At 67.9% G+C, this 57,671-nt stretch carries 46 protein-coding genes and 3 rRNA genes (1 of these 49 only partly in view); 42 read left to right on the plus strand and 7 right to left on the minus strand.

From position 1 onward, the window contains the following. From DKM19_RS14220 to DKM19_RS14270, 10 genes are all read left to right on the plus strand, one after another. Positions 1 to 337, plus strand: the 3' end of a protein-coding gene (locus tag DKM19_RS14220) for a sodium:proton antiporter (protein ID WP_110696103.1). Its footprint begins 950 nt before the window's first position; only the last 337 of its 1,287 coding nucleotides appear in the window; its start codon lies off the left edge, out of view; the stop codon is at positions 335 to 337. Positions 338 to 380: 43 nt separating this feature from the next. Then, positions 381 to 1,538: an enhanced intracellular survival protein Eis gene (gene eis / locus DKM19_RS14225; RefSeq protein WP_110705711.1), complete on the plus strand. Its 1,158-nt coding sequence runs from the start codon at positions 381 to 383 to the stop codon at positions 1,536 to 1,538. A gap of 123 nt (positions 1,539 to 1,661) precedes the next feature. Further along, the gene (gene ruvC, locus DKM19_RS14230) at positions 1,662 to 2,249 is read left to right on the plus strand and encodes a crossover junction endodeoxyribonuclease RuvC (protein WP_089210744.1); all 588 of its coding nucleotides are present in this window, start codon (positions 1,662 to 1,664) and stop codon (positions 2,247 to 2,249) included. Next, positions 2,246 to 2,866, plus strand: coding sequence for a Holliday junction branch migration protein RuvA (ruvA, locus tag DKM19_RS14235; RefSeq protein WP_110696104.1), 621 nt, complete (start codon positions 2,246 to 2,248; stop codon positions 2,864 to 2,866). Before ruvC ends, ruvA begins: the two co-directional genes overlap by 4 nt. A gap of 289 nt (positions 2,867 to 3,155) precedes the next feature. Then, positions 3,156 to 4,214 (plus strand): Holliday junction branch migration DNA helicase RuvB, encoded by a 1,059-nt coding sequence (ruvB, locus tag DKM19_RS14245; protein ID WP_110696106.1) that lies wholly within the window; start codon positions 3,156 to 3,158, stop codon positions 4,212 to 4,214. Between the two features lie 226 nt (positions 4,215 to 4,440). Continuing rightward, on the plus strand, positions 4,441 to 4,803 hold the full coding sequence (gene yajC, locus DKM19_RS14250; RefSeq protein ID WP_110696107.1) for a preprotein translocase subunit YajC: 363 nt from the start codon (positions 4,441 to 4,443) through the stop codon (positions 4,801 to 4,803). Between the two features lie 84 nt (positions 4,804 to 4,887). Continuing rightward, entirely contained in the window at positions 4,888 to 6,678 is a 1,791-nt protein-coding gene (gene secD, locus DKM19_RS14255; RefSeq protein ID WP_110696108.1) for a protein translocase subunit SecD, read from the plus strand. Next, positions 6,678 to 7,769: a protein translocase subunit SecF gene (secF, locus tag DKM19_RS14260; RefSeq protein ID WP_110696109.1), complete on the plus strand. Its 1,092-nt coding sequence runs from the start codon at positions 6,678 to 6,680 to the stop codon at positions 7,767 to 7,769. The genes secD and secF overlap by 1 nt, the downstream gene beginning before the upstream one ends. 64 nt (positions 7,770 to 7,833) lie before the next feature. Then, positions 7,834 to 8,379: an adenine phosphoribosyltransferase gene (locus DKM19_RS14265; protein ID WP_110696110.1), complete on the plus strand. Its 546-nt coding sequence runs from the start codon at positions 7,834 to 7,836 to the stop codon at positions 8,377 to 8,379. A 238-nt stretch (positions 8,380 to 8,617) separates the two neighbouring features. Next, complete coding sequence (locus tag DKM19_RS14270; RefSeq protein ID WP_110696111.1) at positions 8,618 to 10,813, plus strand: bifunctional (p)ppGpp synthetase/guanosine-3',5'-bis(diphosphate) 3'-pyrophosphohydrolase; 2,196 nt, start codon at positions 8,618 to 8,620, stop codon at positions 10,811 to 10,813. Between the two features lie 224 nt (positions 10,814 to 11,037). Here DKM19_RS14270 and DKM19_RS14280 read toward each other — a convergent pair whose 3' ends face one another. Further along, a complete protein-coding gene (locus DKM19_RS14280; protein ID WP_110705712.1) occupies positions 11,038 to 12,267 on the minus strand; it encodes a DUF349 domain-containing protein in 1,230 nt (409 codons plus the stop codon). 59 nt (positions 12,268 to 12,326) lie between these two features. Beyond that, entirely contained in the window at positions 12,327 to 13,190 is an 864-nt protein-coding gene (locus DKM19_RS14285; RefSeq protein WP_110696112.1) for a peptidylprolyl isomerase, read from the minus strand. 148 nt (positions 13,191 to 13,338) lie between these two features. Here DKM19_RS14285 and DKM19_RS14290 point away from each other — a divergent pair, with 148 nt between their 5' ends. From DKM19_RS14290 to aspS, 3 genes are read left to right on the plus strand one after another with little or no spacing between them, the layout of a single operon-like run. Beyond that, positions 13,339 to 14,067: an MBL fold metallo-hydrolase gene (locus DKM19_RS14290; protein WP_110696113.1), complete on the plus strand. Its 729-nt coding sequence runs from the start codon at positions 13,339 to 13,341 to the stop codon at positions 14,065 to 14,067. A 3-nt stretch (positions 14,068 to 14,070) separates the two neighbouring features. Continuing rightward, the gene (hisS, locus tag DKM19_RS14295) at positions 14,071 to 15,336 is read left to right on the plus strand and encodes a histidine--tRNA ligase (protein WP_110696114.1); all 1,266 of its coding nucleotides are present in this window, start codon (positions 14,071 to 14,073) and stop codon (positions 15,334 to 15,336) included. Continuing rightward, positions 15,333 to 17,093 carry an aspartate--tRNA ligase gene (gene aspS / locus DKM19_RS14300; RefSeq protein WP_110696115.1) on the plus strand — a complete coding sequence of 587 codons (1,761 nt, stop codon included), beginning with the start codon at positions 15,333 to 15,335 and terminating at the stop codon, positions 17,091 to 17,093. Before hisS ends, aspS begins: the two co-directional genes overlap by 4 nt. 146 nt (positions 17,094 to 17,239) lie before the next feature. Here aspS and DKM19_RS14305 read toward each other — a convergent pair whose 3' ends face one another. Together DKM19_RS14305 and DKM19_RS14310 are read right to left on the minus strand one after the other, a co-directional pair. Then, positions 17,240 to 18,448, minus strand: a complete 1,209-nt coding sequence (locus DKM19_RS14305; protein ID WP_110696116.1) for a cytochrome P450 — start codon at positions 18,446 to 18,448, stop codon at positions 17,240 to 17,242. 189 nt (positions 18,449 to 18,637) lie between these two features. Further along, entirely contained in the window at positions 18,638 to 19,525 is an 888-nt protein-coding gene (locus DKM19_RS14310; protein WP_110696117.1) for a peptidylprolyl isomerase, read from the minus strand. Between the two features lie 198 nt (positions 19,526 to 19,723). Here DKM19_RS14310 and DKM19_RS14315 point away from each other — a divergent pair, with 198 nt between their 5' ends. The 16 genes from DKM19_RS14315 to DKM19_RS14390 all read left to right on the plus strand — a co-directional run bounded on the left by DKM19_RS14315 (position 19,724) and on the right by DKM19_RS14390 (position 36,057). Next, positions 19,724 to 20,185: a DUF2231 domain-containing protein gene (locus DKM19_RS14315; RefSeq protein WP_110696118.1), complete on the plus strand. Its 462-nt coding sequence runs from the start codon at positions 19,724 to 19,726 to the stop codon at positions 20,183 to 20,185. 29 nt (positions 20,186 to 20,214) lie between these two features. Continuing rightward, a complete protein-coding gene (locus tag DKM19_RS14320) occupies positions 20,215 to 21,525 on the plus strand; it encodes a replication-associated recombination protein A (protein WP_110696119.1) in 1,311 nt (436 codons plus the stop codon). Between the two features lie 192 nt (positions 21,526 to 21,717). Continuing rightward, positions 21,718 to 22,110 carry a DUF948 domain-containing protein gene (locus tag DKM19_RS14325; protein WP_110696120.1) on the plus strand — a complete coding sequence of 131 codons (393 nt, stop codon included), beginning with the start codon at positions 21,718 to 21,720 and terminating at the stop codon, positions 22,108 to 22,110. Beyond that, positions 22,107 to 22,361, plus strand: a complete 255-nt coding sequence (locus DKM19_RS14330; RefSeq protein ID WP_110696121.1) for a hypothetical protein — start codon at positions 22,107 to 22,109, stop codon at positions 22,359 to 22,361. Before DKM19_RS14325 ends, DKM19_RS14330 begins: the two co-directional genes overlap by 4 nt. 1 nt (position 22,362) lies before the next feature. Then, a complete protein-coding gene (gene alaS / locus DKM19_RS14335) occupies positions 22,363 to 25,035 on the plus strand; it encodes an alanine--tRNA ligase (protein WP_110696122.1) in 2,673 nt (890 codons plus the stop codon). A gap of 53 nt (positions 25,036 to 25,088) precedes the next feature. Further along, positions 25,089 to 25,601: a Holliday junction resolvase RuvX gene (gene ruvX, locus DKM19_RS14340; protein WP_110705713.1), complete on the plus strand. Its 513-nt coding sequence runs from the start codon at positions 25,089 to 25,091 to the stop codon at positions 25,599 to 25,601. A gap of 505 nt (positions 25,602 to 26,106) precedes the next feature. Next, the gene (gene mltG / locus DKM19_RS14345; protein WP_110696123.1) at positions 26,107 to 27,282 is read left to right on the plus strand and encodes an endolytic transglycosylase MltG; all 1,176 of its coding nucleotides are present in this window, start codon (positions 26,107 to 26,109) and stop codon (positions 27,280 to 27,282) included. After that, positions 27,279 to 28,103, plus strand: a complete 825-nt coding sequence (locus DKM19_RS14350) for a shikimate dehydrogenase (protein WP_110696124.1) — start codon at positions 27,279 to 27,281, stop codon at positions 28,101 to 28,103. Before mltG ends, DKM19_RS14350 begins: the two co-directional genes overlap by 4 nt. Positions 28,104 to 28,541: 438 nt before the next feature. Next, a complete protein-coding gene (infC, locus tag DKM19_RS14355; protein WP_305000327.1) occupies positions 28,542 to 29,195 on the plus strand; it encodes a translation initiation factor IF-3 in 654 nt (217 codons plus the stop codon). A gap of 130 nt (positions 29,196 to 29,325) precedes the next feature. Continuing rightward, complete coding sequence (rpmI, locus tag DKM19_RS14360) at positions 29,326 to 29,520, plus strand: 50S ribosomal protein L35 (protein WP_089210686.1); 195 nt, start codon at positions 29,326 to 29,328, stop codon at positions 29,518 to 29,520. A gap of 25 nt (positions 29,521 to 29,545) precedes the next feature. After that, positions 29,546 to 29,929 (plus strand): 50S ribosomal protein L20, encoded by a 384-nt coding sequence (rplT, locus tag DKM19_RS14365; RefSeq protein ID WP_089210685.1) that lies wholly within the window; start codon positions 29,546 to 29,548, stop codon positions 29,927 to 29,929. 71 nt (positions 29,930 to 30,000) lie between these two features. After that, a complete protein-coding gene (locus DKM19_RS14370) occupies positions 30,001 to 30,816 on the plus strand; it encodes an RNA methyltransferase (RefSeq protein WP_110696125.1) in 816 nt (271 codons plus the stop codon). Between the two features lie 77 nt (positions 30,817 to 30,893). Further along, on the plus strand, positions 30,894 to 31,976 hold the full coding sequence (locus DKM19_RS14375) for an ATP-binding protein (RefSeq protein ID WP_110696126.1): 1,083 nt from the start codon (positions 30,894 to 30,896) through the stop codon (positions 31,974 to 31,976). Between the two features lie 129 nt (positions 31,977 to 32,105). After that, positions 32,106 to 33,146: a phenylalanine--tRNA ligase subunit alpha gene (gene pheS / locus DKM19_RS14380; RefSeq protein ID WP_369990508.1), complete on the plus strand. Its 1,041-nt coding sequence runs from the start codon at positions 32,106 to 32,108 to the stop codon at positions 33,144 to 33,146. Further along, positions 33,146 to 35,674: a phenylalanine--tRNA ligase subunit beta gene (gene pheT / locus DKM19_RS14385; protein WP_110696127.1), complete on the plus strand. Its 2,529-nt coding sequence runs from the start codon at positions 33,146 to 33,148 to the stop codon at positions 35,672 to 35,674. Before pheS ends, pheT begins: the two co-directional genes overlap by 1 nt. Positions 35,675 to 35,808: 134 nt before the next feature. Next, positions 35,809 to 36,057, plus strand: coding sequence for a hypothetical protein (locus tag DKM19_RS14390; RefSeq protein WP_110696128.1), 249 nt, complete (start codon positions 35,809 to 35,811; stop codon positions 36,055 to 36,057). A 4-nt stretch (positions 36,058 to 36,061) separates the two neighbouring features. On the opposite strand, the gene DKM19_RS14395 is transcribed toward DKM19_RS14390, so the two are convergent. The 3 genes from DKM19_RS14395 to DKM19_RS14405 all read right to left on the minus strand — a co-directional run bounded on the left by DKM19_RS14395 (position 36,062) and on the right by DKM19_RS14405 (position 39,758). Beyond that, a complete protein-coding gene (locus tag DKM19_RS14395; RefSeq protein ID WP_110696129.1) occupies positions 36,062 to 36,640 on the minus strand; it encodes a Uma2 family endonuclease in 579 nt (192 codons plus the stop codon). 82 nt (positions 36,641 to 36,722) lie between these two features. Further along, complete coding sequence (locus DKM19_RS14400; RefSeq protein ID WP_110705715.1) at positions 36,723 to 37,976, minus strand: MFS transporter; 1,254 nt, start codon at positions 37,974 to 37,976, stop codon at positions 36,723 to 36,725. 120 nt (positions 37,977 to 38,096) lie between these two features. Next, positions 38,097 to 39,758: a class I adenylate-forming enzyme family protein gene (locus DKM19_RS14405; RefSeq protein ID WP_110696130.1), complete on the minus strand. Its 1,662-nt coding sequence runs from the start codon at positions 39,756 to 39,758 to the stop codon at positions 38,097 to 38,099. A 269-nt stretch (positions 39,759 to 40,027) separates the two neighbouring features. On the opposite strand from DKM19_RS14405, the gene argC reads away from it, so the two are divergent. The 13 genes from argC to rrf all read left to right on the plus strand — a co-directional run bounded on the left by argC (position 40,028) and on the right by rrf (position 57,035). Continuing rightward, the gene (argC, locus tag DKM19_RS14410; RefSeq protein ID WP_110696131.1) at positions 40,028 to 41,050 is read left to right on the plus strand and encodes an N-acetyl-gamma-glutamyl-phosphate reductase; all 1,023 of its coding nucleotides are present in this window, start codon (positions 40,028 to 40,030) and stop codon (positions 41,048 to 41,050) included. After that, complete coding sequence (argJ, locus tag DKM19_RS14415; RefSeq protein ID WP_110696132.1) at positions 41,047 to 42,201, plus strand: bifunctional glutamate N-acetyltransferase/amino-acid acetyltransferase ArgJ; 1,155 nt, start codon at positions 41,047 to 41,049, stop codon at positions 42,199 to 42,201. The genes argC and argJ overlap by 4 nt, the downstream gene beginning before the upstream one ends. Next, positions 42,198 to 43,268: an acetylglutamate kinase gene (gene argB / locus DKM19_RS14420; protein ID WP_110696133.1), complete on the plus strand. Its 1,071-nt coding sequence runs from the start codon at positions 42,198 to 42,200 to the stop codon at positions 43,266 to 43,268. The genes argJ and argB overlap by 4 nt, the downstream gene beginning before the upstream one ends. A gap of 56 nt (positions 43,269 to 43,324) precedes the next feature. Continuing rightward, entirely contained in the window at positions 43,325 to 44,473 is a 1,149-nt protein-coding gene (locus DKM19_RS14425) for an acetylornithine transaminase (protein WP_239514445.1), read from the plus strand. Further along, entirely contained in the window at positions 44,466 to 45,557 is a 1,092-nt protein-coding gene (gene argF, locus DKM19_RS14430) for an ornithine carbamoyltransferase (protein WP_110696134.1), read from the plus strand. Before DKM19_RS14425 ends, argF begins: the two co-directional genes overlap by 8 nt. Then, positions 45,554 to 46,135 (plus strand): arginine repressor, encoded by a 582-nt coding sequence (locus tag DKM19_RS14435; RefSeq protein ID WP_239514253.1) that lies wholly within the window; start codon positions 45,554 to 45,556, stop codon positions 46,133 to 46,135. Before argF ends, DKM19_RS14435 begins: the two co-directional genes overlap by 4 nt. Next, positions 46,128 to 47,327 (plus strand): argininosuccinate synthase, encoded by a 1,200-nt coding sequence (locus DKM19_RS14440; protein ID WP_110696135.1) that lies wholly within the window; start codon positions 46,128 to 46,130, stop codon positions 47,325 to 47,327. Before DKM19_RS14435 ends, DKM19_RS14440 begins: the two co-directional genes overlap by 8 nt. 40 nt (positions 47,328 to 47,367) lie before the next feature. Continuing rightward, positions 47,368 to 48,786, plus strand: coding sequence for an argininosuccinate lyase (argH, locus tag DKM19_RS14445; protein WP_204358797.1), 1,419 nt, complete (start codon positions 47,368 to 47,370; stop codon positions 48,784 to 48,786). A gap of 63 nt (positions 48,787 to 48,849) precedes the next feature. Beyond that, positions 48,850 to 49,500, plus strand: a complete 651-nt coding sequence (locus DKM19_RS14450) for a DNA-3-methyladenine glycosylase (RefSeq protein ID WP_110696137.1) — start codon at positions 48,850 to 48,852, stop codon at positions 49,498 to 49,500. Between the two features lie 129 nt (positions 49,501 to 49,629). Next, positions 49,630 to 50,898 carry a tyrosine--tRNA ligase gene (gene tyrS, locus DKM19_RS14455; RefSeq protein ID WP_110696138.1) on the plus strand — a complete coding sequence of 423 codons (1,269 nt, stop codon included), beginning with the start codon at positions 49,630 to 49,632 and terminating at the stop codon, positions 50,896 to 50,898. 712 nt (positions 50,899 to 51,610) lie between these two features. Continuing rightward, positions 51,611 to 53,132 (plus strand): 16S ribosomal RNA (locus DKM19_RS14460). A gap of 446 nt (positions 53,133 to 53,578) precedes the next feature. Continuing rightward, a 23S ribosomal RNA gene (locus DKM19_RS14465) occupies positions 53,579 to 56,716 on the plus strand. A 202-nt stretch (positions 56,717 to 56,918) separates the two neighbouring features. Beyond that, positions 56,919 to 57,035 (plus strand): 5S ribosomal RNA (rrf, locus tag DKM19_RS14470). The 16S, 23S and 5S rRNA genes sit together here, the layout of an rRNA operon. Positions 57,036 to 57,671 lie beyond the last annotated feature (636 nt).

Raw genomic sequence — 57,671 nt, forward strand, 5'->3', positions numbered from 1 at the left:
GGCGGTCGCCCTCCTGCTGCTGCTGGTGATCCGGCCGCTGACCGGATGGCTCGCGGGGCTGGGCGGCCCGGCGGGGCCGAGGGAACGCGGGGTGACGGCCTTCTTCGGCATCCGGGGCATCGGCTCGCTGTTCTACCTCGCCTACGCTCTCGGCCAGGCCGACTTCGGCGTGCCCGCCGACGAGCTCTGGGCCGTGGTCGCCTTCACCGTGCTGGCCTCCCTGGTCGTGCACGGCGTCACGGCGACGCCGATCATGGCGCGGCTGGACAGCCTGCGCGACAGGGTGGGAAAGGCAGAGGACGAGGAGAGTGCCGAGCCCGCGGCTCGGCACCTTTGACCCGGATTCACCTTCTCCACCCGGTCGCCTATGTTTGGTGACCGTGGAGCTACGTGATCTGACCGTCGACGACTTCGACGCGGTCCTGGACAATCGCAAGCGCGCCTTCGGGCCGATCTCCGACGGCGAGGTGGACACCTGGCGCAGGCATGTCATCCCGGTGCTCGCGGGCGGGAGGTATCTCGGCGTCGTCGACGGCCCCCGGCTCGTCGCGATGAGCAAGATCAACGATCTCACCCAGTGGTGGCACGGCAGGCCGATTTCGATGGCCGGCATCGGCTCGGTGACGGTCGCGCCCGAGGACCGCGGACGCGGCGTCGGCCGGATGCTGATGCGGGCCACCATCGACCGCTGCGCGGATCTCGGTCACCCCATCTCGGCCCTCTACCCGGCCACCACCCGGATCTACCGGTCACTCGGCTGGGAGCACGCGGGCGCCATGCACCGGGCCACCCTGCCCGCAGAGGCCCTGCGCACGATCAGGCCCACCGAGCAGGTCAAGGTCCGCCGGATGGGCCCCGACGACGCCCCCGAGGTGATCGCGATCCTCAACCGCGTCCACGCCGCCACCCACGCCTCCGGTCCCATCTGCTGGGACGAGCGGATCTGGCGCCTGTGGCTGGAGAGGAAGGACGACTTCCTCTACCTGGCCGACGACGGCTTCCTCATCTATCGCTGGGACGGCGGCGACATCGAGGTCGACAACCTCGTCGCGGGCTCGGAGGCCACCGCCCGCGCCCTGTGGTCGCTGGTCGGCTCGTCCTCCTCCGTCGCCGCGTCGGTGCACGCGGTCGTCGCCCCCGACGACCCGGTGTTCTGGCTGATCGGCGACCGCCCCAGGGACGAGGTCGGGCAGACCCGCTGGATGTTCCGCGTCGTCGACCTCGCCGAGGCCGTCGCCCGGCGTGGCTTCCCCGCGGGCGTCACCCTCGACGCCGTGATCCAGGTCGACGACCCCCATCGCCCCGCCAACTCCGGCCCCTGGCACCTGTCCGTCGCGGACGGATCCGGTACGGCCGAGCCGGTGGAATCCCTGCCGGGCGCCGTCCCCGTCTTCACCGCCGGCGCCTTCTCCGCCCTGTTCGCCGGGGTCCCGACCGCCACCCTCCGCCGCTCGGGAACGCTCACCGGCCCGACGGACGCCCACGAGGTCTTCGACGCCGCCTTCCACGCCAGGCCGCATATGCTTGACCACTTCTGACGGCCGGTGGCGGAGCCGTGCACGGCGTGTCCGCACAGCCGTGCACGGCGTGCCCTCACACGGTAGAGTCGGGCACCGAACAGGTGTTCGGCGAGCGGAGGCGTGTCAGTGCGGTTGCCCGAGCTGCGGGTGATGGGGATCGATCCCGGGCTGACCCGGTGCGGGCTCGGTGCCGTCGAGGGGCGGCCCGGGGCGCCGCTGAGCCTGATCAAGGTAGGAGTCGTCAGAACGCCGGCCGATGACGATCTCGGAGCCCGGCTGGTGGCGATCGAGGCGGGCATCGAGCAGTGGCTCGACGAGGTCAAGCCCGACGCGGTGGCCGTGGAGCGGGTTTTCGCCCAGCACAACCTCAGGACCGTGATGGGCACCGCGCAGGCGTCCGCCGTGGCGATCCTGTGCGCCTCCCGCAGGGGGCTGCCGGTCGCGTTGCACACCCCTTCCGAGGTCAAGGCCGCGATCACCGGCAGCGGCACGGCCGACAAACAGCAGGTGGGAACCATGGTGACCCGGCTGCTGCGGCTGGACGCCATGCCCAAGCCCGCCGACGCCGCCGACGCGCTCGCGCTCGCGATCTGTCACGTGTGGCGGGGCGGGGCCCAGAGCAGGCTGGCCGAGGCGGTGGCCAAGGCCAAGACCGGGCCGGGAACGACCCCCGCGGCCTACTTCCGGGGGCAGGGCAGGGCCGGATATTCGAGAGGAACCACCAAGTGATCGCCTCGGTTCGGGGACAGGTGACCGCCATCGCACCGGAAGGGGCGGTGGTCGAGGTCGGCGGGGTGGGCATGTTCGTGCACTGCACGCCGGGCACGCTGGCAACGCTCAGGATGGGCGAGGAGGCCAGGCTGGCCACCTCGCTCGTGGTCCGTGAGGAGTCGCTGACGCTGTTCGGCTTCGGGAGCGACGACGAGCGCGGGATCTTCGAGATGCTGCAGACGGCCAACGGGGTCGGTCCCAAGGTCGCCCTGGCGATGCTGGCCGTATACACGCCCAACGCGCTCCGGGTGGCCGTGGCGAGCGCGGATGTGAAGGCGCTGACCAGGGTTCCGGGGGTGGGGCCCAAGGGGGCCCAGCGGATCATCGTCGACCTCAAGGGCAAGCTCGGCACGCCGGAGGAGACCGTCAACGCCGCGCTCAACGGCCATGTGACCGTGCCCGTCTGGCGGGATCAGGTGCACTCGGGCCTGGTCGGTCTCGGTTACTCGGCCAGGGACGCGGACGAGGCGGTCGCCGCCGTCACGCCCCAGGCCGACGCCGAGGTGCTGGAGGGCCGGACCCCGCAGGTGGCCGCGCTGCTCAAGGCCGCGCTCCGCGCGCTGAGTGTCCGATGAGGGGCTCCCGCGGGCGGACGCCCGACGATCACCACGGGTTCGCCCCCGGTGATCGCCGGAGGCCCGTGCCTGAAAATCGCCGGGGGCTCGCGCCTGATGGTCGGGGACTTGCGCCTGGTGGTCGAGGGCTTGCGCCTGATGGTCGCCGGAGACCCGTGTTCGATGGTCGCCGAAGGCTTATGTTCGATGGTTGCCAGAGGCTCGTGTCCGATGGTCGCCAGAGGCTCGGCGGAGCGGAGGGCGCCCGCATGAGCGTGACGGAAACCCGCGTGTGTGAAGGTGGATCGGCGTGAGTTCGGAGCGGGATCTGGTGTCGCCGGACGCCGAGGGCGACGAGCAGTTCATCGAGGCGGCGCTGCGGCCCAAGCGGCTGGAGGAGTTCATCGGCCAGGCGCGGGTGCGCGAGCAGTTGTCGCTGGTGCTGCAGAGCGCGCTGCGGCGTAACCGGCCGCCGGACCACGTGCTGATGAGCGGCGGGCCCGGGCTCGGCAAGACGACCCTTTCCATGATCATCGCGACCGAGCTCTCCGTGCCGCTCCGGATCACCTCGGGTCCCGCGCTGGAGCGGGCGGGTGACCTCGCGGCGATCCTGTCGACGCTCTCGGAGGGCGAGGTCCTCTTCATCGACGAGATCCACCGGATGGCCAGGCCCGCCGAGGAGATGCTCTACCTCGCGATGGAGGACTTCCGCGTCGACATCGTGGTGGGCAAGGGGCCGGGGGCGACCGCGATCCCCCTGGAGATCGCGCCGTTCACCCTGGTCGGGGCCACCACCAGGGCCGGAATGCTGCCCGCGCCCCTGCGCGACCGTTTCGGTTTTGTCGCGCACATGGACTTCTACTCGGTCGCCGAGCTGGAACAGGTGCTGCACCGCTCCTCCCGGCTGCTCGCCGTCAGGCTTCCCGGCGACGCGGCGCACGAGATCGCCGGGCGATCGCGGGGCACGCCCCGTATCGCCAACCGGTTGCTGCGCCGGGTCCGCGACTTCGCCGAGGTGCGCGCGGACGGGGTGGTCACCAAGGACATCGCCTCCGCGGCGCTGAACCTCTACGAGGTCGACGCCGAGGGGCTCGACCGGCTCGACCGGGCGGTCCTCGGAGCGCTGCTGCGCAAGTTCGGCGGCGGGCCCGTCGGGTTGTCCACGCTGGCGGTCGCGGTGGGGGAGGAGCCGGAGACGGTGGAGGTGGTCGCGGAGCCGTTCCTGGTGCGGCAGGGCCTGCTGGCCCGCACTCCACGGGGCCGGGTCGCGACCGCGGCGGCCTGGGTGCACATGGGCCTGACTCCGCCACCGGACGCGTTCGGAGCCTCGCTCCTTGTAGACCTTGGGGATGATCTGGGACAGGTCTGACGTTGGGTTTGGGTAGGGGAGTCGTACAGCGTTGATCACAAGTCGGTGACGACAGTATCGAAATGGGAACTTCCCTGCGCGCCGAATCGTGACTTCGTTGCCGCGCTTCTAACAGCTCGCCTAAACTCCGAGGCTTGGCTGGCTGTGTAGGCTGACGTGCTGAGCGGCGTGGCCGTATATGACGTCCGGCGCCCGGCCGGCCATTTTCAAGAGAAGGAGCGGCCCTGTGGGCAGCTATTCGAGCCTTATCATGATCGCTCTGATGGTCGTGGTGTTCTACTTCCTGCTCATCCGTCCGCAGCGTAAGCGGCAGCAAGAGCAGACCCAGATGCAGAACAGCCTCGCCACGGGCACCAAAGTCATGACCACGACCGGTCTGTTCGCGACCGTGGTGGCGATCGACGCCGACGACGTGATCCTGGAGATCGCGCCCGGTGTCGAGACCCGCTGGGTCAAGGCGGCGATCGGCCGCGTCCTGACTCCTGTTGACGATGTGGAGGACGAAGGCGTCACGAACATCGACGACAATGTGACTGACACCGTGGAACAGCACGGCGACAGCCAGGATTCGACGACCAAGAAGGCATGAGCAGGCTCACCACCAACCCCCTATAGCCGAAAGAACTGACGACCAGTGGCCCGACCGACCAGTGGCCAGAGCAGACCGGGGCGTATGCTCCTGGTGCTTCTGGCGATCATTCTCGCCATGGGCGGGGTTATGCTGCTCAACAAGGCATACGCCCCCCTATATGGCCTCGACCTCGCCGGCGGCACCACGGTGACGCTGCAGCCAATCACGCCGAACGGCAGCGCTCCCACAGACGAGAGCCTCGACCTGGCCGTGAACATCATCCGTAATCGGGTGAACGGCAGCGGCATCTCCGACGCCGAGGTCGTCAAATCCGGTGACAACATCGTCATCTCCGTCCCCGGAGTTGGCCAAGAGGAAGTCGTCAAACTGGTCGGCACCACCGCGGAGCTTCGATTCCGTCAGGTGATGGCGATCGCCCCCGGGGCACCCCAACCCCCCGGTCAGTTGCCCACCCAGGCGCCGACACCCGCTCCTTCGGGCACCGGCAAGCAGGACAAGACTCCCAAGCCCACGGGTTCCGAGGCTCCCAAGCCCAACGGTTCCAAGGTTCCCGACTCCGCCACGACCGCCGCGCCGAACCCGAGTGGTTCGCCCGCGGGTCGTGCCCTGTCCTCGGCGCTCACCAACCCGAGCCCGGGCGCGACGCCCGCCGCCTCGGACAAGCCGGCCAAGGCCGCGGACCCGAGTGCCAAGCCGGGTGAGAGCACCGCTCCGACCGCCAAGCCGGGCGACAGCGCCGTTCCCTCGGCGCCTCCCGCGGCTCCCGAAGACCCCACGGAGGGCGTGGACACCACCGGGATCGACCCGGCGGTGCTCAAGCAGTTCGAGGCGCTTGACTGCTCCAAGAACAAGGGCGAGGGCGCTCAGGACGCACCGACGAAGCAGTACGTCGCCTGTAGCGACGACGGCAGCGCCAAATACGTGCTCGACAAGGCGGCCGTGACCGGCACCGCGATCGACACCGCGTCCGCCGGCGTCGACCCGAGCACCGGCGAGTGGCTCGTCCAGCTCTCCTTCAAGGGTCAGGGGCCCCAGCAGTGGTCGGCGGTCACCACCACCGCCTTCAACTCGGCGCCCCCGCGCAACCAGGTCGCCATGGTCCTGGACGGTGTGGTCATCTCCGCTCCGACCATCCAGGAGCCCATCACCGGCGGCCGGGCACAGATCTCGGGTAGCTTCACCGACGCGACGGCCACCGCCCTGGCCGACCAGCTCAAGTTCGGCGCGCTGCCGCTGAAGTTCGAGATCGGGTCCAACGAGGAGGTCTCCTCCACCCTGGGCGCCGACCAGCTCCGCGGCGGTCTGATCGCGGGTGCGATCGGTCTTCTCCTGGTGCTCATCTACTCGATGCTCTACTACCGGGGTCTGGGCATCGTCGCGGTGCTGAGCCTCGTGGTGGCGACGGCCCTGACCTACGAGACCGTGGTGCTGCTCGGGACGTTCGCGGGCTTCCGCCTGTCGCTCCCGCACATCATCGGTCTGATCGTCTCGATCGGTATCACGGCGGACTCGTTCATCGTCTACTTCGAACGCATCCGGGACGAGATGAAGGAAGGCCGCCGCTCGCTGCGCACGGCCGTCGAGGTCGCCTGGACCCGTGCCCGGCGGACGATCCTGATCGCGGACGCCGTCATGTTCATCGCCGCTCTCGTGCTGTACTTCCTGGCGGTCGGCGGTGTGGCCGGCTTCGCCTTCGCGATGGGTCTGACCACGCTCATCGACATCGTGGTGGTGTTCATGTTCACCAAGCCGTTCGTCGCGCTGCTCGCCAAGCGGAAGTTCTTCGCCAGGGGCCACAAGCTCTCCGGCCTTGACGCCGAGCGCATGAGCGAGAGCGTCGTCAACCCCAAGACCGTTCCGCAGGAGGCCTGATGTCTGGCATCGCGCGCCGTCTGTACCGCGGCGAGGTCAATGTCGACTTCGTCGGGCGCAAGAGACTCTGGTACAGCCTCTCCGCACTCCTGTTGGTGATCTCCATCGCGGGTCTGGTCTTCAACGGCCTGAACCTGGGTGTGGAGTTCAAGGGCGGGTCGGTGTTCTCCTTCAAACCGGCCGCGACCGTCGACATCGAGCAGGTGCGCACCACCTTCACCGACGCCGGTGCGCACCAGGTCATCGTCCAGACGACGAACAACGGCTGGCGGGTCACCACCGAGGCATTGCCGGCCGACACGGTGACCGCGGTCCAGAAGACGGTCGCCCAGAAGTACGGCCTGCCGCAGGACCAGATCAACCTCCAGGTGATCGGCGGCTCGTGGGGTGGTCAGGTCGCCAACCAGGCCATCATCGGCCTGGTCGTCTTCATGCTGGCGATCATTCTGTACCTGACGCTCGCCTTCGAGTGGAAGATGGCGCTGGCCGCCGTCGTGGCGCTGCTGCACGACCTGGTGATCACTGCCGGCGTCTACGCGTGGTCGGGCTTCGAGGTCACTCCGGCGACCCTGCTGGGCTTCCTGACGATCCTCGGATACTCGCTGTACGACGCCGTCGTCGTGTTCGACATGATCAAGGAGGTCACCGCCAAGCTCGGCACGACCTCCAAGATGACCTACACCGAGGCCGCCAACAACGCGCTGAACCACACGCTGATCCGGTCGCTGAACACCACCCTGGTGGCGATCCTGCCGGTCGCGGCGATCCTGTTCATCGGCACCACGCTGTTCGGCGCGGGCACGCTGAAGGACCTGTCGCTGGCGTTGTTCGTCGGCATGCTCGTCGGCACGTACTCCTCGCTGTGCGTCGCGACGCCGCTGCTGGTCACGTTGAAGGAGCGCGAACCGCGCTACCAGGCGATCGCCCGCAGGCTCGCCTCCCACGGGGGCGGCGCCGCGTCCGCGGCCAAGAAGGCTGTCCGCCAGCCGGTCGCCGCCGGGGCCTCCAACGGCACCGTCGCGGGCTCCAACGGCACGGCCGGAGCCGCAGGCGGCACCGTCGCCGGCGGGGAAAAGCGCAAGAAGAAGTAGTCCGGAGAGATCACGCCTCCGCTCCCTTCCCGGGGGCGGAGGCGTTTTCCATAGGTGAGCGATCATGAGTGATTCCACAAGGGGAGCGATCGTGAGTGACCTGAGCAGGCTGATCCTGGAACGGATCCGCGACGTGCCCGACTACCCCACGCCGGGAGTGCTGTTCAAGGACATCACCCCGCTGCTCGCCGACCCCAAGGCGTTCGCCGCGGTGACCGACGAGCTCGCCGGGCTGTACCGGGTGGACAAGATCGTCGGGATCGAGGCCAGGGGGTTCATCCTCGCCGCTCCCGCCGCCTACAAGGCCGGCGCGGGGTTCGTTCCGGTACGTAAGAAAGGCAAACTGCCCTCTGAGACGCTTGAGGCGTCCTACGATCTGGAGTACGGCTCCGCCACCATCGAGGTTCACCGGGACGCCTTCGTCCCCGGGGAGCGGGTTCTGATCATCGATGACGTGCTCGCCACCGGAGGCACGGCGTGCGCGGCGGTGGAGCTGGTCCGCAGGGCGGGCGCCGACGTCGTCGCCATCGCCGTGCTCATGGAACTCTCCTTCCTCAAGGGCCGTGAGCGCCTGGACGATGTCACGCTGCACTCCCTCGTCATCGTCTGATCGACCCCGCGGGCGGATGCACACAAGCCGGTCTGGATACACTGAGGGATCTGGACTCGAATGTTAAGGAGTCTGAGTGCCCCGTGATGTGGTCGTCCCCGACGTGACCGCTGACGGCGGCGGTCCCGAGACGGCCGTTCCGGCAGACGGTGCCGGTTCCGCCATGTCTGGAACCGCCGAGGAGAAGCCGGCGGTAAGACGTAGGCTCGCGCGTTTTGGGGGGCAATGGGGTGGCGCGATGAATCCGGTGCTGGAGCCGCTGTTCCGCACGGTCCGTGCGACCCATCCGAAGGCGGACCTGCGGCTGATCGAGCGTTCCTACGATGTGGCCGCCTACCATCATCGCGATCAGAAGCGTAAGAGCGGCGACCCCTACATCACCCACCCGCTGGCGGTGGCGACGATCCTCGCCGAGCTGGGCACCGACGACGAGACGCTGTGCGCCGCGCTGCTGCACGACACCGTCGAGGACACCGCCTACGGTCTGGACGAGCTGCGCTCGGACTTCGGCGACAACATCGCGCTGCTGGTCGACGGCGTCACCAAGCTCGACAAGGTCAAGTTCGGTGACGCGGCCGAGGCCGAGACCGTGCGCAAGATGGTCGTGGCCATGTCCCGCGACATCCGCGTGCTGGTGATCAAGCTCGCCGACCGGCTGCACAACATGCGGACGATGCGCTACCTGCCCGAGCACAAGCGGCACCAGAAGTCCCGCGAGACGCTGGAGATCTTCGCGCCGCTCGCCCACCGGCTGGGCATGAACACCATCAAATGGGAGCTGGAGGACCTCGCGTTCGCCATGCTCTACCCCAAGCGCTACGACGAGATCGCCCGGATGGTGTCGGAGCGGGCCCCGCGCAGGGACCTGTTCCTGCAGGAGGTCATAGAGAACGTCTCCGGCGACCTGCGCGACGCCAAGATCCGCGCCTCGGTCAAGGGCCGGCCCAAGCACTACTACTCGGTCTACCAGAAGATGATCGCCAGGGACGTCGCCTTCGATGACATCTACGACCTGGTCGGCATCCGGGTGCTGGTCGACACGGTCCGCGACTGCTACGCCGCCCTCGGGACGATTCACGCGCGATGGAACCCGGTGCCCGGCCGGTTCAAGGACTACATCGCGATGCCCAAGTTCAACATGTACCAGTCGCTGCACACGACGGTCATCGGCCCCGAGGGCAAGCCGGTGGAGCTGCAGATCCGCACCCACGGCATGCACCACAGGGCCGAGTACGGCGTGGCGGCGCACTGGAAGTACAAGGAGGACATGACCACCTCCGGTCCTCCCGGGGCGAAGCTGAAGCCGGCCAGCGACATGGCCTGGCTCCGTCAGCTCCTGGACTGGCAGAAGGAGACCGCGGACCCGGGAGAGTTCCTGGAGTCGCTCAGGTTCGACCTGTCGGTCTCGGAGGTCTACGTCTTCACACCGCGAGGCCAGGTCATCGCCCTGCCCGAGGGGGCGACGTCGGTCGACTTCGCCTACGCCGTGCACACCGAGGTCGGCCACCGCTGCATCGGCGCCCGGGTCAACGGCCGCCTGGTGCCGCTGGAGTCACGGCTCAGCAACGGCGACACGGTGGAGATCTTCACCTCCAAGTCGCCGGACGCCGGACCCTCGCGCGACTGGCTCAAGTTCGTCAAGTCCGGCCGTGCCCGCAACAAGATCCGGCAGTGGTTCTCCAAGGAGCGCCGCGAGACCGCGATCGAGGCGGGCAAGGAGGCGATCGGCCGGGCCATGCGCAAGCAGGGTCTGCCGCTGCAGCGCCTGATGTCCGGAGAGTCCCTCCTGGCCCTCGCCAGGGACCTGCGCTATCCCGACGTCTCCGCGCTCTACGCGGCCGTCGGAGAGGGCCACATCGCGGCCCAGAACGTGGTGCAGAAGCTGGTGCACGCCCTCGGGGGAGTGGACGGCGCGGAGGAGGACATCGCCGAGGCCTCGGTGCCGACCAAGCTGCGGGGCCGTCCCCGCGGCAGCGGCGGCGCGGGCGTGGTGGTGGCGGGCAGCTCCGACGTGTGGGTACGGCTCTCACGCTGCTGCACCCCCGTTCCGGGCGACGAGATCGTCGGATTCGTCACCCGGGGGCACGGCGTGTCGGTGCACCGCACCAACTGTCCCAACATGGATCAGCTCAACTCCGAGCCGGATCGCCTGGTCGAGGTCGCCTGGTCGGCCGCGGACGACTCGGTGTTCCTGGTCGCCCTCCAGGTCGAGGCGCTCGACCGGCCCCGCCTGCTGTCGGACGTCACCAGGACCCTGTCGGACCAGCACGTCAACATCCTGTCGGCGTCGGTGACGACGTCCAGGGACCGCGTGGCGATCAGCAAGTTCACCTTCGAGATGGGCGATCCCAAGCACCTGGGCCACGTTCTGAAGGCCGTACGCAACATCCCGGGCGTATACGACGTCTATCGGGTCAGCGGCGCCGGCTCCTGATCGGCCGTCCCTGACGCACGGCGCCCGTCTCCGAGGCGGAGCCGGGCGCGAACGCGTGGCACCGGCCGGCGATTCCGCGGCCCCGTACGTGACGCTCCGTGCGCGCGGCGCCGTCCGGTGCCTCTGGGTCGCGATGCCATCCGGGAGAAGGTCTCAGGGGCATACAGAGGCCCCCAGGGCGTGCCCTCGTCTACGGGGCGCGTCCTGGGGGCCTTCTCAGTTGCTCAGGAGAACTCGGCGAGTGTGCGCTCGGCCTCCTCCAGCCAGGAACGGCGGGCGGCCAGGGCCTCCTCGGCGTCCTTCACGTCCTTGTCCTTGCCCGCGGTCTGGGCCTTGACCAGGCGGGCCTCCAGCTGCGCGATCGTCTTGCGGAGCTGGTCGACCGTGTTCTGGGCGCGGGCGCGGGCCTCGGGGTTGGAGCGCTTCCACTCCGTCTCCTCGGCCTTGCGGATCGCTTCGTCGATCTTGCGCAGCCCGCCCTCAAGACGGTCACGCTGCTCCCGCGGAACCGAACCCGCGGCCTCCCAGCGTTCCAGGATGTTGCGCAGGGTGGTCCGGGCGGAGCGGGCGTCGGAGACTGGGAGGATCTTCTCGGCCTCGGCCAGAAGCTGCTCCTTGATCTCGGCGTTGGCCGCGAGCGAGGCGTCGCGCTCGGCGAAGACCGTCGAACGCGCCTGGAAGAACTGGTCCTGGGCGCCCTTGAAACGGCCCCAGAGCTCGTCCTCGACCTCGCGGGAGGCCCGGCCCGCCATCTTCCACTGCTGCATCAGCTCGCGGTAGGTGGAGGCGGTGGCGCCCCAGTCGGTGGAGGAAGACAGCGCCTCGGCCTCGATGACGATGCGCTCCTTGGCGGAGCGCACGCTCTCTCGCTGCTCGTCCAGCCCCGCGAAGTAGGCCTTGCGCCGCTTGGCGAAGGCCGTGCGGGCGGCGGACAGGCGTTTCCAGAGCGCCGCCTCCGTCACCCGGTCGATGCGCTCGGCGGCCTTCCACTCCTCGATGAGCTGGCGCAGCCGCTCGCCGCCGGTCTTCCAGTGAGTGGTGTCGTCGGCGATGCGCTCCGCCTCGGCGACGATCCGCTCCTTGATGTCCTTGGCCTCCGCGCGGGCCACGTCGCGTGCCGCCTTGACCTCCTCGCGGCGCTGGGCGACCAGCTCCGTGACGACGCCCAGCCGGTTCAGCAGCCCGTCGAGATCGCCGATCGCATGCGCGTCGGTGATCGCCTCACGGAGCTTGACGATGGTCGCCTCGGCCTGGGCGGGCGGCAGGTCGGTGCCGCGAACCCGCTGCTCCAGAAGGGTGACCTGCCCGGCCAATTCGTCGAACTTGCGATGGAAGTAGGCAAGTGCCTCTTCCGGTTCGCCGGCCTGCCAGGACCCGACGGCCCGTTCTCCCTCAGCCGTACGTACGTAGACGGTGCCGTCGTCGTCTACCCGGCCCCACGGGTCGGTGCTCACCGTGTCCTCCCGCACTTTCATCAGCCTTTCGGGACTAGCCGTCCCTTGCTTGTATTACGTCAGCTCTTGCCGGACATTGTCACGTCTTCGATTTGTACGGTTTCCTTCGGGGCTCCGGTGCCGTCAGGTCCCGGAGTAATAACGCCGGCCTTGTTCACCTTGTCGATGATCTCCAGTCCCTTGGTCACCGTACCGAACGGGGTGTAATTCGGGGGCAGTTGGGTGTCGCCGAACACGATGAAGAACTGACTGCCGTTGGTGTCGGCGCCGCTGTTCGCCATGGCCACGACGCCACGGGTGTACTTGGCGCCTTCGAGGTTCTCGTTCACGAAGCGGTAGCCGGGGCCACCCTGGCCGTCAGTCTGGCTCTTACCGTCGGCCTTGGCCAGTGGGTCGCCGCACTGCAGCATCGGGAACGCGGCCGAACCCAGGCGGTGACACTTGGAGCCGTCGAAGTACTTCTTCTTCGCCAGGAAGGCGAAGGAGTTGACCGTGCACGGGGTCTTCTCGGCGGACACCTGGATGACGATGTCACCGCGGTTCGTCTTGAGGGTCATCTTGTTGGGCGTGGTGTCCACCTTCGCCGGAGGCATGCCCACGTCCTTGGAGGGGCCGCCGGCGGTGTCCGCGACGTAGCCGCAGGTGCCGCTGGCGGGGTCGAAGGCCGCCGGCTGGGCGCCGGCGTCGGACGCGGCCGGGCTCGCAGCCGGGCTCGCGGCCGGGTCCGGGCTGGCCGTCGCCGTGGTGTCCGAGCTGCCGAGCAGGGTGGTCGCGGCGATCACGCCTCCCACGACCACCACTACGGCCACGCTGGTGCCGATGATCGCGTTGCGCTTGGTTTTGGTCTCGCGCTCGACGCGTCGTTGCATCTGCCGCTCGTAGTGCTCGCGCGCCAACTGCTTCTGGCGTTCCTTGCCGCTCACCGCTTCGCCCTCCCGAGTGCCGGAGTATTACTTATTGAGGTGGGCGAATCGTATCGGCCAGAGGGTAATGGTTCGCAGCCCGCCGACCCGCACCGGTACCCTTCGGTTACATTCCCATCCGCATTCTTGACGAGATCAGCTGAGGCAGATGCTCATCGCCGGCTTTCCAGCAGGGTCGTTCCAGACCAACTGCTACGTCGTCGCTCCCGCCGCGGGCGAGGAGTGTGTCATCGTCGATCCGGGCCAGAACGCCGTCGGCGACCTGGACGACGTGCTGCGCGAGCATCGGCTCAAGCCGGTCGCGGTGCTGGTCACCCACGGTCACATCGACCACATGTGGTCGGTCGCCCCGGTCTGCGGCGCGCGCGGCGTCCCGGCGTGGATCCACCCCGAGGACCGTGAGCTGCTCTCCGACCCGGGCAGGGGACTGTCGACGGCGACCAGGCAGCAGATGTTCGGCGGCCTGACCTTTACCGAGCCCGACGACGTGCGCGAACTCGTCGACGGTGAGGTGCTGCGGCTGGCGGGTATGGAACTGACCGTCGACCACACTCCGGGCCATACCAGGGGGTCGGTGACGTTCAGGCTGCCCAGCACCGAGGAGATTCCGGACGTGATGTTCTCGGGCGACCTGCTGTTCGCCGGCTCCATCGGCCGCACGGATCTTCCGGGAGGCGACTACCCGACCATCCTGCGCAGCCTGGCGGCCAAGTGCCTGCCGCTGCCGGAGAGCACGGTGGTCCTGCCCGGCCACGGACCACAGACCACGATCGGCCACGAGCGTGCCACCAACCCGTATATGGCGGAAGCGGAAGCGGCGTCCAACGCCGGCTCCGAGAGCCTTCGGCACGGCCGTGGTCCCACCAGGGGACTTTAAGAGATGACTCTGCAGGCGCCCAAGGGCACCTTCGACTGGCTTCCGCCGCAGTCCGAGCGGGCGCTCGCCGTGCGCGAGGCGCTGACCGCTCCGGCCCGCCGCGCCGGTTACGGCTATATCGAGACACCGGTCTTCGAGGACACCGCGCTGTTCGTGCGCGGTGTCGGCGAGTCGACCGACATCGTCTCCAAGGAGATGTACACCTTCGAGGACAAGGGCGGACGCTCCCTCACGCTGCGCCCCGAGGGCACCGCCTCGGTCGTGCGGGCCGTCCTCCAGCACGGCCTGCACAACGGCCAGCTTCCGGTGAAGCTCTGGTACTCGGGCAGCCAGTTCCGCTATGAGCGCGCCCAGAGAGGCCGCTACCGCCACTTCTGGCAGGTCGGAGCGGAGGCACTGGGGGCCGAGGACCCCGCGCTGGACGCCGAGCTGATCATCCTGGCCAGCGACGGCTACGCCGGACTGGGCCTGACCGGGGTCCGGTTGCTGATCAACACCCTGGGCTGCAGGGAGTGCCGCCCCGTCTACCGGGCCGCGCTCCAGGAGTTCCTGCGCGGGCTCGACCTCGACGAGGCCACCCGCCAGCGGATTGAGATCAATCCGTTGCGCGTGCTCGACGACAAGCGCCCCGAGGTGCAGGCCCAGCTGGCCGCCGCGCCGCTGGTGACCGACCACCTGTGTGAGGCGTGCAAGGCCTACCACGAGGAGGTCCGCTCGCTGCTGAGCGCCTCCGGCGTGACCTACGCCGACGACCCCCGGCTGGTCCGCGGCCTCGACTACTACACGCGCACCACGTTCGAGTTCGTCCACGACGGGCTGGGCTCGCAGTCGGCGGTGGGCGGTGGCGGCCGTTACGACGGGCTGAGCGAGATGCTCGGCGGTCCCGCCCTGCCCAGCGTGGGCTGGGCGCTCGGCGTCGACCGGACGGTCCTGGCCATGGAGGCCGAGGGGCTGTTCGGAGGCGAGGCCGGTGAGTCCCGTGTCCAGGTGTACGGTGTGCCGCTGGGTGAGGAGGCGCGCCGCCGGATGTTCCTGCTCATCACCGAGCTGCGCCGGGCAGGCCTGGACGCCGACATGTCGTTCGGCGGCAAGGGTCTCAAGGGCGCCATGAAGGGCGCCGACCGCTCGGGGGCGAGCTATGCCGTGATCCTTGGCGAGCGAGATATCGCCGTCGAGTCCGCGCAGGTCAAAGACCTGGTCAGCGGTGATCAGATCACCGTACCGCTCGCTGAGATCGTCACGACTTTGAAGGAGAGACTGAACAAATGATCCGCACGCACGAAGCGGGATCACTGCGCGAGGAGCACGCCGGGCAGCAGGTGACGCTGGCCGGTTGGGTGGCGCGCCGCCGCGACCACGGCGGTGTGGTCTTCATCGACCTGCGTGACGCCTCCGGCTCCTCCCAGGTGGTCTTCCGCGAAGAGGACGACGCACACGGCCTGCGCGCCGAATACTGCGTGAAGGTTGTCGGAGAGGTACGGGTCCGTCCCGAGGGCAACGCGAACCCCGATCTGCCGACGGGCTCGATCGAGGTCGTCGCCTCCCAGGTCGAGGTGCTCAGCGAGTCCGCGCCGCTGCCGTTCCCGATCGAGGGCACCGCGGGCGTCTCCGAGGAGGCGCGGCTCAAATACCGCTACCTTGACATCCGCCGCCCGCAGATCGCGCAGGCCATGCGGATCCGCTCCAAGGCCACCTACCTGGCCCACCAGGTGATGGACGAGCACGGGTTCAACTACATCGAGACCCCGACGCTGACCCGTTCCACCCCCGAGGGCGCCCGCGACTTCCTGGTCCCGGTCCGGCTCCAGCCCGGCAGCTGGTACGCGCTGCCGCAGTCGCCGCAGCTGTTCAAGCAGCTCCTCATGGTCGCCGGCATGGAGCGCTACTACCAGCTCGCCCGCTGCTTCCGCGACGAGGACCTGCGTGCGGACCGGCAGCCGGAGTTCACCCAGATCGACGTCGAGATGTCCTTCGTGGACCAGGACGACGTCATCGCGCTGGGCGAGGCCCTGATCGGCCGCATCTGGAAGGAGACGATCGGCTACGAGCTGCCGACGCCGCTGCCCCGGATGACCTACTGGGACGCCATGGCCCGCTACGGCTCCGACAAGCCGGACCTGCGCTTCGGCCAGGAGCTCGTCGAGATGACCGAGTTCTTCGCCGACACCACCTTCCGGGTGTTCCAGGCTCCCTACGTGGGCGCCGTGGTCATGCCGGGCGGCGCCTCCCAGAGCCGCAAGGAGCTGGACGGCTGGCAGGACTGGGCCAAGTCGCGGGGCGCCAGGGGCCTGGCCTACGTGCTCGTGGGCGAGGACGGCACGCTCGGCGGCCCCGTCGCCAAGAACCTGTCGGAGACCGAGACCGCCGGCCTGGCCGCCAAGGTGGGCGCCGGACCTGGTGACGCGATCTTCTTCGCGGCCGGTGCGGCCTCCGCCTCCCGCGACCTGCTCGGCGCGGCCCGCCTGGAGATCGGCCGCCGCTGCGGTCTGATCGACGAGTCCGCCTGGAACTTCCTCTGGATCGTCGACGCCCCCATGTTCGAGGAGGACGGCGACGGCGGCTGGACCGCGGTCCACCACCCGTTCACCGGGCCCAAGCCCGAGTGGGCCGACACCTTCCAGGACCACCCCGGCGAGGCCCTGGCCTACGCCTACGACATGGTCTGCAACGGCATGGAGATCGGCGGCGGCTCGATCCGTATCCACCGGGCCGAGATGCAGCAGCGCGTCTTCGACGTGCTCGGCATCTCCAAGGAGGAGGCGGAGAACAAGTTCGGCTTCCTGCTGGAGGCGTTCAAGTACGGCCCGCCGCCGCACGGAGGCATCGCCTACGGCTGGGACCGGATCTGCATGCTCCTCGTAGGCGGCGACTCGATCCGTGACGTCATCGCCTTCCCGAAGACGGCTTCCGGCTTCGACCCGCTGACCGGCGCGCCCACCCCGATCACGGGTGAGCAGCGTAAGGAGGCCGGTGTGGACGCCAAGTCCAAGGAGGCCGCCGACGCCAAGCTGAGGGCAGGGGCCTAGCTCGCGAACGCGGTGAGGGCCTCCGCCCCGAGGTGGAGGCCCGGCCGGCGAATGCGGTGAGGGCCTCAGGCGAGGTAGGGGCCTGGCTCAAGGATGTGGCGGAGGCCTCCCGGAGAACGCTCCGGGAGGCCTTTCCGTATGCCGGGTCAGAAACCGACCGGCAGCGCCCGCAGCCCGCGGATGATCGAGCCGTCCTGGCGCCAGGCGATCTCGGACGGCGCACAGGCGAGCGCGAGGCCGGGCAGGCGGCGCAGGAGCGTCCCGAAGGCGATCTGCGCCTCCAGCCGCGCCAGCGGCGCGCCCAGGCAGAAGTGGATGCCGTGCCCGAAGGCCACGTGGCGGTTCTCGGTCCGGGCGATGTCCAGGGTCTCGGGGGCGTCGAACGCCTCCGGGTCGTGGTCGACCGCGCCGAGGGAGATGTGAACGATGCTGCCCTTGGGGATGTGGACGCCCGCGATCTCCAGGTCCTCGGCGGCGAACCTGAACGTGGCCCGTTCCACCGGCCCGTCGTAGCGCAGGAACTCCTCGATCGCCGAGGGCAGCAGTTCGGGCTTGTCCCGCAGCAGCTGGAGCTGGTCGGGGTGGGTCAGCAGGGCCAGCATGCCGTTGCCGATCAGGTTGACCGTGGTCTCGTGCCCGGCGATGAGCAGCAGCGTGAGCGTGGCCAGCAGTTCCTGCTCGCTGAGCAGCTCTTCCTCGTCGCTGGCGGCGACCAGCGCGCTGACCATGTCGTCGCGGGGCTCGGCCCGGCGCTCGGCGATGAGCCGGGTGAAGTAGGCGCGGGTGGCGGCGTCCGTCTCGGCGCGGTGCCGGGTCTGCTCCTCGTCGCGCGCCGGGCTGACCAGGCTGGTCGACCATTCGCGGAAGTCGTTGCGGTCCTCGGCGGGAACGCCCAGCAGCTCGCAGATCACGATGATCGGCAGAGGGAAGGCGAAGTCGTCGAGCAGGTCGGCGTGTCCCTTGGCGGCCATCGCGTCGATGAGACCGTCGGTGATCTCCTGGATGCGTGGCCGCAGGCTCTCGGTCCGCCGCGGCGTGAACGCCTTGGAGACCAGGCGGCGCAGCCGGGTGTGGTCGGGTGGGTCGCTGTTGAGCATGTTGTGGGCGAGCACCGGGTTGTCGGTGGAGGTGAACTCGCGGAACCGGGCCGGTCCCCGGCTCATGCCCTTGGCCAGCCGGGGATCGTTGAGCGCCTGCCGGCCGTGCTCGTAGCCGATCACCAGGAACGCGTCCATTCCGGGCGGGAGGTCGATCGCGTGAACCGGCCCCTCGTCTCGAAGCGTGGCGTAGGCGGCGTAGGGATCCCTGCCGAACTCCGGGTTGAACACGAACTCGATCGGTAGCTTCTCAGACATCGGTGCACCCTCGGTGAGATGGATTACACGTCTTCCGGTATTAGTTTGGCCCTGTAAATGCCGGTATCGCCCGATTGTGATTGGGATCACAGGGGCTGGGATCCGGTGAGATCCCGCGGTGGAAGCAGAATGCCCCGGCGGTCACCTGACCGCCGGGGCATCCCATTCCGTGTCCTGATCGGAATCTCGCTAGGAGAGTTTCACATCCTTGATGATCACCGGGATCTTCGGGGCGTTGGAGCCGCCGTCGCCGGTGATGTCCGCGGGGTTGGTGATCCACCCGCCCTTGAAGATCTTGTCGAGGATGTCCATGCCCTTGGAGACGGTCCCGACGGGGGTGTAGACCGGGTCGAGCTGGGTGGTCTCGTCCGAGAGCGAGATCCAGAACTGGCTGCCGTTGGCGTTGGGGCCGCCGTTCGCCATGGCCACGACGCCCGGGACGTACTGGACGCCCGCGGAGAGCTCGTCGTCGAAGACGTAACCCGAGCTGCCCTGGCCGTCGGTGGGGTTCTTGCCGTCGGCCTTGGCCTGCGGGTCGCCGCACTGCAGCAGGCCCAGACCGGAGTTCTCCGGGGTGGCCAGGCGGTGGCACTTGGTGTTGTCGTAGAAGTTCTTGCTGGCCAGGAAGGCCAGGGAGTTGACGGCGCAGGGGGACTGCGCGGTCAGAAGATCGATCACGACGTTACCGTGGTTGGTGGTGATCGTCATGGTCTTCAGCTTCATGTTGGGCTTGCTCGGCGGCATGCCCACCTTCTTGGCCGGGCTGCCGCTGGTGTCCTTCTTGTACGTACAGGTCACCTTGGCCGGGTTGACCGAACCGCTGGGCGCCGGGGTGGGATTCAGCTGTGCGAGGGAGCTGTCCGAGGGCGCCGGCGAACTGGCGGCTGCGGGGTCGGCCTTGTCGGCACCCCCGAGCAACGTCGTCGCGGCGATCAGGCCTCCCACGACGACGACCGCTGCGACGACCGCTCCGATGAGAGCGTTCCGCTTGGTCTTGGGCGGCGCCTGCTCGGCACGCTGCGCCTGCCGCTCCTTGTGCTCCCGAGCCAGCTGGCTCTGGCGGTCCTCGCCGCTCACCGCTATGTCCTCCAGGATTACTGTTGCATGACTACTGACTGGCCGAAAGCGTACCGGCCTCAGCGTGTGTTGCATGTAAGTGGCGAAATCTACCGCGTGGGGGTGAAGGGGTATATGTGGTGCTTCACGCTGCCCATAACCCGTTCATGGTGTGATCCGTACTTACTAATGCTGATCCGCAGATGATCGGAGAGATGCATGTTTAACGAGATCCTGGGCCTGCCCCTCCACCCCCTGATCATTCACGTCCCCGTGATCCTGACGCCGCTCCTCGCGGTGCTCGCCATCGTGTACGCCCTGGCGCCGCGCACGCGCGGCGTGACCACCTGGGCGCTGGTGGGGCTCGCGCCGGTCGTCCCGGTGTCGGTCTTCGCGGCCAAGTTGAGCGGCGAGGCGCTGCTGGAGAGCCGGTTCTCCTCCGCCGGCGGTGAGCTTGGCAGGCGCATCGCCGAGCACCACAGCTTCGCCGTCCCCCTGCTGATCTCCACCGTGGCGCTCGGCCTGGTCTCGCTGGGACTCGTCCACGTCTCGCGCGGTGATCGGTTCGGCCGCCCGGTGAGACTGGCCGTCTCGGGTCTGACCGTGGTCCTGGCCGTCGTGGCGCTCTACTACGTGGTGCGCGCCGGACACAGCGGGGCCACCGCGGCCTGGGGGAGCTGAGGCGTGTCTCCTGACGGTAATGTCTGACCGTGGACAGCCTGTTCGATGTGGCGGCGGAAGAGGCCCATCGCGGCCATGAGCCCCTGGCGGTGCGAATGCGCCCGCGGGGCCTGGACGAGGTGATCGGCCAGCGGCACCTGCTGGGCCCCGGCACGCCGCTTCGCAGGCTGGTCGAGGCCGAGGCGCCGATGTCGCTGTTCCTGTGGGGCCCGCCGGGAACCGGCAAGACCACCCTCGCCTATGTGGTCGCGGGTGTCACCAAGCGCCGCTTCATCGAGGTCTCCGCGGTGTCGGCGGGCGTCAAGGACGTCCGCGCCGCCATCGAGCAGGCCCGGCGCGAGCTCGGCATGTCCGGCCGCCAGACCGTGCTGTTCGTGGACGAGGTGCACCGCTTCAACAAGGCCCAGCAGGACGCCCTGCTGCCGGCGGTGGAGAACCGCTGGGTCACCTTCATCGGCGCGACCACCGAGAACCCCTTCTTCTCCGTCATCTCCCCGCTCCTGTCGCGCTCGCTGCTGCTGACCCTGGAGTCGCTGTCCGAGGACGACATCCGGGTGGTGCTGGAGCGCGCCGTCGCCGACCCCCGCGGCCTCGACGGGAAAGTACGGCTGGCGCCCGAGGCCGCCGAGCACCTGGTGCGCCTGGCCGGGGGAGACGCCCGCAGGTCGCTCACCTATCTGGAGGCCGCCGCGCTGATCACCGGCGACGAGATCACCGTCGAGGTGGTGGAGCGCGCGGTGGACAAGGCGGCCGTCAGATACGACCGTCAGGGCGACCAGCACTACGACGTGATCAGCGGTTTCATCAAGAGCATGCGCGGCTCCGACGCCGACGCCGCGCTGCACTACCTCGCCCGGATGATCGAGGCGGGGGAGGACCCGCGGTTCATCGCCCGCAGGATCGTCATCTTCGCCTCCGAGGACGTCGGCATGGCCGACCCCACCTGCCTGCAGATCGCGGTGGCCGCGGCCCAGGCGGTGGAGTTCATCGGCCTGCCCGAGGGACGGCTCAACCTGGCTCAGGCGGTCATCCACTGCGCGCTGGCCCCCAAGTCCAACGCGGTCGTCAACGCCATCGGAGCGGCCTCTGAGGACGTACGGCGGGGCAACATCGGTCACGTCCCGAACCACCTGCGCGACGCCCACTACGGGGGAGCCAAGACACTCGGCCACGGCAAGGGCTACAAATACCCCCACGACTTCGAGCACGGGCTGGTCCGCCAGGACTACGCCCCGGAGGAGCTGAGGGACCGCCGCTACTACCAGCCCACCCGGCACGGCGCCGAAGCGGGCTTCGCCGACCGCTGGTCCAAGATCCGATCCTTCCTGCGCGGTCAGTAGCCACCCGGAGGAGACCGTCCCTGCCGTGCGCCGAGCCCTCATGATCTTCGCCGGCCGCGCGGCTCCGCGTGGACGCGTCCGGGGGCGGCCGGCGAACGGGGCACACGTCGTGACCCGGCATGCCGGAGGGAGCGAGGCAAGACGCGATAGGGTCTTGCCCATTCCAGCCGGGTGAACTAAGGAGATCGGCGCATGCTTACCGCAGGAGAGGTCGCCGGACTGATCGTCGCCATGGCCTGGGCGATCCTGGTCTGTTTCATGGCCGTGGTTCTGGTCAAGCTGGCCCGGTTGCTCACCGAGACCACCAAGATGGTCTCCGAGCTGAGCGACCGCGTGGTGCCGCTGCTGGAGGACGCCGCGGTGGCCGTCAGCCAGACCAACCGCCAGCTGGTCGCCGTCGAGGCCATCGCCCTGGACGTCAAGCAGGTGAGCGGGCACGTGGCCAAGGTCAGTAACATCACCCAGAGCCTGGTCACCGGACCGCTGATCAAGGTGGCGGCGCTCGGCCACGGCATCCGGCAGGCCCTCTCCGCCCACCGGCGCGGCAGGACGAGCCCCCGGGCGCTGGAGAGGCGGCGGCGATGATCCGGCGACTGTTCTACATGGCCCTGGGCGCGTTCGGCGCGGTGTGGGTCATGCGTAAGCTTCAGGCACTGCATCCGAACCACCTGGTCCGTCGCGCCGTGCATAACGCCACCGGCGCCCTGGAGCAGGTGAGGGATCTCACCGGAGACGCCCTTGAGGGCGCGGCCAGGCGAGAAACCGAGTTGCGGTCCAGGTTCGGGCTCGACACTGTGGAAAACACCTATCACTACAAGGTAAAGGATGGCCGCTGACATGGAGTCGGCAGAGATCGCCCGCCGCTTCCTGCGCTTCTTTGAGGAGCGTGGGCACACCGTCGTGCCCTCGGCCAGCCTCATCGCCGAGGACCCGACGCTGCTTCTGGTCAACGCGGGCATGGTGCCCTTCAAGCCCTACTTCCTGGGCCAGCAGAAGCCGCCCTTCAAGCGGGCCACGAGCGCGCAGAAGGTCGTCCGCACCCTCGACATCGACGAGGTTGGCAAGACGACCAGGCACGCCAGCTTCTTCCAGATGCTCGGCAACTTCTCGTTCGGGGACTACTTCAAGGAAGACGCGATCCCGCTCGCCTGGGAGCTGCTGACCAAGCCCGAGTCCGAGGGCGGCTTCGGCTTCCCCGGGGACAAGCTCTGGGTCACCGTCTACCTCGACGACGACGAGGCCTTCAACATCTGGCACGACAAGGTCGGCATCCCGGCCGAGCGCATTCAGCGCCGCGACCTCGAGGACAACTACTGGCACATGGGCGTGCCGGGTCCCGGCGGGCCGTGCAGCGAGATCTACTACGACCGCGGCCCCGAGTACGGGCGCGACGGCGGTCCCATCGCCGACGAGAACCGCTATCTCGAGGTGTGGAACAACGTCTTCATGCAGTTCCAGCTCGGCGAGGTCCGCACCAAGGTGGACTTCGACATCTCGGGTGAGCTGCCCGCCAAGAGCGTCGACACCGGCATGGGCCTGGAGCGCATGGCGGCGATCCTGCAGGGCGTCGACAACATCTACGAGATCGACACCACCTACAAGATCCTCGACCGGGCCGCCGAGCTCACCAAGACGCGCTACGGCCGCGACGAGCGCGCCGACGTCTCCCTGCGGATCATCGCCGACCACGTCAGGACCGGCGTGATGCTCGTCGCCGACGGCGTGCTGCCCTCCAACGAGGGCCGCGGCTACGTGCTCCGCCGGATCCTGCGCCGCGCCATCCGCAACCTGCGCCTGCTCGGCGCGGGCGAGGAGCGCTACATGCACGAGCTCACGGCGGTGACCATCGAGGTGATGGGCGAGCAGTACGCCGAGCTCAAGGCCGACGCCCCGCAGATCCACGGTGTCATCGACGCCGAGGAGGCCTCCTTCCTGGGCACCCTCCGCACCGGCACCGCGATCTTCGACGTGGCGGCGGAGGAGATCAAGCGCAAGGGGCAGGGCACGCTCGCCGCGGACCAGGCCTTCCAGCTCCACGACACCTACGGCTTCCCGATCGACCTGACCCTGGAGATGGCCTCCGAGCAGGGCCTTCAGGTCGACGAAGAGGGCTTCCGCCGGTTGATGAAGGAGCAGCGCGACCGGGCGAAGGCCGACGCCGCCTCCAAGAAGACCGGCAACGCCGACATCTCGGTGTTCGGCCGGCTCCTGGAGAAGACCGGCAAGGTCGAGTTCCTGGGCTACGACCAGGTGAGCGCCGAGTCCGAGGTCGTCGGCCTCCTCGTCGACGGCGTCTCGGTCCCCGCGGCCGGCGCCGGCACGTCGGTCGAGGTCGTGCTCGCCCGCACCCCGTTCTACGCCGAGGGCGGCGGGCAGCTCGCCGACCAGGGCGTCATCCGCACCGGCGGGGCCGAGGTGGAGATCGTGGACGTGCAGTCCCCGGTCTCCGGAGTCGTCGTGCACCGGGGCAAGGTCCGCACCGGCGAGATCTTGGTGGGCGACCAGGCCCAGGCCGAGATCGACGTCGAGCGGCGCCGGGCCATCTCCCGCAGCCACACCGCCACGCACCTGGTGCATCGCGGCTTCCGAAACGCGCTGGGCGAGACGGCGGCGCAGGCCGGTTCCGAGAACTCGCCGGGCCGCTTCCGCTTCGACTTCACCGCCTCGGGCGCCGTGGCGCCCAGCCTGCTGCGCGAGGTCGAGGACGAGGTCAACGCCGTCCTGATCAACGACCTCAAGGTCAACGCCTTCCACACCTCCCAGGCCGAGGCCCGGGCGATGGGCGCGCTGGCCCTGTTCGGTGAGAAGTACGGCGAGACGGTCCGCATCGTCGAGGTCGGCGAATACTCCCGCGAGCTGTGCGGCGGCACCCACGTCGCCAGCTCGGGCCAGCTCGGCCTGGTCAAGGTGCTGGGAGAGGCCTCGATCGGCGCCGGGGTGCGCCGGGTGGAGGCCCTGGTCGGTCTGGACGCCTTCCGCTTCCTCGCCAGGGAGAGCGTGCTCGTCTCCCAGCTCTCCGAGCAGCTCAAGGCCCGGCGGGAGGAGCTGCCCGAGCGGATCGAGGGCATCGTCACCCGGCTGCGCACCGCGGAGAAGGAGCTGGCCACGCTGCGCTCCGCCCAGGTGCTCGAGGGCGCGGGTGAAATGGCGGAAAGTGCCCGTGATCTGCGGGGAGTCTCCGTTGTGACGCACCGCGCGCCTGATGGAACCTCTCCTGATGATCTGCGTAAGCTTGCCCTTGATGTGCGCGGCCGCTTCTCGGGCGACCGCGCCGCGGTCGTCGTGGTCGCCGGTGTTCCCGGCGACCGGCCGGTCGTCGTCGCCGCGGTCAACGAGGCGGGGCGCCTGCGGGGTCTGAAGGCGGGCCGCCTCGTCGGTGTCGCCGCCAAGGCACTCGGCGGTGGCGGTGGCGGCAAGGACGACGTCGCCCAGGGCGGCGGAGTGCGTGCCGAGGCGATCGGCGACGCGCTCGGCGCGGTCGAGCAGGCGATCGTCCAGACGCTCGCCTGACAAGAGATGACACCCTCGAGCCGTAACCGGCCAGGAGGGTGAGGACAGGGATGATGAGAGACGGCGTTCGGTTGGGTGTCGATGTCGGTTCGGTCCGCATCGGCGTGGCTCGTAGCGATCCCTCGGGAGTGCTCGCCACGCCGGTGGAGACCGTCCGGCGCGGCAAGGGCGATCTGGATCGGCTCGCGGAGATCGCGGCCGAGCACGAGGTCGTCGAGATCGTGGTCGGCCTGCCGACCTCGCTCTCCGGCCGTGAGGGGCGGGCGGCCGAGGCCGCCCGCGACTTCGCCACCCGGATCTCGCTACGGCTGGCGCCACTTCCGGTGCGGCTGTTCGACGAGCGGCTGACCACGGTCACCGCCCAGCACGGCCTGCGGGCCAGCGGGGTCAAGGCCAAGAACCAGCGGGGCGTCGTGGACCAGGCGGCGGCCATCGTGCTGCTCCAGGCGGCGCTGGACGCCGAGCGTGCCACCGGCAGGCCGCCGGGGAGGTCCGTCGACCCACCCGTGGAGAGCGCGGAGGATGAGCGGTCCGGAGGAGAGCCGGGCGGCGGGGCCGTCCAGTGAGCCGAAGATCGCTAGAATGATCTACAACCGGACCGGGGCCCGGACGTCACTCCGGCCCGGCACCACCACGGTTGCGCGCACGGGCGCAGGACGCTCAGGATGTCGGAGAAGGACATCACCATGAGGTCACCGTGCAATACCTACTTCAGGCCCGGCCCGCAGCCCGGTCTCGTCGCGAATCCCGGGAAGAGGACATCGGCCGTGTTCCTCCAACCAGACCGAGGTGATTGGTTTTGGTGTGTTACAACCGATCTGGAGCATAGAATCACGAAATTCACTGACACAGAGAGTGAGTTTGTGAGATACCGGGAAGAGCTGGACATATACCTCGGGAGACGTTGATGCCCGGCGGGACATCCCCCGTTCTGCTGCACGCGGCGACCTGCACCGACAAGCTAAGGGAAGGTGCCCGGCGGACCGGGACTTTCAGCCCGGTGTCCCCCTTCGGTTTGGCACACCCGCTTGACGCCAGGCCGTCCCAACCGGGAGATTGGCCAGCGCATCTATGAACGATCTCGATATGGACTTCCTGGTCGCCGACGACGACGATGGTCGGTCGCGGCGCGGATCTCGCACATCCTCAGGGCGTGACTCCGGCGGACGGCGAGGCCGCCGCAGGCGCCGGCGCCGCAACAGGGGTGGCTTCCTGGCGCCGATGCTGGCGATCATCGTCCTCGTGGGCGGTCTCGGCGCCGGTGGTTTCTTCGGCTACATGTGGCTCCGGGACGCGGTCACCCCCGACGACTACGTCGGACTGGGCACCGGCGAGGTCCGGGTGGAGATCAAGGACGGCCAGAGCGCCACCGACGTCGCCCAGACCCTGCAGGACCAGGGCGTGGTGAAGAGCGCCAAGGCGTTCGCCAACGCCGTCGCGAGCGCGGGCCAGAGCTCCTCCCTGCAGCCGGGCGAGTACAGCATGCGCAAGCAGATGTCCGCCGCCGAGGCCGTCAAGCTGCTCGACCCGAACAAACGGCTGCGGGAGAAGGTCACCATCAATGAGGGACTGCGCCTGTCCGACACCCTGGTGCAGCTCTCCAAGAAGACCGGCAAGCCGCTGAGGGAGTTCCAGCAGGTCGCCAGGAGCGGCAAGGGACTGGGCCTGCCGAGTTACGCCAAGGGCAAGCTGGAGGGCTATGCCTTCCCGGCCACCTACGAGATCACCCCCAAGATGGGGCCCGCCGAGATCCTGACCGCGATGGTCGACCGCTTCAACCAGACCGCGAACAAGGACGACCTTCAGGGCAAGGCCAAGGCGCTCGGTCACACCTCGCACGAGATCATGACGATCGCCAGCATCGTCCAGGCCGAGTCCGGCAGCAAGCAGGACATGGGCAAGGTGGCGCGGGTCATCTACAACCGGCTCGACGGCGACCCCGTGCGCAAGCTCGAGATGGACAGCACGCTCATGTACGCGCTGAACAAGTACGGCGTCGAGGCCTCCAACGTGGATCTGAAGAGCACCTCGCCCTACAACACCTACATGCATCCGGGCCTGCCTCCGGGGCCGATCACCAATCCGGGTGACGACGCGATCCAGGCGGCGCTCAACCCGACCAAGGGCGACTGGGTCTGGTTCGTGACCACCGACACCAAGCGGGGCATCACCAAGTTCGCCACGACGGAGACCGAGTTCCTCCAGCTCAAGGCGGAGTACGAACGCAACAAGGCGGCCGGCGGATGAGAGCGGCGGTCCTGGGATCGCCGATCGCGCACTCGCTGTCGCCCTTCCTGCACCGCGCCGCCTACGAGGGCCTCGGCCTGCACGACTGGCGCTACGAGGCGATCGAGTGCGACGAGGCGGGGCTGGGCGGCCTGATCGCCGGGCTCGGGCGCGAGTGGGCGGGCCTGTCGCTGACCATGCCGCTCAAGCGGGCCGTTCTGCCGCTGCTCGACACGGTCTCCGAGCTCGCGGTCGAGGTCGGCGGGGCCAACACCGTGATCTTCTCGGGCGGCGCCCTGCACGGTGACAACACCGACGTCCACGGCATCGTCCAGGCGCTCGCCGAGGCGGGCGTGGCCCCGCCCAGGGCGGCGACGATCCTCGGCGGGGGGGCCACCTCGGCCTCCGCGCTGGCCGCCCTGCGCGAGCTGGGCCTGGGCGAGGCCACCCTGGTGGTCCGCGACCCGGCCAGGGCCGGGGAGACCGCCGAGGTGGCCGAGCGGCTGGGCGTGACCCTGACGGTGCAGACCTTCGACAAGATCGACACCGTGCTCGAGGTGGACCTGGTCGTCTCGACCCTGCCCGCAGGGGCCGCCGACGGCTTCGCCGATCTGCTGTCGGGCGTGCCCGCCCTCTTCGACGTGGTCTACGCGCCCTGGCCCACCCGGCTGGCGACGGCCGTGGCGGGGGGCGGCGGCATCGTCGTCGGAGGCTTCCCGATGCTCCTGCACCAGGCGGTCCGGCAGGTCGAGATGATGACCGGCCGGACGGACGTGCCCGTCGAGGCGATGCGCGCGGCGGCCAGGGCCGAGATCGTCAGGCGAGCCGCTCCGGCGAGCTGACCGACGTCGGGCCATGGGAGCGGGAGCCCCGCGTTGACCGGCTTTTCGCGCGGTTTTTGCATGTCGATGGTCTTGACGTCGCGCAACGGATTCGCCGGACGCCGACTCGGCGGTTATGCGCCGGGATGATTCGGTCGGCGTCCGTGGTTGTGGTAATGTAACTACTCGATCGGTCCGGCATGCCTGCCGGACGCGCAAGCGGAGGTTCATCTCCCACCTGATTGACCGCGAGGTCGACGGGTCAAGGATCACACCGGGTAATTCCGGAGAGCTTACGGCGTCAGATGCTTGTGAGTTCGTGTGGCCCCGCATGCGCGACGTGCGGGGCATTTCGCGTTCTACGACCTGAAACGGCGTGCGTTCTGCGACCTCCCGGCACGATCGAGCATGTGGCAGCCGTCCGAAGGACGGCCGCGGATCGCAAACCTAGGAGGCCCCATCAGCGCCGAGCCCCGCATCAATGACCGTATTCGCGTGCCCGAGGTCCGCCTCGTCGGCCCGAACGGCGAACAGGTGGGCATCGTCTCCATCGGCGATGCTTTGAAGCTGGCTCAGGAATCAGACCTCGACCTCGTTGAGGTCGCAGCCACGGCTCGCCCGCCAGTGTGCAAGCTCATGGACTACGGCAAGTTCAAGTACGAGTCCGCGATGAAGGCACGCGAGGCGCGCCGTAACCAGGCGTACACGATCATCAAGGAGATCAAGCTCCGGCCGAAGATCGACCCGCATGACTACGAGACCAAGAAGGGTCACGTGGTGCGGTTCCTCAAGGCCGGCGACAAGGTCAAGGTTACGATCATGTTCCGCGGACGGGAGCAGTCCCGGCCCGAGCTGGGTTTCCGGCTCCTGCAGCGTCTGGCGGAGGATGTCACGGAGCTTGGCTTCGTCGAGTCCCAGCCCAAGCAGGACGGCCGAAACATGATCATGGTGATCGGCCCGCACAAGAAGAAGGCCGAGGCCAAGGCCGAGAAGGCGGCGGCCAAGGCACGGCATGACGAGGACCCTTCTGAGGACCAGGCATCAGCCGCCGACGAGACCCTCGTCGAGGATGAGGCGTCGGTCAGTGACGCGGTAGCCGCTCCGCAGGAGTGACTCGCATAGCCTGAACCATCAGGTAGTGGCGAGATCAAGCCGAGACCGGGTCCGGTCTCGCAGTCAGGCATGCCCTTGACTTGGGTCACCGGCCCGGGACATGGGCACGATAGAGGGAGAGACGGCTGAGATGCCGAAGATGAAGACGCACAGCGGTGCGAAGAAGCGGTTCCGGGTGACCGGTTCCGGCAAGCTCGTTCGCCGTCGCGCCAACCGTGCGCACTACGCCGAGCACAAGTCGTCCAAGTTCATGCGCCGTCTCAAGTCCGATGTCGTGCTCTCCGATGCCGACTCCAAGAAGATCAAGAAGCTGCTCGCTAAGTAACCGGCCCCCGGGGAGATAGATTCACATGGCACGCGTCAAGCGGGCGATCAACGCCAAGAAGAAGCGCAAGGTCGTTCTCGAGCGGGCGAAGGGCTACCGGGGTCAGCGATCCAGGCTGTACCGCAAGGCCAAGGAGCAGATGCTCCACTCGATGACCTACGCCTACCGCGACCGCAAGGACCGCAAGGGCACCTTCCGCCGTCTCTGGATCCAGCGCATCAACGCCGCTGCCCGCCAGAACGGCATCACGTACAACCGGCTCATCCAGGGTCTGCGCCTCGCCTCCATCGAGGTCGACCGCAAGATCCTCGCTGACCTCGCGGTCAACGACACCGCCACGTTCGCGACTCTGGTCGAGGCCGCCAAGAAGGCGCTCCCGTCCGACGTGAACGCGCCGGTCGCCGGCTGAGCCAGCACTGACGAATATGCGGCCCGCAGCGATCACGCTGTGGGCCGCATTCGCATTCTTGGGGGACGGGCATGGCCGGATCTGAGCTGACCAACATCAAGTCGCCGCGGGTCAAGGCCGTGCGGCGGCTGACCAAACGGGCCTTCAGGGACCGTGACCGTTCCTTCCTGGCCGAGGGGCCGCAGGCGGTCCGTGAGGCGCTCGCGCTGGACGGCGTCGTCACGGAGCTGTTCGCCACGGCCGACGCCGAACTGCGGCACGCCGAGATCATCACCGCCGCCACCCTCGCCGGGGTGCCCCTCTTCCGGGCCAGTGGCGAGGTCATGACCGAACTCGCCCAGACCGTCACCCCGCAGGGGCTGCTGGCCGTGTGCCGCTTCGTGCACGTGCCCCTGGAACGCGCCGTGACCGCCGACGCCAGGCTGGTGGCCGTGCTCGCCCACGTCCGCGACCCCGGCAACGCGGGCACCGTGCTGCGCACGGCCGACGCGGCGGGCGCCGACGCGGTGGTCTTCACCGACGCCTCGGTGGACCCCTACAACGGCAAATGCGTACGGGCCAGCGCCGGCAGCCTGTTCCATCTCCCGGTCACCACGGGGGTCCCGGTGGCGGAGGCCGTACAGAAGCTGAAGGACACCGGGCTGCGGGTGCTCGCCGCCGACGGTGCGGGCAAGCAGACCCTGGACGATGTGGATCTGTCCGGTCCGACCGCGTGGATTTTCGGCAACGAGGCATGGGGACTTCCGGAGGAAATCCTGCGGCTGGCCGACGAGGTGGTGCAGGTGCCCATCTACGGCCGGGCCGAGAGCCTGAACCTCGCGACCGCCGCCGCGGTGTGTCTGTACGCATCTGCCCGATCTCAGCGCACCGGTCCCGGTGCTGGGTGAGGCCCTGTGCTCCGGGGCTGCCGTACAACGTGGGAAACCCGCTATTGTCGGCCCTGTAGCGTCGAGGAGGCGGGGTCGTGCACGGCGAACACATCGACGAGCGGAGCGCTGAAACCGCGTCTGTGATCGACGTGAACGATCTTCCTGACGGACTCGTCGTGACCGACAGGGACGGCCATGTGCTGACCGTCAACCGCGCCGCGGCCCGTCTCACGGGCGTCACCCACGATCAGGCCGTCGGCCGGCATCTGCGGGATGTGTTCTCCTTCCGCGACCGCGACGGGCGCGACTGGTGGAAATGGCTCGACACCTACGGCGGGCTGCCCACCCGCACCCGCCAGCCGGAGCTTTCGCTGCGCACCCCCGGCGGCCAGGAGATGCTCGTGGCCGCGCGTCTGGTGCGCACCCCCGAGCGGGGCGGAGAGATCGTCCGGGTGGTGATCACGCTGCGTGACGCCGGCGCCCGCGCCCGCCTGGAGCGCAGCCGCGCCGACCTGGTCTCCACCGTCGCCCATGAGCTCCGATCCCCGCTGACCAGCGTCAAGGGGTTCACCGCGACGCTATTGGCCAAGTGGACCCGCTTCACCGATGACCAGAAACTGGTCATGCTGGAGACGGTCAACGCCGACGCCGACCGGGTGACCCGGCTGATCACCGAGCTGCTCGACGTGTCCCGGATCGAGTCCGGGCGGTTGGAGATCCACCGCCAGGTGGTCGACATCCCGGCCAGGATCCGTAAGATCATCGCGGGCCGGGTGGCCGCGGGGGAGCCGGACGACCGTTTCCGGCTGGAGATGGGCGGCGAGCTTCCGGAGACCTGGCTCGACCAGGACAAGATCGATCAGGTGCTGGCCAACCTGATGGAAAACGCGGTGCGTCACGGGCGCGGTACGGTGACAATAGGTGTTGAGCCGAACGAATGGGGAGTGACCGTGTCCGTCCGCGACCAGGGAGAGGGCATCCCGCCCGAGCTGGTCACGCGCGTGTTCCAGCAGTTCTGGCGGGGTAACGCCCGCCGCCGCGGCGGTACCGGTCTCGGCCTGTTCATCGTCAAAGGCCTGATCGAGGCCCATGGCGGCACCATCTCCGTGCAGCGGGGGCCCGAGGGCGGGGCCGAGTTTCGATTTATGGTGCCCACCGGCACCCCTGACTTCGCCTGACGCGGATTCCTGGCCGGTGGGCTTTCCCGACTAGACTCATGGCCGCTCAAGCCCTGGATTCGGAGCTCTCTCTTGTCTAACTACGACCCCGTTGAGGTGACCCCGCTGCACGCCGATGAGATGGCGCGCATGCAGGCCGACGCGCTCGACGCCATCAAGGCGGCGCGCGACCTCGACGAACTCAAGCAGGTACGGCTCACGCACGTCGGTGATCGCTCGCCGATCGCCCTGGCCAACCGTGAGATCGGCGTGTTGCCCCCGGCGGCCCGCGCCGAAGCGGGCAAGCGCATCGGCGGTGCCCGCAAGGCCATCGCCGAAGCCCTCGCCGTGCGCCAGGCCGAGTTGGAGGCCGAGCGCGACGAGCGGGTCCTCGTCGAGGAGACCGTCGACGTCACGCTGCCCTCCGGCCGGGCCCCGCATGGCGCCCGGCACCCGCTGACCACCCTGCAGGAGCGCATCGCCGACGTGTTCGTCGCGATGGGCTACGGGGTGGCCGAGGGACCCGAGCTGGAAGGGGAGTGGTTCAACTTCGACGCCCTGAACATCTCCCCCGACCATCCGGCGCGTTCCGAGCACGACACCTTCTTCGTGGAGTCCGTCGACTCGGGCAAGGTGCTGCGGACCCAGACCTCCCCGGTGCAGATCCGGACGCTGCTCAGCCGCAAGCCCCCGATCTACGTGATCGCTCCGGGCAAGGTGTTCCGCACCGACGAGCTCGACGCCACCCACACCCCGGTCTTCCACCAGATCGAGGGGCTGGCGATCGACGAGGGCCTGACCATGGCCCACCTCAAGGGCACCCTGGACCGCTTCGCCGAGGTCATGTTCGGCGAGGGCATCACCACCCGGTTCCGGCCGAACTACTTCCCGTTCACCGAGCCCTCGGCCGAGATGGACCTGAAGTGCTTCGTCTGCCGTGGTAACTCCGCGATTCCCGGCAACCCGCCCTGCCGCACCTGCAAGTCGGAGGGCTGGATCGAGTGGGGCGGCTGCGGCATGGTCAACCCGCGGGTGCTCATCGCCTGCGGTGTCGACCCCGGCCGCTACAGCGGCTTCGCCTTCGGCATGGGCGTCGAGCGCACCCTGATGTTCCGCCACAATGCCGAGGACATGCGCGACATGGTCGAGGGAGACGTTCGTTTCACGCTTCCCTTCGGAATGGAGGTCTGATGAAGGTCCCGCTTTCATGGCTGCGGGAGTACGTCGATCTCCCCGCGGTCACCGCTCACGAGGTCGCCGAGAAGCTCACCGCCGCCGGACTCAAGCTGGAGGGTGTCACCTCCTACGGCCACGACATCAAGAACGTGGTCGTCGGCGAGGTGCTCGCGATCGAGCTGCTGGAGGGCTTCAAGAAGCCGATCCGCCACTGCCAGGTCGAGGTGGGGGAGGCCACGCCGCGTGAGATCGTCTGCGGCGCGACCAACTTCGAGGTCGGAGACCGCGTCCCGGTCGCGCTGCCCGGCGCCGTACTGCCCGGTGGGTTCGAGATCGCCTCGCGCAAGACTTACGGACGCCTGTCCGACGGCATGATCTGCTCGGAGGCGGAGCTCGGCATGGCCGACTCCTCGCCCGGCATCCTCGTGCTGCCCAAGGGCACTCCGATCGGCGTCGACGTGGTCGAGCTGCTCGACCTGCGCGACGACGTGATCGAGCTGGAGATCACCCCGGACATCGGCTACGCGCTCTCCATCCGGGGCGTGGCCCGCGAGGCCGCCACCGCCTTCGACTCGGCGTTCCTCGACCCGGCCGACGTCTCGCCGCCCGCCGAGTCCGGTCCGTCCTACCCGGCCTCGATCGCCGACCCGTCGGCGTGCGACCGCTTCGTGCTGCGCGAGATCCGGGGGTTCAACCCCTCGGCCGAGAGCCCGCCGTGGATGCGGGCGCGGCTCTCCCGCGCCGGCATGCGCCCGGTCTCGCTGGCCGTGGACGTCACCAACTACGTCATGCTGGAGCTCGGCCAGCCCCTGCACGCCTTCGACGCCGCGAAGCTGACCGGCGAGATCGTCGTGCGCAGGGCCGAGCCCGGCGAGACGCTGGAGACGCTCGACCACGTCGTGCGCACGCTCAACCCGGAAGACATCCTGATCACCGACCAGTCGGGTGCGATCTCGATGGCCGGGACCATGGGTGGTCTGCACACCGAGATCTCCGATGACTCCACCGACATCGTGATCGAGGCCGCGCATTTCTCGTCCAGCGGCACCGCCCGCATGTCCCGCCGCCACAACCTGGTCAGCGAGGCGTCCAAGCGCTTCGAGCGGGGCGTGGACCGGGAGCTCCCGCTGCAGGCCTCCTGGCGTGCGGCCCTGCTCCTGGCCGAGCTCGGCGGCGGCACGATCCAGCCGGGCGTGACCCACGCCGCGGCCCCGGTCGAGCAAGTCCACATCCTCATCCCGAGCGGTCATCCCGGGAAGGTCGCCGGGACCACCTATGACCGCGAGACGGTGATCCGCCGCCTGGAGCAGGTCGGCTGCACGGTCGAGGAGGGGTCGCCCGAGGGAGAGAGCGGCTCCGCCGGCGAGATCGCCGCGAAGCTCGCGGTCACCGGCGAGGACATGCTGAAGGTCACCCCGCCCTCGTGGCGGCCCGACCTGACCGACCCGAACGACCTCGCCGAGGAGGTCATCCGGCTCGAAGGCTACGAGAACCTGCCCTCGATCCTGCCGACCGCCCCGGCGGGCACCGGTCTCAGCGAGGCTCAGCGGCTGCGCCGCCGGGTCGGCCGGGCGCTGGCCGCCTCCGGCTACGTCGAGATCCTCGCCTACCCGTTCAACGGGGAGCGTGACTTCGACAACCTGCAACTGCCCGCCGACGACGCGCGCCGCCTGGCCGTGCGGCTGGCCAACCCGCTCAGCGAGGACGAGCCGCTGATGCGGACCACCCTGCTGCCGGGCCTGCTCAAGACACTGGTCCGCAACGTGGGCCGGGGCTGGGGCGATGTGGCGCTGTTCGAGATGGGCCTGGTCTATCGCCCCTCGAAGGACGCCCCCGCGGTGGCCCCGGTGCTCGGTGTCGCCCACAGGCCGGACGAGCGGGAGCTCGCCTCGATCGAGGCCGCGCTGCCCGCTCAGCCCCTGCGGGTCGGGGTCGTGCTGGCCGGAGAGTTCGACCCGTCGGGCTGGTGGGGCAGGGGCCGCGCCGCCGACTGGGCGGACGCCGTCGAGGCGGCCCGTACGATCGCCCGCGAGGCCGGGGTCACCCTCGACGTCCGCGCCGATCAGCACGAGCCCTGGCACCCGGGCCGCTGCGCCGCCCTGTACGCCGGAGACACGCTCGTCGGTCACGCCGGCGAGCTGCACCCGCGCGTCATCGAGGCGTACGGCCTGCCCCCGCGCACCTGCGCGATGGAGCTGGAACTGACCAGGCTGGAGTCGCTGCCGGTCAGCTCGGCACAGGCACCCGTGATCTCCGCCTACCCGGTCGCGAGCCAGGACGTCGCGCTCATCGTCGACGCGGACACCCCGGTGGCCCCGGTGGAGGCGGCACTGCGTGAGGGGGCGGGCGAGCTCCTGGAGTCCATCCGCCTGTTCGACGTCTACACCGGCGCCCAGGTCGGCGAGGGCAAGAAGTCCCTCGCCTACTCCCTGAGGTTCCGGGCCGCAGACCGTACGCTCACCGTCGAGGAGACCACCGCGGCCCGTGATACGGCCGTGGCCCTGGCGGGCGAGCGCACCGGAGCCCAGCTCCGCGGCGTCTGATCCACGCGTGAGGAGGCCCCCGGCGGCACGGCCGCCGGGGGCCTCCTGTTTTTAAAAGAGAGCCGCTCACCGGCCACGTGGCGTCCGGTGAGCGGCCTCGGCTTCGGCCGGAGACTTCATCCCGGGAGGGGACGATGAGGCACCTGCTGGTGTTCGCCGATCGTGACGACGCCGAGGCGGTCGCGGAGACCGTGGGCGAGGAGTTCTTTTCGGAGATCGACCCTCCCACGGTGGTCAGGGAGACGCTCGCGGGCGAGGACGACGCCGAGGACGCCCAGTGGCTCGTCGTGGTCGAGGACCCCGCCGGCGCCATCGCGGAGGAGGGCCTGGCCCGCCTGGACGCGCTGGCCGAGGAGCACGACGGCTGGCGCGAGACGGAGTGACGGCTCAGAGGCTGTCGATCTCCGTCAGGTCGATGTCGATGTCGAAGGGGGCCGAGAGTTTGAGCCGGTCGTGGTGGATGCCGGTGAGAACGTAGGAGCGGGCGAGGGGATCGAGCTCGTAAACGTAGATCGCCGGCCTGCCCGACTGGTTCTCGACCAGCCAGAAGTGCTTGATCCCCGCCTGGGCGTACAGCGCCGGCTTGCGATCACGGTCGCGGTTCTCAGACTCGGGGGAGATGACCTCCACCACGAGCACGACATCTTCCGCCCGGTAGGCGGTCTGCTCCAGGCTGTGCTGACCGGAGGCGTGGATGACGCTCACGTCCGGTTCGGGCCGCTGCCGCTTGCCCAGCACGACGCTCATCTCCCGGCGCGCGCGAAAATCGGCGGGTACGGCCCGGCGCAGGGCGATCATCAGAAGCTCTACCGCGAGCATGTGGAAGGAAGCCTGAGGACTCACGAAGACCAGGCTTCCATCAATCAACTCTGTGTGTGCGGGCAACTGCGGAATGCGATCGAGGTCTTCCGCGGTGAATCCCCCGGGCGGCGGGAAGGCCCAGTCGGGCAGCGAGGACTCCGTCATCTCAGGGCTCCGTACGTCGACCTTCATGTCGTCACAGTAGCAACAGGGTTCCGTTCGGTGAGGATACTTTCCCGGTGCCTCCTCAGGCCTGGGCGAGCTCCTCGCGGCGGGTGCGTTCCCTGATGGCGTGCTCGTCGGTGCGGGCGTCGTAGTTTCTGAACTTCGGCAGCAGCGCGGCCATGGCGACCACCGCGCCGACGCACAGCAGGCCGCCCGCGCCGAGGGAGAAGCGACTCCCGCCAAAATTGGCCATCAGCCCCGCCCTGGCGTTGCCGATCATCGGGCCGCTGGTGTAGGAGAGCAGTTCGATGCCCGCCAGGCGGCCGCGGAACTCGTCGGGGATGGTCTGGTTCCAGACGGTCGCCCGGAAGACGCCGCTGACCATGTCCGCGGCCCCGGCCAGGGCCAGGCAGGCGAAGATGCCCCAGACGTTCGGCATGACGGACGCCAGTGCCACCGCGGCGCCCCACACGATCGCCGAGATGATCACGCCGAGGCCGTGCCGGTGAATGTGGTTGGTCCAGCCGGAGGTGACCGACGCGATCAGCGAGCCGACGGCGGAGGCGGAGTAGAACAGGCCCAGCGCCTCCGGAACGCCCAGCTCGTCGGCGAGGAACGGATACAGCGCGGTGGAGAACGCGAAGACCATCGCGGCGATGTCCACCAGGTAGGTGCCCATCAGGTCGGGACGGCCCACGGCGTAGCGGACCCCGTCGACCAGAGCGCGGATCGACGCGGCGGGAGCGTCCTCGGACCGGGGCGGGGCCTTCACCATCCAGAGCAGGCCCAGGGAGATCAGAAAGGTCGCCACATTGATGCCGTACGCGGCGGCGACGCCGTACCAGGCCGCGATCAGGCCGCTGAGGCCAGGGGCGACGATGGCGCCGAGGTTCCAGCGGAAGCTGCTCAGCGCGGCGGCGGCGGTGAGCTGGTCGTGCCTCACCACGCGCGGCATCAGCGACTCCAGGCTGGGCCGCTGCAGGCTGCCCAGGCCCGCCGAGAGCGCGCCGACCACGTACAGCACCCAGACCTGCGGTTCGGGCAGCATCGCATTGATCATCAGGATCAGGACCGTGAGGCAGAGCCCGATCTCGGTGTAAAGGATGATCTTGCGCCGGTCCAGCGCGTCCGCGATCGCCCCGCCCCAGAGCCCGCACAGCACCATCGGCACGAACTCCGCCGCGCTGACCAGGCCGACCGCCAGGTAGGAGCCGGTGAGCTCCTTCATCTGCAGCGGGACGGCGACCAATGTCAGGAAGGTGCCGAACATCGTGACCACCCCGGAGCCGAAGAGCAGCCGGAAGTCGCGGGAGTCTCGCAGGGGACTGAGATCCATCTTCATGTGACGGATCAGGGTTCTGATCGATCGATCGGGGTTCTCTGGCACGAACAGTCAGTGTCGGCGGTGACCTGCGCCAAATCAAGTGATTTTCCGGCAGGTCACCGCCGGGCGGCGTCAGGAGCCCAGGACCTCCTTGCGGAGGAGGGTCTTGAGGATCTTTCCGCCGGGGTTGCGGGGAAGCTCGCCCTCGCGCACCCAGAACCGGACCGGGATCTTGAAGGCCGCGATGCGCTCGCGCAGGAACGCCTGCAGCTCCTCAGGGGACACCGGTGACGTCAGCCGTACCACCGCGCCGACCTCCTCGCCCAGCTCGTCGTGGGGGATGCCGATCACCGCGACGTCGTCCACCGCGGGGTGTTCGAACAGCGCGGCCTCGACCTCGGCGCAGTAGACGTTCTCACCGCCGCGGATGACCATGTCCTTGGCCCGGTCCACGATGAACACGAACCCCTCGTCGTCGACCCTGGCCAGGTCGCCGGTGTGCAGCCAGCCGTTCACGAAGGTCTCGGCGGTGGCGTCGGGGCGGTTCCAGTAGCCGAGGATCACGTTCGGGCCGCGCATGCAGAGCTCGCCGATCTCGCCGACGGGCACCTCGTCGCCGGTCGGGTCGGCGATCTTCACCTCGACCACGGCCACCGGCAGGCCGATGCTGTCGGGCTTGGCGAGGTAGTCCGCGCCGCTGTTGCCGATGGCGAGCGCGGTGGTCTCGGTCATGCCGTACCCGTTGGAGGGGGCGCGGTTGGGTAGCTGCGTGGTGATGCGCTCCAGGAGCTTCGGCGGGGCGGGGGCGCCGCCGTATCCGAGGCCGACGAGGCTGGAGACGTCGAACTTGGCCAGATCGGGGTGGGACAGGAGCTGCCAGACGTTGGTCGGCACGCCGGTCATTCCCGTGATCTTCTCGCGTTCGATCAGTTCCAGCGCCCGTCCCGCATCCCACTTGTACATCAGCACGACGGTGCCGCCGGTGAACATGGTCGTGGTCATCACCGAGAAGCAGCCGGTGACGTGGAAGAGCGGCACGGTGAGCAGGGTGACGCGGCGCTGCCCGGTCGTCTCCGCCGGGTCCCTGCCCGCCAGGAGCACGGCGCGCATCAGGCTGTAGGCGACGGTCATGGGCGACTGGCCGAGGTTGCGATGGCTGCCGAGCGCGCCCTTGGGGCGGCCCGTCGTGCCCGAGGTGTAGAAGATCGTGGCCGGGTCCTCGGGGGAGAGCTCGACCGCGGGCAGGGTGACGTCCGCCTCGACCGCGCCCAGCACGTCCTCGAACGAGCGGGCGCCTTCCGGCACCTCGCCCCGGGTGACGATCAGGGACTGTGTCAGGCCGGGCAGCTTGGCCGCGCGCTCACCGTCGGCGATCAGGACCTTGGCCCCGGAGTCCGACAGCCCGTACTCCAGCTCCTGCGTGGTCCACCAGGCGTTGAGCGGTACGGCTATCGCCCCGGCCGCCAGCGTGGCGGAGAAGGCGATCACCCACTCCGGATAGTTGCGCATGGCGACGGCCACCCGGTCGCCCTTGACGATGCCGTACTCCTCCACCAGGCGCCGCGCCAGCGTGGCCGCCCGCCGGAAGTGCTCCTCGTAGGTGAGGTGCTCCTCTTCGTACGTCAGGAAGATCTTGTCTCCATGGAGCCGGCTTGTCTCGAGGAGTGCGCGGAAGTCGCCGGGGGCGTGTTTCCAGGTCTTGACGGTCCCGCCGTGGCTGGGGACGTCGTCCATCTCGAAAAGCTGCCCGGGGCCGGTGAGCTGGGCCTGGACCTGGTCATGGGTGACAGTCATACGTTGATACTCCCGGGGGCGGAGGGGCCGGAAACGTCACGATACCGACCGGTAGGTACGTACAACAGTGCCCGAGCGCGACTGGTGATTTCCAGTTCGCGGTCATAAATAGAGAAAAATCCTATTTGTGGTGCTTTGACCAGCCTGGGTGCGAGTGTTGCCGAAGGCCTCCCTCTTCCGAGACTTGCATGACAATCCTTGGCGATGCATAATCTCTCTAGTAAGTTCATGAGAACGTACGCATAAACATGCAGACTTGAGGGGGATGGATGCGAGCGGCCATCGTAGGCGCGAGCGGTTATGCCGGAGGTGAGCTCCTGCGCCTGCTGCTGTCCCATCCCGAGATCGAGATCGGCGCGCTCACCGCGAAATCCAGCGCGGGCACCGCGCTGGGCGCCCACCAGCCCCACCTGGCCCCGCTGGCCGACCGGATCCTGTTCGACACCACCGCCGACGCCCTCACCGGTCACGACCTCGTCTTCCTCGCCCTCCCGCACGGCGAGTCGGCCGCCGTCGCCGAGCAGCTCGGCCCGGACACGCTGGTCGTCGACTGCGGTGCGGACTTCCGTCTGTCCGACCCCGCCGCCTGGGACCACTTCTACGGCGGCGTCCACGCCGGCACCTGGCCGTACGGCCTGCCCGAGCTGCCGGGCCAGCGCGACAGGCTCCGCGGCACCTCGAGGATCGCCGTCCCCGGATGCTTCCCGACGGCCGTCACCCTGGCGATGTTCCCCGCCTTCGCCGCCGGTCTCGCCCGGCCCGACGTGGTCGTGGTCGCCGCCACCGGCACCAGCGGGGCGGGTAAGTCGCTCAAGCCGAACCTGCTGGGCAGCGAGGTGATGGGCTCGGTCAGCGCGTACGGCGTCGGCGGTGTCCACCGGCACATCCCCGAGATGGAGCAGAACCTCTCCCCGCTGGCGGGCGAGCCGGTGAAGGTCTCCTTCACCCCCATGCTGGCCCCGATGAGCCGGGGCATCCTCGCCACCTGCACGGCGCCTGCCCGGGCGGACCTCACCTCGCAGGCCTTGCGTGAGGCCTACGAGATCGCGACCAAGGACGAGCCGTTCCTGCGGCTCCTGCCCCAGGGGCAGTGGCCCGCGACCTCGATGACCCTCGGCGCCAACACCGCCGTCCTCCAGGTCGCCCTGGATGAGCGCGCCGGACGCGTCGTCGTCGTCATCGCCCTCGACAACCTGACCAAGGGGACCGCGGGAGGCGCGATCCAGAGCGCCAACCTCGCCCTCGGCCTGCCAGAAGATCTCGGCCTTCCTCTCAATGGAGTTGCCCCATGAGTGTGACCGCCCCCCTCGGCTTCCGGGCGGCGGGTGTCGACGCCGGAATCAAGTCCGGTGTCGCCCGCGACCTGGCACTACTCGTCAACGACGGCCCCTCGCGCGCCGCGGCCGGTGTTTTCACCGTCAACCGCGTGAAGGCCGCGCCGGTCCTGTGGTCCCAGCAGGTGCTGGCCGGAGGCCGGGTCCACGCGGTCATCCTCAACTCCGGCGGAGCCAACGCCTGCACGGGACCGCTCGGCTTCCAGGACACCCACGCCACCGCGGAGAAGGTCGCCGAGGCGCTGGGGGAGTCGGCCGGCGAGATCGCGGTCTGCTCCACCGGCCTGATCGGTGAGCGACTGCCGATGGACGCCCTGCTGGGCGGGGTGGACCTCGCGGTCTCCCAGCTCGCCAGGGACGGCGGCCTGGCCGCCGCGGACGCCATCCGCACCACCGACACCGTCTCCAAGATCTCCTTCAAGCGGGGCGAGGGCGGCTACATGGTCGGCGGCATGGCCAAGGGCGCGGGCATGCTCGCCCCCGGCCTGGCCACCATGCTGTGTGTGATCACCACCGACGCCGACCTGCCCGCCGCCCAGCTCGACGCGGTGCTCCGCAACGTGACGAGGGTCACCTTCGACCGGCTCGACGCCGACGGCTGCATGTCCACCAACGACACCGTGCTGCTCCTGGCCAGCGGCGCCTCGGGGGTCGTCCCGGATCTCGGCGAGTTCGAGCAGATGGTCCACGCCGTCTGCGCCGACCTCAGCCGCCAGCTCCTGGTGGACGCCGAGGGCGCCAGCAAGGCGATCGCCATCGAGGTCGTCGGCGCGGTGTCGGAGGACGACGCCGTGACCGTCGCCCGCGCCGTCTCCCGTTCGAATCTCTTCAAGTGCGCCATCCACGGGGAGGACCCCAACTGGGGCCGGGTGCTGTCGGCGGTCGGCACCACCGACGCGGTCTTCGAGGTCGACCGGCTCAACGTGGCCATCAACGGCATCTGGATCTGCCGGGGCGGCGCCGCCGGGGACGACCGGTCCAAGGTCGACCTGAGCCCCCGCGATGTGACGATCACCATCGACCTGTCGGCGGGCCCGCACTCGGCGACGGTCCACACCACCGACCTCACCGCGGCCTACGTCCTCGAGAACTCGGCGTACTCGTCATGAGGACCGCCGACGCCCTGGTCAAGGCCCACACGCTGATCGAGGCGCTGCCCTGGCTGGCCCGCTTCCACGGGGCGACCGTCGTCATCAAATACGGCGGCAACGCGATGACCGAGGAGCACCTGCGCGAGAAGTTCGCCGAGGACGTCGTCTTCCTGCGGTACGCGGGGCTCAAGCCGGTGATCGTGCACGGCGGCGGCCCGCAGATCAACGCCCAGCTCGACAGGCTGGGCATCGAGTCCACCTTCACCGCCGGACTCAGGGTCACCAGTCCCGAGGCCATGCAGGTCGTCAGGATGGTCCTGGTCGGGCAGGTCAACCGGGACGTGGTCGGCCTGATCAACCGGCACGGGCCGTTCGCGATCGGCATGTCCGGCGAGGACGCCCACCTGTTCACCGCGGTCCGCAAGCACGCCGTCGTCGACGGCGTCACGGTGGACATCGGCCAGGTCGGCGACATCGTCAGGGTCGAGGCCGGAGCCGTGCGGGCGCTGCTGGACGACGGGCGCATCCCGGTGATCTCCTCGATCGCGCGCAGCGACGACGGCACCGTCTACAACGTCAACGCCGACACCGCCGCCGCGGCCCTCGCCGTGGCGCTGCAGGCGTCCAAGCTGATCGTCCTGACCGACGTCGAGGGGCTCTACCGCGACTGGCGTCCCGGCACCGGCGGCGTGACCGTCGCGAAGGACGGGACCGATGCGGCAGGCATGAACGGCGCGAGCGGCGGGGATGATGCGGGTGACGCGGGATCAGCCCAGGTCAACGTAGTGATCGGCGAACTCTTCGCCACAGAGTTGGAAGAGCTCCTGCCGAGCCTGTCCAGCGGCATGGTGCCCAAGATGGAGGCGTGTCTGACCGCCGTCCAGGGCGGCGTGCCCCAGGCACATGTGCTCGACGGCAGGGTGTCCCACTCGGTGCTGCTGGAGATCTTCACCGACCAGGGCGTCGGAACCATGGTGCTGCCGGACATCGCCGAGACGGCCAAGACGGCCGAGACGGCAGCGGTACCCAATCTGGTCAAGCGGGGGCCGGCGGCCTCCGTCCAGTTGAACGGGAGTGACGAGTGAGCCTGTACGAGCGTCCGGTCGGAGACGCGCTCAGCAAGCGCTTCGAGGCCGCCTTCATGCCGAACTACGGGGTGCCCCCGGTGGCGTTGGCGCGCGGCGAGGGCTCGAAGGTCTGGGATGTCGACGGCGGTGAGTATCTCGACCTCATCGGCGGCATCGCGGTCAGCTCACTCGGCCACGCCCACCCGGCGCTGGTCGAGGCCGTGTCCAGACAGGTCGCCACGCTCGCGCACACCAGCAACCTGTTCCTGCACGAGCCCGAGGTGCTGCTCGCCGAACGGCTGCTCGACCTGCTCGCCGCTCCGGGCAGGGTGTTCTTCACCAACTCCGGCACCGAGGCCAACGAGGCCGCCCTGAAACTGGCCGTCAAGTACGGCAAGACGAACGGCCGCACCTACTTCGTGGCCGCCGAGAACTCCTTCCACGGCCGGACCCTCGGGGCACTCGCGCTGACCGGCAAGGCGTCCATCCGCGACCAGTTCGGCCCGTTCCCGGTGGACGTCCGGTTCGTCCCGTACGGCGACGCCGAGGCCCTGAAGAGCGCGGTCACCGAAGAGTGCGCCGCGGTCTTCATGGAGCCGACCCAGGGCGAGGCCGGGGTCGTGCCCCCGCCCGCGGGCTATTTCAAGGCCGTCAGGGAGATCTGCGACGCGAACGGCGCGCTGCTGGTGGCCGACGAGATCCAGTCGGCGATCGGCCGCACCGGGCACTGGTTCGCCCACCAGCACGACGGGGTCCTGCCCGACGTGCTGACCCTGGCCAAGGGCCTCGGCGGCGGCATGCCGATCGGCGCCTGCGTCGGCTTCGGCCCGGCGGGCACGATCTTCGCCAAGGGCGATCACGGATCCACCTTCGGGGGCAACCCCGTCTCGGCCGCCGCGGCGCTCGCCGTACTCGACACGATCGAGAAGGACGGCCTGCTGGAGCACGTCCGGACGGTCGGCGCCCAGCTCGCCGACGGGATCGCCGCGACGGACCACCCGCTGCTGGCGGGGGTCCGCGGCCGCGGACTGTGGCTGGGCGTCCTGCTGACCGCCGACCGCTCCGCGCAGGTCCAGGCCGCGGCGCAGGGGGCGGGCTTCCTGGTCAACGCCCTCCAGCCCGACGTCGTACGGCTCGCGCCGCCGCTGGTGATCACTTCCGGTCAGGTCGCCGCCTTCGTGGCCGCCCTTCCCGCGATCTTTGACGAGGCCGCCGATGCCTAGGAACCACGCGGAATCCGCGCACGTCAGGCACTTCCTGAGGGACGACGACCTGTCGCCCGACGAGCAGGCCCAGGTGCTCGACCTGGCCGACGCCATCAAGAAGGACCGGTACGGCTACCGGCCCTTCGAGGGCCCGCAGACCGTCGCCGTGCTCTTCGACAAGCCGTCCACCCGGACCCGCGTCTCCTTCGCGACCGGCATCGGCGAGCTCGGCGGGCTGCCCCTGATCATCGACGCCGGCACCTCCCAGATGGGCCGGGGCGAGTCCATCGAGGACACCGCCCGGTTCCTCGGACGCCAGGTCGGCGCCATCGTGTGGCGGACCGCGGGGCAGGAGAGGATCGAGGCCATGGCCTCGGCGTCCGCGGTGCCGGTGGTGAACGCGCTCACCGACGAGTTCCACCCCTGCCAGATCCTCGCCGACCTGCAGACCGTCAGGGAACGATTCGGCAGGGTCGACGGGCTCACCCTCGCCTACTTCGGAGACGGCGCCAACAACATGGCCCACTCCTACCTGCTCGGCGGTGCCGTCGCCGGTATGCACGTGCGGATCGCCGCCCCCGCCGGATACCTGCCCGATCCGGAGATCCTCCGGCAAGCCGGCGAGATCGCGGCGCGGACCGGCGGGTCGGTCGCCGTGCTGTCCGACGCGGGCGAGGCCGCCGCCGGCGCGGACGTGATCGCCACCGACACCTGGGTCTCGATGGGCCAGGACGGCAAGGAGCAGCGGATCGCCGACCTGATGCCCTTCCAGGTCAACGCCGAGCTGATGAGCCGGGCGGCCCCCGGCGCGATCCTCCTGCACTGCCTGCCCGCCTACCGGGAGCTGGAGGTCACCGCCGACGTCCTCGACGGCCCGCAGAGCGTGGTGTGGGATCAGGCGGAGAACCGGCTGCACGCCCAGAAGGCCCTGCTGTCCTGGCTGGTCTCGGCGACCGCGCCGGCCCCGGCGATCGATCTGATCTCGGCCACCGAGCTGGTCGCGGTGGCCGGGGCGGTATCGCCGGTCTCGCCGGCGGAGCGGGGCGAGGACGCCGGCGGTCACGGCACATCTCCCGAGAGACCCGGGGAGGAGCCCACATGACGATCCCCATGACCAAGGTCGCCCGCCAGGCGCGGATCGCCGACCTCCTGGGAAGGCAGCCGATCAGGTCGCAACCCGAGCTGGCCAAACTCCTGCTGGAGAGCGGGGTCGAGGTCACCCAGGCCACCCTCTCGCGGGACCTCGACGAGCTCGGCGCGCTCAAGCTGCGCGCGGAGGACGGCTCCCTGGTCTACGCCCTGCCCGGCGAGGGCGGGGGCCGGATACGGCTGACCAGGCTCGGCACGGGAGAGTCTCCGGCCGCCAGGTTGAGCCGGCTCGCGGAGGAACTGCTCGTCTCCGCCGAGGCGTCCGCCAACCTGGTGATCGTCCGTACGCCGCCGGGCGCCGCCCAGTTCCTCGCCTCCGCCATCGACCACGCCGACTGGGAGTCCATCCTCGGCACGGTGGCCGGAGACGACACGATTCTTGTCATCAGCCGTGATCCGATAGGCGGGGCCTCGGTCGCCGAGGGGCTGCTCCGGCATGCCGACCGACGTACGCAGCCCGTTCAGGCGGGCGACCCCCGGCATCATCTGACACCTGTGACCAAAGATTTCGGAGATATTGATCATGACTGACCGGGTCGTACTCGCCTTTTCCGGAGGCCTCGACACGTCCGTGGCCATTCCCTTCCTCGCCGAGAAGACCGGTGCGGAGGTCATCGCGGTGGCCGTCGACGTCGGTCAGGGCGGCGAGGACATGGAGGTCATCCGCAAGCGGGCCATCGACTGCGGTGCCATCGAGTCCATCGTCGTCGACGCCCGCGAGGAGTTCGCCACCGACTTCTGCGTGCCCGCCCTGCAGGCCAACGCCCTCTACATGGACCGCTACCCGCTGGTCTCCGCGCTGTCGCGGCCGCTGATCGTCAAGCACCTGGCCGACGCGGCCAAGCAGTACGGCGGCACCCACGTCTCGCACGGCTGCACCGGCAAGGGCAACGACCAGGTCCGCTTCGAGGCCGGCCTGGCCGCGCTCTTCCCCGAGCTCAAGGTCATCGCCCCCGCCCGCGACTACGCGTGGACCCGGGACAAGGCGATCACCTACGCCGAGGAGCGGAACCTCCCGATCGAGACCAGCAAGAAGAACCCGTACTCGATCGACCAGAACATCTGGGGCCGGGCCGTCGAGACCGGCTTCCTCGAGGACATCTGGAACGGCCCCGTCGAGGACGTCTACTCCTACACCGCCGACCCGTCCCAGCCGCGCGAGGCCGACGAGGTCATCATCAGCTTCGTCAAGGGCGTCCCGGTGGCGCTGGACGGCCGGCACCTGACCCCGTTCCAGATCATCGCCGAGCTCAACCGGCGGGCGGGCGCCCAGGGCGTCGGCCGCCTCGACATGGTCGAGGACCGGCTCGTCGGTATCAAGTCCCGCGAGGTCTACGAGGCGCCGGGCGCCATCACGCTGATCACCGCGCACATGGAGCTGGAGAGCGTCACCGTCGAGCGCGACCTCGCCCGGTTCAAGCGGTCGGTGGACCAGCGCTGGGGCGAGCTCGTTTACGACGGCCTCTGGTTCTCCCCCCTGAAGAAGGCCCTGGACGTCTTCATCGCCGAGGCGCAGGAGCATGTCACCGGCGAGATCCGGATGACCCTGCACGGCGGCCGGGCCACGGTCACCGGCAGGCGCTCCGAGGCCTCCCTGTACGACTTCAACCTCGCGACCTACGACACGGGCGACACCTTCGACCAGTCCCTGGCCAAGGGGTTCGTCGAGCTGTGGAGCCTGCCCTCCAAGATTGCTTCGGCCCGGGACGCCCGGCTGGCCTGATTGGGCTAAGGTCGCGGATTGAATGAGGAGGAGAACAACGGTGACTGATGGTGGTAAGCCGATGCGGCTGTGGGGCGGCCGGTTCGAAGGAGGTCCGGCCGACGCGCTGACCAGGCTCTCGGTAAGTGTGCACTTCGACTGGCGGCTCGTGCCGTACGACCTGCTGGCCTCGCGCGCGCACGCCCGGGTGCTGCACCGCGCGAACCTGCTCACCGAGGACGAGCTGAGGCGCATGCTCGGTGCCCTGGACGATCTGGAGCGGGCCTGCAAGACGGGCGAGTTCCGGCCGACCGTGGCCGACGAGGACGTCCACACCGCGCTGGAGCGCGGTCTGCTGGAGCGCCTCGGCACGCTCGGCGGCAAGCTCCGCGCCGGTCGGAGCCGTAACGACCAGGTCGCCACCGATCTGCGGCTCTACCTCCGCGACCACGTCAGGCACATCGTGTCCCGGCTGGTCGAGCTGGAGACCGCGCTGATGAGCCAGGCCGAGGAGCACGCCGAGACGGCGGCCCCCGGCATGACCCACCTGCAGCACGCCCAGCCGGTCTCCTTCGGCCATCAGCTCCTGGCCCACGTGCACGCCTTCGCCCGCGACATCGAGAGACTGCGCGACTGGGACAAGCGCGCGGCCGTCTCCCCGCTCGGCTCCGGCGCGCTGGCAGGCTCGTCCCTGCCGCTGGACCCGCAGGCGGTGGCGCGGGAGCTCGGGTTCGACTCCGCCGCGCCCAACTCGATGGACGCGGTCGCCGACCGTGACTTCGCCGCCGAGTTCCTGTTCGACGCGGCGATGATCGGCATGCACCTGTCGCGGCTGGGCGAGGAGATCGTCCTGTGGGCCTCCCAGGAGTTCCGCTGGATCGAGATGGACGACGCCTACTCCACGGGCTCGTCGATCATGCCGCAGAAGAAGAACCCGGACGTCGCCGAGCTCGCCCGGGGCAAGAGCGGCCGTCTCATCGGCAACCTGGTGGCGCTGCTGACGACCCTCAAGGGCCTGCCGCTGACCTACAACCGTGACCTGCAGGAGGACAAGGAGCCGGTGTTCGACTCCGTGGACACCCTTCTGCTGGTCCTGCCCGCCGTGGCCGGCCTGGTCGCCACCATGCGCGTCAACACCGCCAAGATGGAGGCCTCGGCCCCCGACGGGTTCGCGCTGGCCACCGACCTGGCCGAACTTCTGGTCCGCAGGGGCGTGGTCTTCCGCGAGGCGCACGAGGCGGTCGGTCACCTGGTCGTCTGGTGCCAGGTCAACGACAAGACCTTCGACGAGCTCACCGACGAGGAGCTGGCCAAGGTCTCGCCGCACTTCACGCCGGACTCGCGGGAGGTGCTCTCGGTGCCGGGCGCCCTCGCGGCCCGCAAGGCGCACGGCGGCACCGCCCCCGACAGGGTCAGGGACCAGCTCACCGAGCTGCGCGAGGTCGTCGACGCACAGGCGGCCTGGGCGAGCGGAAACTGATTCTCATTGAGGTCCGCAGACGGTTCACCGATGATCCGCTAGCGTCCATTCATGGTCACGCTTATGCCCGCTGACGGGTCCGGCGAGCACCCGCTCGCCGGATCCGCGCCCCTGACGCGGGAGTTCTTCGACCGGCCGACACACGAGGTCGCCCCGGACCTGCTGGGGCGGGTGTTCGTGCACGGGCCGGTCGCGGTGCGTCTCACCGAGGTCGAGGCGTACGGCATGCCGGGGGAGGACCCCGCCTCCCACACCTATCGCGGCCGGACGCCCCGCAACGCGGTGATGTTCGGACCGCCGGGGCACCTGTACGTCTATTTCACGTACGGCATGCATTTCTGTGCCAACCTCACCTGCCTGCCCGAGGGAGTCGGTTCGGGGGTGCTGCTCCGGGCCGGGGAGGTGATCTCCGGCATCGAGGTCGCCCTGGCCCGCCGGAGCGCGGGCGCGAGCCGTACGGTCGCCGAACGCGACCTCGCCCGCGGGCCCGCACGCCTGGCCGTGGCACTCGACCTCGCGAGGGAGCAGAACGGGCTCGATGCCTGCGTGCCCGGTCCGATCTCCATACGGGCGGGTGAACCGGCCGAGGCGGGATCGATCATGTCGGGGCCGCGCACGGGGATCTCGTCGGGCCGGGAGACGCCCTGGCGCTTCTGGATCGACGGAGATCGCACCGTCTCGCCCTACCGGCCGCACGTTCCGCGCCGCCGGTAGGCACATCCGCCCAGACCCCCTGGTCGCCTTGCCCGCGGGAGGGTTTTCGGGTGGCGGAACGAGGCTGTGATCGGGCAGGGTAGTTACGACAGCGGTATATGTCCCTTCGAGCATTGGAAAGCAAGGATCGTGACCGACATTCTGGATGACCTCGCCTGGCGCGGCCTGATCGCGCAGTCCACCGATATCGACGCCCTGCGCGCGGCGATGGCCGAGGGTCCGATCACGGTCTATTGCGGCTTCGACCCGACCGCGCCCTCGCTCCACGTCGGCAACCTGGTCCCGTTGCTGACCCTCACCCGTCTGCAGAGGGCGGGCCATCGGGTCGTCGGCCTGGTGGGTGGCGCGACAGGGCTGATCGGCGATCCCAGCGGCCGGAGCACCGAGCGTTCGCTCAACTCCTCCGACGTCGTGGCCGAATGGGTCGAGCGGATCCGGGTCCAGGTGGAGAAGTTCATCGACTTCTCGGACGAGAAGACCGGCATCCTGGTCAGCAACCTCGACTGGACCGAGGGCATGTCCGCGATCGACTTCCTCCGTGACGTCGGCAAGCACTTCCCGGTCAACCGCATGCTCGCCCGCGAATCGGTCTCCGCCCGCCTCGGCGGTGACGGGCTCAGCTACACCGAGTTCAGCTACCAGATCCTGCAGGCCAACGACTACCTGGAGCTGAACAGGCGGCACGGCTGCACGCTGCAGATCGGCGGCAGCGACCAGTGGGGCAACATCACCGCGGGAACCGACCTCATCCGCAGGGTGACCGGAAACCACGTGCACGCCCTCACCGTGCCGCTGATCACCAAGGCCGACGGCACCAAGTTCGGCAAGACGGCCGGCGGCGCGGTCTGGCTCAACCCGGAGATGACCTCGCCGTACGCGTTCTACCAGTTCTGGCTGAACGCCGACGACCGCGACGTGGTGAAGTTCCTCAAGATCTACAGCTTCAGGTCCCGCGAGGAGATCGAGGAGCTGGAGAAGGCATCCTCCGAGCGGCCCGCCGCGCGTGCGGCTCAGCGCGCGCTCGCCCAGGAGTTCACCACGCTGCTGCACGGCGCGGAGGAGTGTGACGCGGTGATCGCGGCCTCGGCGGCTCTGTTCGGCCAGGGGTCACTGGAGGACCTGCCCGCACGGACCCTGGGGGAGGCCCTCGCCGAGGTGCCGCGCGCGGAGGTGCCGGGGCTGGGTGCGTCGATCGTCGACCTGCTCGCCGAGAGCGGCCTGGTCAACTCGAAGTCCGAGGCCCGCCGCGCGGTGAAGGAGGGCGGTGCCTACCTCAACAACGTCAAGGTCACCGACGAGACGTACGTGCCCTCGACGGACGACCTCCTGCACGGCCGCTTCTTGGTGCTGCGCCGGGGCAAGCGTTCCGTCGGCGGTGTCGAGATCGTCGTGGCTTGATGCCTTCACGAGGCTGAAGCCCTGACTCTTTAATGCTCTTGTCTATCTGGGTGGCGCCCCGGCTTCGGCCGGGGCGTTGGCCGTTTAGTGGGTAACGTTCAGGTAGCGAACGGTGCGGGTTTTCTTGAATAACGGCGCTGACCTGCACGTTCTTGGCGCGGGGTTGATTTGACGAGGTTACGAGGGCCGCCTAGTGTTCTCAATGCCCCGGGAGCGAGCCGGACGCCGAATCGGCGGACGGGCCCCAGGGAGCCCCTCATTGAACGGACCTCAGCGTTCGGCCTCTGCTTGGATCACTGGAAAACCAGTTGATTTGGCATGGCCTGGATGTCACGGTAGGTTTAGAGGGTTGCTCTGGAAACAGGGTGGTCGAGATCCTAGCGGATTCGACGGGACAAGCGGAAACGGTGTGTAAAGCGCTGGTTTTCCTTAAACCGCCTGATCCTGGTAAGATCGGAACACAGCACAACAGAACGAACGCCCCGGACGTCGGGCCCGTAACAGGGTCGGCGGAGGGTGTACGCGTCCGTTTCTTGAGAACTCAACAGTGTGTTAAAAGCCAGTGCATGATGCACAACCCCGTTCATCTCACCCCTTTGGGGTGGGGGACGGATTCCTTTGGTTGATACATCCGCTCTGACGCCTGTGCGCCATCTGTGGTGCGCGGAACCGAGGACGGGTGCTTTCAGCTGGGGTGAACTTTTTCAGACATTGTTTGGAGAGTTTGATCCTGGCTCAGGACGAACGCTGGCGGCGTGCTTAACACATGCAAGTCGAGCGGAAAGGCCCTTCGGGGTACTCGAGCGGCGAACGGGTGAGTAACACGTGAGTAACCTGCCCCCGACTCTGGGATAAGCCCGGGAAACTGGGTCTAATACCGGATATGACACCTCCTCGCATGGGGTGGGTGTGGAAAGTTTTTTCGGTTGGGGATGGACTCGCGGCCTATCAGCTTGTTGGTGGGGTAACGGCCTACCAAGGCGACGACGGGTAGCCGGCCTGAGAGGGCGACCGGCCACACTGGGACTGAGACACGGCCCAGACTCCTACGGGAGGCAGCAGTGGGGAATATTGCGCAATGGGCGAAAGCCTGACGCAGCGACGCCGCGTGGGGGATGACGGCCTTCGGGTTGTAAACCTCTTTCAGCAGGGACGAAGTTGACGTGTACCTGCAGAAGAAGCGCCGGCTAACTACGTGCCAGCAGCCGCGGTAATACGTAGGGCGCAAGCGTTGTCCGGAATTATTGGGCGTAAAGAGCTCGTAGGTGGCTTGTCACGTCGGGTGTGAAAGCTTGGGGCTTAACTCCAGGTCTGCATTCGATACGGGCTGGCTAGAGGTAGGTAGGGGAGAACGGAATTCCTGGTGTAGCGGTGAAATGCGCAGATATCAGGAGGAACACCGGTGGCGAAGGCGGTTCTCTGGGCCTTACCTGACGCTGAGGAGCGAAAGCGTGGGGAGCGAACAGGATTAGATACCCTGGTAGTCCACGCTGTAAACGTTGGGCGCTAGGTGTGGGGACCTTCCACGGTTTCCGCGCCGTAGCTAACGCATTAAGCGCCCCGCCTGGGGAGTACGGCCGCAAGGCTAAAACTCAAAGGAATTGACGGGGGCCCGCACAAGCGGCGGAGCATGTTGCTTAATTCGACGCAACGCGAAGAACCTTACCAAGGCTTGACATTGCCCGGAAACACTCAGAGATGGGTGCCTCTTCGGATCGGGTGACAGGTGGTGCATGGCTGTCGTCAGCTCGTGTCGTGAGATGTTGGGTTAAGTCCCGCAACGAGCGCAACCCTTGTTCAATGTTGCCAGCAACACCTTCGGGTGGTTGGGGACTCATTGGAGACTGCCGGGGTCAACTCGGAGGAAGGTGGGGATGACGTCAAGTCATCATGCCCCTTATGTCTTGGGCTGCAAACATGCTACAATGGCCGGTACAGAGGGCTGCGATACCGCAAGGTGGAGCGAATCCCTAAAAGCCGGTCTCAGTTCGGATTGGGGTCTGCAACTCGACCCCATGAAGTCGGAGTCGCTAGTAATCGCAGATCAGCAACGCTGCGGTGAATACGTTCCCGGGCCTTGTACACACCGCCCGTCACGTCACGAAAGTCGGCAACACCCGAAGCCCGTGGCCCAACCAGCTTGCTGGGGGGAGCGGTCGAAGGTGGGGCTGGCGATTGGGACGAAGTCGTAACAAGGTAGCCGTACCGGAAGGTGCGGCTGGATCACCTCCTTTCTAAGGAGCACCGGCCGCGTAGCGGAAGCTGCGGGGTCTACGTCACGGTCAGGGGCGAATGTTTCCTGCGTGACACGCTCATTAGTGGAGCACTGGCTAATCGGATGATCTGGGTTCGCCTGGGTCGGTTGGTACCGCCTGAACCCCCTTTGGGGGTGCGGGAGTGGGAAGATCGGCTGGGGAATCGGGATGGGTCTGGACACACTGTTGGGTCCTGAGGAAACGGGCCATGTCGCAGCTGCCGCCGTCGGGTGGCGGCTGTGATGCCTGCCCTGCGATGTTGATCGCGGGGTGGGTGCCGTTGTTCCTCGTGTGCGGGACCGCTCTCCGATCACATCGGCTCATAGGCAAGTGTTTACGCGCTTGGGTGTGGGTGTCTGGTGGTCGGGTGGATGCGGTCGCTGTTTGTTGTTTGAGATTTGCATAGTGGACGCGAGCATCTTTGTGGCCAAGTTTTTTAGGGCACACGGTGGATGCCTTGGCATCAGGAGCCGATGAAGGACGTGGGAGGCTGCGTTAAGCCCCGGGGAGTCGCCAACCAGACTTTGATCCGGGGATGTCCGAATGGGGAAACCTAGCACCAGTCATGTGGTGTTGCCTCCGCCTGAATGTATAGGGCGGCTGGTGGTAACGCGGGGAAGTGAAACATCTCAGTACCCGTAGGAAGAGAAAACAAATAGTGATTCCGTGAGTAGTGGTGAGCGAAAGCGGATCAGGCTAAACCGTTCGCGTGTGATAGCCGGCAGGCGTTGCGCGGGCGGGGTTGTGGGACCTTCTAGCAGGAACTGCCGTTCCTGCAAACAGTAAGAAATCAGTGGGATAGTCGAAGCCTCTGGGAAGGGGCGCCGTAGACCGTGAGAGTCGGGTAGGCGAAATCCTGTTGACTGTTTGAGGGGATCCCAAGTAGCACGGGGCCCGAGAAATCCTGTGTGAATCTGCCAGGACCACCTGGTAAGCCTAAATACTCCCTGATGACCGATAGTGAACAAGTACCGTGAGGGAAAGGTGAAAAGCGCCCCGGTGAGGGGTCGTGAAATAGTACCTGAAACCGTGTGCCTACAAGCCGTAGGAGCGTAAACAAGGCTTGCCTTGTTTGTGATGTGACTGCGTGCCTTTTGAAGAATGAGCCTGCGAGTTATGGTGTGTGGCGAGGTTAACCCGTGTGGGGGAGCCGTAGCGAAAGCGAGTCTGAATAGGGCGCTCTTTAGTCGCATGCTGTAGACCCGAAGCGGAGTGATCTAGGCATGGGCAGGTTGAAGCGCGGGTAAGACCGCGTGGAGGACCGAACCCACCAGGGTTGAAAACCTGGGGGATGACCTGTGTTTAGGGGTGAAAGGCCAATCAAACTCCGTGATAGCTGGTTCTCCCCGAAATGCATTTAGGTGCAGCGTTGCGTGTTTCTTGCCGGAGGTAGAGCACTGGATGGCTAATGGGCCCGACAAGGTTACTGACGTCAGCCAAACTCCGAATGCCGGTAAGTGAGAGCGCAGCAGTGAGACTGCGGGGGATAAGCTCCGTAGTCGAGAGGGAAACAGCCCAGACCACCGACTAAGGCCCCTAAGCGTGTGCTAAGTGGGAAAGGATGTGGAGTCGCAGTGACAACCAGGAGGTTGGCTTAGAAGCAGCCACCCTTGAAAGAGTGCGTAATAGCTCACTGGTCAAGTGATTCCGCGCCGACAATGTAGCGGGGCTCAAGTACACCGCCGAAGTCGTGGCATTCACACAATAGCTGAGCCTTTGTGGTTTAGGTGTGTGGATGGGTAGGGGAGCGTCGTGCGGCCGGCGAAGCAGCGGAGTGATCCAGCTGTGGAGGCCGTGCGAGTGAGAATGCAGGCATGAGTAGCGAATCAGAAGTGAGAAACTTCTGCGCCGGATGACCAAGGGTTCCTGGGCCAGGCTAATCCGCCCAGGGTAAGTCGGGACCTAAGGCGAGGCCGACAGGCGTAGTCGATGGACAACGGGTTGATATTCCCGTACCCGCTACGATGCGCCAATACTGAATCCAGTGATACTAAGGGTCCTTAAGTCCCCTGCACGCACCCTTCGGGGTGTTTGGGGTGAGGCCGAACGCCTGACCTGAACTGGTAGTAGGTAAGCGATGGGGTGACGCAGGAAGGTAGCCCAGCCCAGGCGATGGTAGTCCTGGGGTAAGCATGTAGGGAGGACCGTAGGCAAATCCGCGGTCTATGTATCCTGAGATGTGATGCCGAGCCGATTGTGGCGAAGTGGGTGATCCTATGCTGCCGAGAAAAGCCTCTAGTGAGTGTCGTGGCGGCCCGTACCCCAAACCGACTCAGGTGGTCAGGTAGAGAATACCAAGGCGATCGGGTGAACTGTGGTTAAGGAACTCGGCAAATTGCCCCCGTAACTTCGGGAGAAGGGGGGCCTCCGCTGGTGATCAGACTTGCTTTGTGAGCTGGTGGGGGTCGCAGAGGCCAGGGGGAAGCGACTGTTTACTAAAAACACAGGTCCGTGCGAAGTCGTAAGACGATGTATACGGACTGACGCCTGCCCGGTGCTGGAACGTTAAGGGGACCGGTTAGCGGGACGTAAGTCCTGCGAGGCTGAGAACTTAAGCGCCAGTAAACGGCGGTGGTAACTATAACCATCCTAAGGTAGCGAAATTCCTTGTCGGGTAAGTTCCGACCTGCACGAATGGCGTAACGACTTCCCCGCTGTCTCAACCGCAGACCCGGCGAAATTGCACTACGAGTAAAGATGCTCGTTACGCGCAGCAGGACGGAAAGACCCCGGGACCTTCACTACAGCTTGACATTGGCGTTTGGAACGTCTTGTGTAGGATAGGTGGGAGACGGTGAAGCTGTCACGCTAGTGGCGGTGGAGTCATTGGTGAAATACCACTCTGGTCGTTTTGAACGTCTAACTTCGGTCCGTGATCCGGATCAGGGACAGTGTCTGGTGGGTAGTTTAACTGGGGCGGTTGCCTCCTAAAGAGTAACGGAGGCGCCCAAAGGTTCCCTCAGCCTGGTTGGTAATCAGGTGTCGAGTGTAAGTGCACAAGGGAGCTTGACTGTGAGACCGACGGGTCGAGCAGGAGCGAAAGCTGGGACTAGTGATCCGGCGGTGGCATGTGGAAGCGCCGTCGCTCAACGGCTAAAAGGTACCCCGGGGATAACAGGCTGATCTTCCCCAAGAGTCCATATCGACGGGATGGTTTGGCACCTCGATGTCGGCTCGTCGCATCCTGGGGCTGGAGTAGGTCCCAAGGGTTGGGCTGTTCGCCCATTAAAGCGGTACGCGAGCTGGGTTTAGAACGTCGCGAGACAGTTCGGTCCCTATCCGCTGCGCGCGCAGGAGACTTGAAAGGAGCTGTCCCTAGTACGAGAGGACCGGGACGGACGAACCTCTGGTGTGCCAGTTGTTCCGCCAGGAGCATGGCTGGTTGGCTACGTTCGGAAGGGATAACCGCTGAAAGCATCTAAGCGGGAAGCTCGCCTTGAGATGAGGTCTCCCACCACGAAAGTGGGTAAGGCCCCCGGGAGACGACCGGGTTGATAGGCCGGAGGTGGAAGCATGGTAACGTGTGGAGCTGACCGGTACTAATAGGCCGAGGACTTGACCACAAAGCAACAGTGCTTCTTGATGGTCGGTGTGGTTGCTGCTTGCAGTTCTGTATCCTTCGCCGGGTCCGGAACAGCGCGTGACCGCTTGGATAGTTGAGAAGATTGTGTTGCCCGCGTCCACTATGTGATTCTGAAACAGCAAACACCGCCGCCCGTGGCAGCATCAGCGGGCGAAGACGTGTGGTTGATTGTTTAATAGGGTTACGGCGGTTATGGCGAAGGGGAAACACCCGGTTACATTCCGAACCCGGAAGTTAAGCTCTTCAGCGCCGATGGTACTGCACCGGGGACGGTGTGGGAGAGTAGGTCACCGCCGGACAATCATTATAGGAAAGGGCCACCCCATGTTGGGGGTGGCCCTTTTCTGCGTTCACCCACCAGCATGACCTGGAAGCACCTGCGTTACTCGGAAGGGGGTCCTGCCACACGGCGGGGCCCCCTTTTTTGTGTTTCTTCGTGTCCGGGGGAGGGGGTTGCACCCGCGGGGCGCGGACATCTTTTCCTCGTTTGCGGGGCGATCTGTCGGAGCGGTGGTAACGCGAGGGCAGTCGCCGATCACTCTTCGTCCGGGAGGGGCTTGCGCCCAGAGCACAGGCCCTTTTTCGTGTTCGCGGGGCGATCCGTTGCCGGCGTCCTCGGCCCGATGCTCTTCGGGTGTCCGGCTCGGATCGGGCCGCGTTCGGAGGCTCTCATCGTGTGGTGAGGGTCCCTTTTTCGTTTGCAGGAGCCAATTAGGAGTCAGAGTTCCCGGCCCGATGGTCTTTGGCCCGGTCACCGGCCGGGCGCCGGAGACCGGCTCGATTTCCTGAACCGTGGTTCTGGACCTGTTTGGTCGTCTCGGTCTGATGTCGGGGACCCGTTCGTTGGGCTACCCGGAACCTGTCCGAGTCCGCTCGGTTGTTCCGGGCCCGATACGCAGGGCTGTTCGGTTCTCTCGGGCCTGTCGACTGACTTC

The sequence above is a fragment of the Streptosporangium sp. 'caverna' genome, from assembly GCF_003203775.1.
Classification (GTDB): domain Bacteria; phylum Actinomycetota; class Actinomycetes; order Streptosporangiales; family Streptosporangiaceae; genus Streptosporangium; species Streptosporangium subroseum.

Bases quoted from the DNA above. Each gene is read 5' to 3' on its own strand.
- argJ (WP_110696132.1), top strand. From the start codon at position 41,047: ATGAGTGTGACCGCCCCCCTCGGCTTCCGGGCGGCGGGTGTCGACGCC.
- hisS (WP_110696114.1), top strand. From the start codon at position 14,071: ATGACTCTGCAGGCGCCCAAGGGCACCTTCGACTGGCTTCCGCCGCAG.
- DKM19_RS14270 (WP_110696111.1), top strand. From the start codon at position 8,618: ATGAATCCGGTGCTGGAGCCGCTGTTCCGCACGGTCCGTGCGACCCAT.
- DKM19_RS14395 (WP_110696129.1), bottom strand. From the start codon at position 36,640: ATGACGGAGTCCTCGCTGCCCGACTGGGCCTTCCCGCCGCCCGGGGGA.
- alaS (WP_110696122.1), top strand. From the start codon at position 22,363: ATGGAGTCGGCAGAGATCGCCCGCCGCTTCCTGCGCTTCTTTGAGGAG.
- pheS (WP_369990508.1), top strand. From the start codon at position 32,106: ATGCAGGCCGACGCGCTCGACGCCATCAAGGCGGCGCGCGACCTCGAC.
- mltG (WP_110696123.1), top strand. From the start codon at position 26,107: ATGAACGATCTCGATATGGACTTCCTGGTCGCCGACGACGACGATGGT.
- DKM19_RS14435 (WP_239514253.1), top strand. From the start codon at position 45,554: ATGACGATCCCCATGACCAAGGTCGCCCGCCAGGCGCGGATCGCCGAC.
- argF (WP_110696134.1), top strand. From the start codon at position 44,466: ATGCCTAGGAACCACGCGGAATCCGCGCACGTCAGGCACTTCCTGAGG.
- DKM19_RS14370 (WP_110696125.1), top strand. From the start codon at position 30,001: ATGGCCGGATCTGAGCTGACCAACATCAAGTCGCCGCGGGTCAAGGCC.
- DKM19_RS14290 (WP_110696113.1), top strand. From the start codon at position 13,339: ATGCTCATCGCCGGCTTTCCAGCAGGGTCGTTCCAGACCAACTGCTAC.
- DKM19_RS14350 (WP_110696124.1), top strand. From the start codon at position 27,279: ATGAGAGCGGCGGTCCTGGGATCGCCGATCGCGCACTCGCTGTCGCCC.
- ruvX (WP_110705713.1), top strand. From the start codon at position 25,089: ATGAGAGACGGCGTTCGGTTGGGTGTCGATGTCGGTTCGGTCCGCATC.
- DKM19_RS14425 (WP_239514445.1), top strand. From the start codon at position 43,325: ATGCCGAACTACGGGGTGCCCCCGGTGGCGTTGGCGCGCGGCGAGGGC.
- DKM19_RS14450 (WP_110696137.1), top strand. From the start codon at position 48,850: ATGCCCGCTGACGGGTCCGGCGAGCACCCGCTCGCCGGATCCGCGCCC.
- pheT (WP_110696127.1), top strand. From the start codon at position 33,146: ATGAAGGTCCCGCTTTCATGGCTGCGGGAGTACGTCGATCTCCCCGCG.
- argB (WP_110696133.1), top strand. From the start codon at position 42,198: ATGAGGACCGCCGACGCCCTGGTCAAGGCCCACACGCTGATCGAGGCG.
- aspS (WP_110696115.1), top strand. From the start codon at position 15,333: ATGATCCGCACGCACGAAGCGGGATCACTGCGCGAGGAGCACGCCGGG.
- DKM19_RS14315 (WP_110696118.1), top strand. From the start codon at position 19,724: ATGTTTAACGAGATCCTGGGCCTGCCCCTCCACCCCCTGATCATTCAC.
- DKM19_RS14440 (WP_110696135.1), top strand. From the start codon at position 46,128: ATGACTGACCGGGTCGTACTCGCCTTTTCCGGAGGCCTCGACACGTCC.
- DKM19_RS14330 (WP_110696121.1), top strand. From the start codon at position 22,107: ATGATCCGGCGACTGTTCTACATGGCCCTGGGCGCGTTCGGCGCGGTG.
- DKM19_RS14305 (WP_110696116.1), bottom strand. From the start codon at position 18,448: ATGTCTGAGAAGCTACCGATCGAGTTCGTGTTCAACCCGGAGTTCGGC.
- DKM19_RS14400 (WP_110705715.1), bottom strand. From the start codon at position 37,976: ATGGATCTCAGTCCCCTGCGAGACTCCCGCGACTTCCGGCTGCTCTTC.
- argC (WP_110696131.1), top strand. From the start codon at position 40,028: ATGCGAGCGGCCATCGTAGGCGCGAGCGGTTATGCCGGAGGTGAGCTC.
- rpmI (WP_089210686.1), top strand. From the start codon at position 29,326: ATGCCGAAGATGAAGACGCACAGCGGTGCGAAGAAGCGGTTCCGGGTG.
- secF (WP_110696109.1), top strand. From the start codon at position 6,678: ATGTCTGGCATCGCGCGCCGTCTGTACCGCGGCGAGGTCAATGTCGAC.
- rplT (WP_089210685.1), top strand. From the start codon at position 29,546: ATGGCACGCGTCAAGCGGGCGATCAACGCCAAGAAGAAGCGCAAGGTC.
- DKM19_RS14405 (WP_110696130.1), bottom strand. From the start codon at position 39,758: ATGACTGTCACCCATGACCAGGTCCAGGCCCAGCTCACCGGCCCCGGG.
- DKM19_RS14390 (WP_110696128.1), top strand. From the start codon at position 35,809: ATGAGGCACCTGCTGGTGTTCGCCGATCGTGACGACGCCGAGGCGGTC.
- DKM19_RS14265 (WP_110696110.1), top strand. From the start codon at position 7,834: ATGAGTGATTCCACAAGGGGAGCGATCGTGAGTGACCTGAGCAGGCTG.
- DKM19_RS14325 (WP_110696120.1), top strand. From the start codon at position 21,718: ATGCTTACCGCAGGAGAGGTCGCCGGACTGATCGTCGCCATGGCCTGG.
- secD (WP_110696108.1), top strand. From the start codon at position 4,888: ATGCTCCTGGTGCTTCTGGCGATCATTCTCGCCATGGGCGGGGTTATG.